At 67.4% G+C, this 55,968-nt stretch carries 56 protein-coding genes and 3 riboswitches (2 of these 59 running past the window's edge); of the genes, 40 read left to right on the forward strand and 16 right to left on the reverse strand.

Annotated features, from left to right (window positions below):
- On the reverse strand, positions 1-1,064 hold the 5' portion of the coding sequence (locus RQI43_RS02110) for a hypothetical protein (protein WP_311274038.1). It extends 688 nt beyond the left edge of the window; 1,064 of the gene's 1,752 nt are visible here — the first part of the coding sequence; the start codon lies at positions 1,062-1,064; its stop codon lies off the left edge, out of view.
- Positions 1,065-1,569: 505 nt separating this feature from the next.
- On the opposite strand from RQI43_RS02110, the gene RQI43_RS02115 reads away from it, so the two are divergent.
- From RQI43_RS02115 to RQI43_RS02130, 4 genes are all read left to right on the forward strand, one after another.
- Entirely contained in the window at positions 1,570-1,953 is a 384-nt protein-coding gene (locus RQI43_RS02115) for a hypothetical protein (protein ID WP_311274039.1), read from the forward strand.
- A 262-nt stretch (positions 1,954-2,215) separates the two neighbouring features.
- Positions 2,216-3,460 (forward strand): NO-inducible flavohemoprotein, encoded by a 1,245-nt coding sequence (gene hmpA, locus RQI43_RS02120; RefSeq protein WP_311274040.1) that lies wholly within the window; start codon positions 2,216-2,218, stop codon positions 3,458-3,460.
- A 409-nt stretch (positions 3,461-3,869) separates the two neighbouring features.
- On the forward strand, positions 3,870-4,349 hold the full coding sequence (locus RQI43_RS02125; protein WP_311274041.1) for an Hsp20/alpha crystallin family protein: 480 nt from the start codon (positions 3,870-3,872) through the stop codon (positions 4,347-4,349).
- Positions 4,346-5,149 carry a Crp/Fnr family transcriptional regulator gene (locus RQI43_RS02130; RefSeq protein WP_311274042.1) on the forward strand — a complete coding sequence of 268 codons (804 nt, stop codon included), beginning with the start codon at positions 4,346-4,348 and terminating at the stop codon, positions 5,147-5,149. Before RQI43_RS02125 ends, RQI43_RS02130 begins: the two co-directional genes overlap by 4 nt.
- 249 nt (positions 5,150-5,398) lie before the next feature.
- Here RQI43_RS02130 and RQI43_RS02135 read toward each other — a convergent pair whose 3' ends face one another.
- From RQI43_RS02135 to RQI43_RS02155, 5 genes are all read right to left on the reverse strand, one after another.
- Positions 5,399-6,217, reverse strand: coding sequence for a universal stress protein (locus RQI43_RS02135; protein WP_311274043.1), 819 nt, complete (start codon positions 6,215-6,217; stop codon positions 5,399-5,401).
- 34 nt (positions 6,218-6,251) lie between these two features.
- Entirely contained in the window at positions 6,252-7,286 is a 1,035-nt protein-coding gene (locus tag RQI43_RS02140) for a glucokinase (protein WP_311274044.1), read from the reverse strand.
- Between the two features lie 18 nt (positions 7,287-7,304).
- Positions 7,305-7,664 carry a cytochrome C552 gene (locus tag RQI43_RS02145; RefSeq protein WP_311274045.1) on the reverse strand — a complete coding sequence of 120 codons (360 nt, stop codon included), beginning with the start codon at positions 7,662-7,664 and terminating at the stop codon, positions 7,305-7,307.
- Positions 7,661-8,038: an SPW repeat protein gene (locus RQI43_RS02150; protein ID WP_311274046.1), complete on the reverse strand. Its 378-nt coding sequence runs from the start codon at positions 8,036-8,038 to the stop codon at positions 7,661-7,663. Before RQI43_RS02150 ends, RQI43_RS02145 begins: the two co-directional genes overlap by 4 nt.
- Positions 8,039-8,154: 116 nt before the next feature.
- Positions 8,155-8,394 (reverse strand): biotin/lipoyl-containing protein, encoded by a 240-nt coding sequence (locus RQI43_RS02155; RefSeq protein WP_311274047.1) that lies wholly within the window; start codon positions 8,392-8,394, stop codon positions 8,155-8,157.
- A 206-nt stretch (positions 8,395-8,600) separates the two neighbouring features.
- Between RQI43_RS02155 and RQI43_RS02160 the strand changes: the two genes are divergently transcribed.
- The 8 genes from RQI43_RS02160 (at position 8,601) to RQI43_RS02195 (ending at position 13,576) form a co-directional block, all read left to right on the forward strand.
- The gene (locus RQI43_RS02160) at positions 8,601-9,218 is read left to right on the forward strand and encodes a potassium channel family protein (RefSeq protein ID WP_311274048.1); all 618 of its coding nucleotides are present in this window, start codon (positions 8,601-8,603) and stop codon (positions 9,216-9,218) included.
- Positions 9,215-9,430: a hypothetical protein gene (locus RQI43_RS02165; protein ID WP_311274049.1), complete on the forward strand. Its 216-nt coding sequence runs from the start codon at positions 9,215-9,217 to the stop codon at positions 9,428-9,430. The genes RQI43_RS02160 and RQI43_RS02165 overlap by 4 nt, the downstream gene beginning before the upstream one ends.
- 25 nt (positions 9,431-9,455) lie before the next feature.
- Complete coding sequence (locus tag RQI43_RS02170; protein ID WP_311274050.1) at positions 9,456-9,746, forward strand: hypothetical protein; 291 nt, start codon at positions 9,456-9,458, stop codon at positions 9,744-9,746.
- Positions 9,743-11,086, forward strand: coding sequence for an Nramp family divalent metal transporter (locus tag RQI43_RS02175; protein ID WP_311274051.1), 1,344 nt, complete (start codon positions 9,743-9,745; stop codon positions 11,084-11,086). The genes RQI43_RS02170 and RQI43_RS02175 overlap by 4 nt, the downstream gene beginning before the upstream one ends.
- Positions 11,087-11,176: 90 nt before the next feature.
- On the forward strand, positions 11,177-11,665 hold the full coding sequence (locus RQI43_RS02180; protein WP_311274052.1) for a histidine kinase: 489 nt from the start codon (positions 11,177-11,179) through the stop codon (positions 11,663-11,665).
- Positions 11,666-11,701: 36 nt separating this feature from the next.
- A complete protein-coding gene (locus RQI43_RS02185; protein ID WP_311274053.1) occupies positions 11,702-12,349 on the forward strand; it encodes a BON domain-containing protein in 648 nt (215 codons plus the stop codon).
- A gap of 75 nt (positions 12,350-12,424) precedes the next feature.
- Entirely contained in the window at positions 12,425-13,234 is an 810-nt protein-coding gene (locus tag RQI43_RS02190; RefSeq protein WP_311274054.1) for a universal stress protein, read from the forward strand.
- Positions 13,235-13,336: 102 nt separating this feature from the next.
- Positions 13,337-13,576: a DUF6894 family protein gene (locus RQI43_RS02195; RefSeq protein ID WP_311274055.1), complete on the forward strand. Its 240-nt coding sequence runs from the start codon at positions 13,337-13,339 to the stop codon at positions 13,574-13,576.
- Positions 13,577-13,815: 239 nt separating this feature from the next.
- Here the strand turns inward: RQI43_RS02195 and RQI43_RS02200 are convergent, their stop codons facing one another.
- Positions 13,816-14,442, reverse strand: coding sequence for a DsbA family protein (locus tag RQI43_RS02200; RefSeq protein ID WP_311274056.1), 627 nt, complete (start codon positions 14,440-14,442; stop codon positions 13,816-13,818).
- A 72-nt stretch (positions 14,443-14,514) separates the two neighbouring features.
- Positions 14,515-15,615, reverse strand: coding sequence for an NADH:flavin oxidoreductase (locus RQI43_RS02205; RefSeq protein ID WP_311274057.1), 1,101 nt, complete (start codon positions 15,613-15,615; stop codon positions 14,515-14,517).
- A gap of 105 nt (positions 15,616-15,720) precedes the next feature.
- Here RQI43_RS02205 and RQI43_RS02210 point away from each other — a divergent pair, with 105 nt between their 5' ends.
- From RQI43_RS02210 to RQI43_RS02255, 10 genes are all read left to right on the forward strand, one after another.
- The gene (locus RQI43_RS02210; protein WP_311274058.1) at positions 15,721-16,626 is read left to right on the forward strand and encodes a LysR family transcriptional regulator; all 906 of its coding nucleotides are present in this window, start codon (positions 15,721-15,723) and stop codon (positions 16,624-16,626) included.
- The gene (locus RQI43_RS02215) at positions 16,623-16,799 is read left to right on the forward strand and encodes a hypothetical protein (protein ID WP_311274059.1); all 177 of its coding nucleotides are present in this window, start codon (positions 16,623-16,625) and stop codon (positions 16,797-16,799) included. The genes RQI43_RS02210 and RQI43_RS02215 overlap by 4 nt, the downstream gene beginning before the upstream one ends.
- A 99-nt stretch (positions 16,800-16,898) precedes the next feature.
- Positions 16,899-17,112, forward strand: a riboswitch (cobalamin riboswitch).
- Positions 17,113-17,232: 120 nt separating this feature from the next.
- On the forward strand, positions 17,233-19,212 hold the full coding sequence (locus RQI43_RS02220; RefSeq protein ID WP_311274060.1) for a TonB-dependent receptor domain-containing protein: 1,980 nt from the start codon (positions 17,233-17,235) through the stop codon (positions 19,210-19,212).
- An 83-nt stretch (positions 19,213-19,295) separates the two neighbouring features.
- Positions 19,296-20,081 carry an ABC transporter substrate-binding protein gene (locus RQI43_RS02225; RefSeq protein ID WP_311274108.1) on the forward strand — a complete coding sequence of 262 codons (786 nt, stop codon included), beginning with the start codon at positions 19,296-19,298 and terminating at the stop codon, positions 20,079-20,081.
- A 20-nt stretch (positions 20,082-20,101) separates the two neighbouring features.
- Positions 20,102-21,112 (forward strand): FecCD family ABC transporter permease, encoded by a 1,011-nt coding sequence (locus tag RQI43_RS02230; protein ID WP_405030540.1) that lies wholly within the window; start codon positions 20,102-20,104, stop codon positions 21,110-21,112.
- Positions 21,109-21,927, forward strand: a complete 819-nt coding sequence (locus RQI43_RS02235) for an ABC transporter ATP-binding protein (protein ID WP_311274062.1) — start codon at positions 21,109-21,111, stop codon at positions 21,925-21,927. The genes RQI43_RS02230 and RQI43_RS02235 overlap by 4 nt, the downstream gene beginning before the upstream one ends.
- Positions 21,902-22,864: a DUF6925 family protein gene (locus RQI43_RS02240; protein ID WP_311274063.1), complete on the forward strand. Its 963-nt coding sequence runs from the start codon at positions 21,902-21,904 to the stop codon at positions 22,862-22,864. The genes RQI43_RS02235 and RQI43_RS02240 overlap by 26 nt, the downstream gene beginning before the upstream one ends.
- Before the next feature lie 50 nt (positions 22,865-22,914).
- Entirely contained in the window at positions 22,915-23,409 is a 495-nt protein-coding gene (locus tag RQI43_RS02245) for an AAA family ATPase (RefSeq protein ID WP_311274064.1), read from the forward strand.
- 96 nt (positions 23,410-23,505) lie between these two features.
- A riboswitch (cobalamin riboswitch) is annotated at positions 23,506-23,705 on the forward strand.
- A gap of 109 nt (positions 23,706-23,814) precedes the next feature.
- Positions 23,815-25,923: a TonB-dependent siderophore receptor gene (locus RQI43_RS02250; RefSeq protein WP_311274065.1), complete on the forward strand. Its 2,109-nt coding sequence runs from the start codon at positions 23,815-23,817 to the stop codon at positions 25,921-25,923.
- On the forward strand, positions 25,923-27,104 hold the full coding sequence (locus RQI43_RS02255) for a heparan-alpha-glucosaminide N-acetyltransferase domain-containing protein (RefSeq protein WP_311274066.1): 1,182 nt from the start codon (positions 25,923-25,925) through the stop codon (positions 27,102-27,104). Before RQI43_RS02250 ends, RQI43_RS02255 begins: the two co-directional genes overlap by 1 nt.
- Before the next feature lie 248 nt (positions 27,105-27,352).
- Here RQI43_RS02255 and RQI43_RS02260 read toward each other — a convergent pair whose 3' ends face one another.
- Positions 27,353-28,786: a coniferyl aldehyde dehydrogenase gene (locus RQI43_RS02260; protein ID WP_056453580.1), complete on the reverse strand. Its 1,434-nt coding sequence runs from the start codon at positions 28,784-28,786 to the stop codon at positions 27,353-27,355.
- Positions 28,787-28,869: 83 nt separating this feature from the next.
- On the opposite strand from RQI43_RS02260, the gene RQI43_RS02265 reads away from it, so the two are divergent.
- The 9 genes from RQI43_RS02265 (at position 28,870) to RQI43_RS02305 (ending at position 36,984) form a co-directional block, all read left to right on the forward strand.
- The gene (locus RQI43_RS02265; protein WP_056453577.1) at positions 28,870-29,487 is read left to right on the forward strand and encodes a TetR/AcrR family transcriptional regulator; all 618 of its coding nucleotides are present in this window, start codon (positions 28,870-28,872) and stop codon (positions 29,485-29,487) included.
- A 337-nt stretch (positions 29,488-29,824) separates the two neighbouring features.
- Positions 29,825-30,367, forward strand: coding sequence for a TetR/AcrR family transcriptional regulator (locus RQI43_RS02270; protein ID WP_056453574.1), 543 nt, complete (start codon positions 29,825-29,827; stop codon positions 30,365-30,367).
- A gap of 84 nt (positions 30,368-30,451) precedes the next feature.
- Positions 30,452-31,729 (forward strand): beta-ketoacyl-ACP synthase II, encoded by a 1,278-nt coding sequence (gene fabF, locus RQI43_RS02275; RefSeq protein ID WP_311274067.1) that lies wholly within the window; start codon positions 30,452-30,454, stop codon positions 31,727-31,729.
- A gap of 176 nt (positions 31,730-31,905) precedes the next feature.
- Entirely contained in the window at positions 31,906-32,073 is a 168-nt protein-coding gene (locus tag RQI43_RS02280) for a hypothetical protein (RefSeq protein ID WP_162241501.1), read from the forward strand.
- Positions 32,074-32,110: 37 nt separating this feature from the next.
- Entirely contained in the window at positions 32,111-33,289 is a 1,179-nt protein-coding gene (locus RQI43_RS02285; protein WP_056453565.1) for an acetyl-CoA C-acetyltransferase, read from the forward strand.
- Positions 33,290-33,405: 116 nt separating this feature from the next.
- Positions 33,406-34,365 (forward strand): hypothetical protein, encoded by a 960-nt coding sequence (locus RQI43_RS02290; RefSeq protein ID WP_311274068.1) that lies wholly within the window; start codon positions 33,406-33,408, stop codon positions 34,363-34,365.
- Between the two features lie 19 nt (positions 34,366-34,384).
- Positions 34,385-34,633 carry a hypothetical protein gene (locus RQI43_RS02295; RefSeq protein WP_056453562.1) on the forward strand — a complete coding sequence of 83 codons (249 nt, stop codon included), beginning with the start codon at positions 34,385-34,387 and terminating at the stop codon, positions 34,631-34,633.
- A 10-nt stretch (positions 34,634-34,643) separates the two neighbouring features.
- Complete coding sequence (locus tag RQI43_RS02300; protein WP_056453559.1) at positions 34,644-36,038, forward strand: MATE family efflux transporter; 1,395 nt, start codon at positions 34,644-34,646, stop codon at positions 36,036-36,038.
- 688 nt (positions 36,039-36,726) lie between these two features.
- On the forward strand, positions 36,727-36,984 hold the full coding sequence (locus RQI43_RS02305; protein ID WP_244478055.1) for a PaaI family thioesterase: 258 nt from the start codon (positions 36,727-36,729) through the stop codon (positions 36,982-36,984).
- Between the two features lie 123 nt (positions 36,985-37,107).
- Here the strand turns inward: RQI43_RS02305 and RQI43_RS02310 are convergent, their stop codons facing one another.
- The 6 genes from RQI43_RS02310 to RQI43_RS02335 form a co-directional block, all read right to left on the reverse strand.
- Positions 37,108-38,724, reverse strand: coding sequence for an FAD-dependent oxidoreductase (locus RQI43_RS02310; RefSeq protein ID WP_056453557.1), 1,617 nt, complete (start codon positions 38,722-38,724; stop codon positions 37,108-37,110).
- 151 nt (positions 38,725-38,875) lie between these two features.
- The gene (locus RQI43_RS02315; RefSeq protein ID WP_056453632.1) at positions 38,876-39,880 is read right to left on the reverse strand and encodes an SLAC1 anion channel family protein; all 1,005 of its coding nucleotides are present in this window, start codon (positions 39,878-39,880) and stop codon (positions 38,876-38,878) included.
- Positions 39,881-39,943: 63 nt separating this feature from the next.
- The gene (locus tag RQI43_RS02320) at positions 39,944-42,190 is read right to left on the reverse strand and encodes a xanthine dehydrogenase family protein molybdopterin-binding subunit (RefSeq protein ID WP_056453554.1); all 2,247 of its coding nucleotides are present in this window, start codon (positions 42,188-42,190) and stop codon (positions 39,944-39,946) included.
- A gap of 14 nt (positions 42,191-42,204) precedes the next feature.
- Positions 42,205-42,651 (reverse strand): (2Fe-2S)-binding protein, encoded by a 447-nt coding sequence (locus RQI43_RS02325; RefSeq protein ID WP_056453551.1) that lies wholly within the window; start codon positions 42,649-42,651, stop codon positions 42,205-42,207.
- Between the two features lie 104 nt (positions 42,652-42,755).
- Positions 42,756-43,703, reverse strand: coding sequence for a GlxA family transcriptional regulator (locus RQI43_RS02330; RefSeq protein WP_056453548.1), 948 nt, complete (start codon positions 43,701-43,703; stop codon positions 42,756-42,758).
- A 190-nt stretch (positions 43,704-43,893) separates the two neighbouring features.
- Positions 43,894-44,688 (reverse strand): SDR family oxidoreductase, encoded by a 795-nt coding sequence (locus RQI43_RS02335; RefSeq protein WP_056453545.1) that lies wholly within the window; start codon positions 44,686-44,688, stop codon positions 43,894-43,896.
- A gap of 119 nt (positions 44,689-44,807) precedes the next feature.
- Between RQI43_RS02335 and RQI43_RS02340 the strand changes: the two genes are divergently transcribed.
- From RQI43_RS02340 to RQI43_RS02380, 9 genes are all read left to right on the forward strand, one after another.
- Positions 44,808-45,782: a GlxA family transcriptional regulator gene (locus RQI43_RS02340; RefSeq protein ID WP_056453542.1), complete on the forward strand. Its 975-nt coding sequence runs from the start codon at positions 44,808-44,810 to the stop codon at positions 45,780-45,782.
- 309 nt (positions 45,783-46,091) lie between these two features.
- A riboswitch (cobalamin riboswitch) is annotated at positions 46,092-46,302 on the forward strand.
- Between the two features lie 182 nt (positions 46,303-46,484).
- Positions 46,485-48,647, forward strand: a complete 2,163-nt coding sequence (locus RQI43_RS02345; protein ID WP_026175774.1) for a TonB-dependent siderophore receptor — start codon at positions 46,485-46,487, stop codon at positions 48,645-48,647.
- Entirely contained in the window at positions 48,647-49,390 is a 744-nt protein-coding gene (locus RQI43_RS02350) for an ABC transporter ATP-binding protein (RefSeq protein ID WP_311274069.1), read from the forward strand. Before RQI43_RS02345 ends, RQI43_RS02350 begins: the two co-directional genes overlap by 1 nt.
- Positions 49,387-50,781 carry a DUF3526 domain-containing protein gene (locus RQI43_RS02355; protein ID WP_018042858.1) on the forward strand — a complete coding sequence of 465 codons (1,395 nt, stop codon included), beginning with the start codon at positions 49,387-49,389 and terminating at the stop codon, positions 50,779-50,781. Before RQI43_RS02350 ends, RQI43_RS02355 begins: the two co-directional genes overlap by 4 nt.
- Entirely contained in the window at positions 50,778-52,265 is a 1,488-nt protein-coding gene (locus tag RQI43_RS02360; RefSeq protein WP_311274070.1) for an ABC transporter permease subunit, read from the forward strand. The genes RQI43_RS02355 and RQI43_RS02360 overlap by 4 nt, the downstream gene beginning before the upstream one ends.
- Positions 52,262-52,570 (forward strand): hypothetical protein, encoded by a 309-nt coding sequence (locus RQI43_RS02365; RefSeq protein ID WP_244478054.1) that lies wholly within the window; start codon positions 52,262-52,264, stop codon positions 52,568-52,570. Before RQI43_RS02360 ends, RQI43_RS02365 begins: the two co-directional genes overlap by 4 nt.
- The gene (locus RQI43_RS02370; RefSeq protein ID WP_311274071.1) at positions 52,567-53,730 is read left to right on the forward strand and encodes a heparan-alpha-glucosaminide N-acetyltransferase domain-containing protein; all 1,164 of its coding nucleotides are present in this window, start codon (positions 52,567-52,569) and stop codon (positions 53,728-53,730) included. Before RQI43_RS02365 ends, RQI43_RS02370 begins: the two co-directional genes overlap by 4 nt.
- A 296-nt stretch (positions 53,731-54,026) precedes the next feature.
- Positions 54,027-54,245 carry a hypothetical protein gene (locus RQI43_RS02375; protein ID WP_311274072.1) on the forward strand — a complete coding sequence of 73 codons (219 nt, stop codon included), beginning with the start codon at positions 54,027-54,029 and terminating at the stop codon, positions 54,243-54,245.
- Positions 54,246-54,391: 146 nt separating this feature from the next.
- A complete protein-coding gene (locus tag RQI43_RS02380; RefSeq protein ID WP_311274073.1) occupies positions 54,392-55,579 on the forward strand; it encodes a TonB-dependent receptor plug domain-containing protein in 1,188 nt (395 codons plus the stop codon).
- Here the strand turns inward: RQI43_RS02380 and RQI43_RS02385 are convergent.
- Positions 55,483-55,968, reverse strand: partial view of a thermonuclease family protein gene (locus RQI43_RS02385; RefSeq protein WP_311274074.1) — the 3' portion only. 222 nt of this gene lie beyond the right edge of the window; only the last 486 of its 708 coding nucleotides appear in the window; the start codon falls outside the window, past its right edge — the gene reads right to left on this strand; it ends in the stop codon at positions 55,483-55,485. The genes RQI43_RS02380 and RQI43_RS02385 overlap by 97 nt on opposite strands.

A 55,968-nucleotide genomic window follows, 5' to 3' on the forward strand; every position in this document is an offset into this window, starting at 1 on the left:
GTCTTGGCCAGGGCCTCGGCCTCCGACAGGCCGCAGCGGGCCACCTCGGACCGGACGTAGCCCTCCAGGTCGCTGGCGGGCATGTCCCATGCGGCGGCGTAGGCGAGCGCCTTGATCCAGGCGTTGCGGCCACCTCCATCCGGGACGGGACCGGTGCCGTGACGGAGGGCGAAGAGCCGGTCGAGGTCGGCACGGAGCGTTCCCCAGTACGACCTCCAGCCGAGCTTGGCGCCGTGGTGGCCTTCCCGGCGGGGACGGGCGGCGGCGGCCTTCGCGATCCGGTCGGCCTTGGCCTTGGCCTTGTCTTCCTTGGACTGGCGAGCATGGGGGAGGACGGCGGCGCCGAACGCGTCGAAGGTCGTGCGCTGGATGTCCGCGAGGCTATGGGGCCAGGCGAACGACACCTGGGCGCCCGACTTCTCGTTCCGGGTCATGGGCAGGCGGAACCACTTGGTGGCCGTCCTGCCAGATGGGTCGCTTCCCAGGAACAGGAACCGCTCATGCAGGATGCGCTGCATGGCCTTCCAGCGGGTTCCGATGAGGTGCCATGCCTGCGCCGGGTACTGCCAGACAACGAGGTGCCCGCGGCCCGAGAACGTGATCCAGGATGGAGCGGGGAGACCGAGATCCTCGGCGGTGTTGAGGATGACCTCGCGGATCTCCTCGGGCGGGGTGTTGGCCCATTCCGGCGTCGAGTAGCTGTCGAGGTCGACCCAAGACGAGCCGATAGCGACGATGTTGGCTTCGTTCTTCGAGGGCTTGGGCTCGCCCCTCTGATGATAGCGGTACGACGCCATGGACATGAACCGGGCGCCGCCGAGGTCGGGGGTCCGGGTCGCGAGGGCGTGCGGGGACCAGCGCTGGTCGGTCCACGTGTAGATGGGCTTGCCATCGGGCCCCAGCTTGCGGCCGGGCTTGGGGCCGCCGAAAGCCACCTGGCCGGTTCCGCCCTTGGGGTGGAGCAGGCGGGCGTACGTGAGCTGATCGACCTGGAAGGACCAGCGACGGCCCTCGGGCGCCGCGGGGGTGGAGGCCTGGCCTCCGGAGATGTTGTGGGGGGTCACGACGGTCCCTGTGCTGGGCTAAGCCGCGGGGCACCTCTGCCACGACTTGAGCCGACTTCGATGCAGGGAGGGTACACGGGTCGCTGGCAAGGTCAAACCCGGAAGGGGTCGGCCCTATCCTAGCCATATACTTGAAGGACGGGATCGATAATCCACGGTGCAAGGATGGAAGACAGGCCCGCCACAGTTCCTGGCATGGCCGCCACGGGGGTATGCCGGGGGTAGGCGGTATCCAGGGTCACCGGGACGGGGAAGGGTGTCTGGCGAGCCTCCCTCAGGAACCGAGGATCGCGGAACCCGTCCTGAAGGCAGGGTGGGAGCGAAAATAATCTCCCTGCCCCGCCATTGGCCTTCGGCCAGGGGGAGCATACTCCGTAACACATTGTGTGCAGACCGCCCTTTCGAAGGCCGAAAAACGGTGCGTCGGATCGTGTGCGGGACCGTCTACCTTGACGCCCTTGAACCCGCTCTTCTCCCTTGCTGGGCCGAGTGGCATCCTCACTCCATGACCGCCATCCCGCTCGACGCCCTCGAAGCATTCCCGCAGCCCGAGACGCACGTCTCTCGCGCCGCCCGCGCTGCCCGGGAGCGGGAGAACGCCAAGGAGAGGGCCCGCAGGTGGCGCGAGGACCAGCGCGCGGCCGCCGCCGTGGACGAGGCCGTAATCCTCGGTCTGGCCGTCGCCTTCCTGCCTGAGGGCGTCGACACCCACGATGGCGAGATCCCGATGCGCGGGGATGCCGTGACGCTGCAGAAAGTGCTCACTCACGTCGCCCGGGCGTACAGGAATGGGGGCGGCGATTTCGAGGTGGGCAAGCGCCTGGCCGGCGAGCGCCTACAGGTCGCCGGCCAGGAAATCCTCCGTCGCCGGCGTGCCCGCGTCTCCTGACACTCGGCGGTGATTCCACTGAGGCTTACGATGGGAATCGTGATCTCTTGCGTGGAGCTACGTGATCCTTGGGCGAAAATCCTGCTCAACGCCTTTGGCAGTGAAACCCGGAGAATCCCTTTGTCCCCGTGAAAATCGTCTGTGGCTGAGTCTCTGACGACTGGAGCCTGCACGGGACGTCGGACGGTGCCTTGATCCAGCACAAATCCCCCGGGTCGCATGGGTGCCAGACCACGGTGACCGAACTGACCCGGGAAACGTCATGCCCACTCCGCTCATTCCGACCACCGTCAATCTCATCAAGGCCACCGTCCCAGCTCTGGAGGTGCACGGCCTGGAGATCACCAGGCGCATGTACGAACGCCTGTTCCGCGACCCGGCGATGCGGGACCTCTTCAACCAGTCCCACCAAGGCGAGAACGGCTCGCAACCGAAGGCGCTGGCCCAGGCTGTGCTGGCTTACGCCCGCAACATCGACAACCTGGGCGCCCTCGGTGGCGCGGTGGAGCGCATCGCCCAGAAGCACGTCGCCCTCAACATCCTGCCCGAGCACTACCCGGCGGTAGGGGATGCGCTACTCGGCGCCATCGGCGACATCCTGGGCGGGGCGGCCACGGACGAAATCTGCGCCGCCTGGGGCGAGGCGTACTGGTTTCTCGCCGAACTCCTGATCGGCCGTGAGGCAGCAATCTACCGCGACCTCGCGGCAAAGTCCGGCGGCTGGAACGGTTGGCGCGACCTCGTCGTCGAGAGCGTCACCGAGGAAAGCGATACGATCCGCTCCTTCGTCCTCGTGCCTGCGGACGGGGGTCCGATCCTACGTCATGAGCCGGGGCAACACCTCGGATTCCTCTTCACCCTTCCCGGGCATGGGGTGCTTAAGCGGACCTACTCAATTTCCTGTGCCCCGAACGACTGCGCCTACCGCATCACCGTCAAGCGCGAGGCGGGTCCGATCATGCCCGCGGGCGCTGTGTCGAACTGGCTTCACGACCACGCAGCGCCAGGTACAGTCCTGCGGGTGGCACCACCGGCAGGGGACTTCTTCCTGGACCGCACGACCGGCGCCCCGGTGGTGTTGGTGAGCGGCGGTGTCGGCCTCACTCCGATGATGAGCATGCTCGGTGCCATCGCCTCGGAGGCACCCGAACGCCCGACCTGGTACGTCCACGGGAGCTTGAACGGACGGGTGCACGCCATGCGTCGGGAACTGGCCGCCGCCGCCGAAGCGACCCCCAACCTTCATGTCCGGACGTTCTATGCGGCTCCGGAGGCGGAAGACCGGCTCGGCGTCGACTACGACGAGGAGGGGCTCGTCACGGCCGAGTGGCTCATCGCGAACACGCCCCATGCACGAGCGACGTTCTACCTGTGTGGGCCTGGGCCGTTCATGGCGTCGCTGTCCGACGGCCTGCACCGCGCCGGAGTCCCAGCGGAGCGGGTGCGGTTCGAGACCTTCGGTCCGACCCTGGAACTCGAAGAACCGGCGCCGGCGCTCGCCGCCTGACGAACAGGCGTTTGGCTCCCCCGAACCCGACAGGGATGCAGCTCGACCGCATTCCCGTCCCGGGCAGGGACCTTGTGAAGCGGCCTGTAGCGGACCGATCCTCCTTGCTTGAGCGACGGCCGCCTTCCGGACCCCACGAAGGCCGAACGCTTCGCGGCAACCGGCTTCGGCCATCGCGTTGAGGAAGGCATCTCCGCCGATGGTCATAGGTCTTGTTCAAGGTCAAACCTGAAGGGTTTCGTGCCAGGGAGTTTGGAAGACGTGAGACTGTCTGCAAAACCCTTGCGAGATGGGCTTCCTCATTTGAGCAAGGTCTCCCGCGCTTGATCCAAATCAAGGCTGAGGCGAAGACCCGACCTCACCTTTCCAACGAGCAGGCTCACCGGCTCCGCGCAAGGAAGGCTATCCAATGAACCTAAAATCGCTTCTCGCCCTTGGCGACCGTGGCGGCACGCCAGCCGGCGATCAACAAGCCACCCTCTGGCCGTTGCATCGGCTGACCGACCAGATGTTTGGCGACCTTCGTCTCGGCCTACCGGCGCTCCTGCAAGGAGGGGCCCTGCCGCGCATGGACGTCGTCGAGAAGAACGGGGGCATCGAGGTCACCGCCGAGTTGCCGGGGCTTTCGCGCGATGAGGTCCGCATCGAACTCGCCGACGATACGCTCGTCATCAGCGGCGAGAAGCGCCAGGAGAAGGAAGAGACGAAAAGCTCGTGGAAGATCACCGAACGATCCTACGGCGCTTTCGCCCGCACTCTGGACCTGCCTCCGGGCATCAAGGCCGAGGACATCGAGGCGAGCATGGACAAGGGGGTCCTGACCGTGAGGCTCCCCAAGGGCTCGCTGACGACAGCCACTCCCAAGCGCATCGAGATCAAGGCCACGTGAGCGGCGCCGGCATCGGCGGGCTGGACATGCATGCATGGCTGGTCCGACGGCTGGAGAGAGGCGGCCACCTCGAAGAGGTGGACCGTCACGCCCTGTTTGCCCTTCCGCTTCAACGGCGATTCGTCGCGGCGCGTACCGACCTTGACGGCGGACAAGGCCTCCACCTCATCCTCAGCGGTCTGGCTTGCCGCTACGAGACAGAACCCGGAGGGTTCAGACGCATCGTCTCGCTGTACTTCCCGGGAGATCTTTGTGGTTCGGGCTCGTTGTTCTCCTTTGGTCGCCCAGGCAGCGTTAAAACGTTGTCAGCTGGTGAGGTCGCTGACATTTCCATCCACGCGCTACACTCCCTGGTCGAGGCCCACCGGGGCGTCGAGCGAAGTCTCGGCTGGTTGACGCTCATCGAACTCGGCATTGCCCAACGATGGCTCGTCAACGCCGGGCGGGACGCTGAACGGCAGATCGCCCACCTCCTCTGCGAGATCGTGACAAGGCTCCGTGCGACCGGGTGCCGTGAATGCGAGGCGTTCGCGACAGGAATCCGGCAGGCGGTGATCGCGGACATCACGGCGATCTCGCTGGTTCACGTCAATCGGGTGCTGCACGCCCTCCAGGACGCCGACCGGATCAGGCTCGTGAAAGGGGTTATTACCATCCCCGACCTCGACCGGCTGGCAGCCTTTGCCGACTTCGACCCCGGTTACCTGCATTTGCCCGACCAGGTCGGACCATCTCAGTTGGAGCTTGGCCTGCTACGAGGGCCCAGCTTCCCCGATGGCAGGAACTCCGTCGCCCTGTAACGACCTTCGGCTCATGTCTGAATGGCTTCGAGATCGGAACGCGTCAGGGCACGATCTCCGGGGGCATCCCGCCAGGAACGCCTATGGGCTCGTTGGTGGGCGGAATGCCCTCGGGCTCCCAGGTCGGCACGCCCAAGGGCTCCGGCAGGGGGGCCTGGCCAGGCTCGGGCGGGAACGCCGGCGACGGTGGCGGGAAACCCGGCTCGGGATGTTCGGGGTTGCCCGGGTTGGACATGAGCGGACTTGCAGTCAGTGGGACATCAGGCAGGAAACGGGGCCCTTCGACAGCAGGTCGCGCGTGACCCCGCCGAAGAACCACTCGCGCAGGCGGCTGTAGCCGTAGGCGCCCGTCACGATCAGGTCCGCGTCGAACTCGCTGGCCGCCGTCCTGAGGTCGTCGGCAACGGTCCATCCAGAGGGCTTCACAACGTGCGCGGTCGCGTTGACGTCGTGCAGTGTCAGGAATGCGGCGACGTCCTCGATCTCGGACCGCTCCTCGCCATCCGCGATCCGCAACACCCGGACGGCCTCTGCACGCCGCAGGAACGGCAGGGCGTCCGAGACGGCTCGGCGAGTTTGAAGGGTGTTCTTCCAGCCAAGGATCACGCGCCGTGCACCCAGATGCTCGACGCCCGGCGGGACCACTAGAACGGGTCGGCCACTGCCCATCAGCACGTCGCCGATGCCGACCACCATTCCGGGGGAGACGCCTTCGTCATCCGCGTAGCGGCCGGCGACGATCAGGTCCGATGCCCGCGACTGCTGCTCAAGGAAGGGGACCGAGGCGGCGAGGTCGGAACGCCAGGTGACCCGGTCGTTCAGGCACGAGGCCTGTCGGAAGACCTGCTCTGCGCTCTTGAGCCGGTCTAGGGCCGCCACCCGGATCTCTTCGATGGCCATGCCGGCCGGAACGATGGTCTCGCCGAAGCCCTGCGGATACTCAGGCAGACAGCTGGCTGCCCCCACCAGGCGTGCGCCGAAGCGGTGGGCGAGCTCAGCGGCCAAGCGGACCCGCCCTGCGGAGTGGCGTCCGTCATCGACCGCGACCATGAGGCTTGCATAGGACATGGGGTTCGCTCCTGGGCTCGACCGCGAGAGACTCTCATGGTGCGGCGGGCGTCGATGCACGACCTTGATCTGCCTCAACCCTGCGCCAGTCCTGGCCGGGGAACAGGAAGCCGTCTTCGTCTGCCAGAAGCGCGGCCAGTCCATCGATGGCGGGCTCCGGGCGCGTGATGACGAAGCGCGGGACGGCGCACATCCCCTCTTGGAACGGCGGCTTGTCCTCGAAGGCGGCGTGGAACGCGTCGCCCTGCAGGTCCGCGATGATCCGCGGAGCGATCCCGCCGGCCAGGAAGACGCCTCCGGTCGCCCCGAACATCAGGGACAAGTCGCCAGCGAAGCGGCCTAGAAGGCGTGTGAACTGTTCGACAGTCTCGCGCGCGACCGCGTTCCCCGCCCTGCCGTCGAGGATTTCCGCCGGCAGGCGCCAGCAGACCTCTGCATCACGTGCCGCCGCAAGCGCCCGTGCGATCCTTACAAGGCCAGGGCCGGACAACAGGGTTTCGGCCGTCAGCCTGCCTTCCAACGGCATCAGTCGGTGCCATGGCAGGCCGTCATCTGGCTCGCAGGGTCCGAACCCGATATGCCCGGCCTCCGTCGTCTGGATCAGGTAACGCTCGCCTGCCGTGATCAGGGCCGCTGCGCCGAGGCCCGTCCCCGGCCCGATGACGAGGCGGGTGCCCGTTCCGGCGGCCGGTGGACCGATCCGCAGCAGGTCGGCGGGGTCGGCCGGGTCAAGAATCGTGAGGGCAGCCGCGAGGGGGACGTAGTCATTGATCAGCCGCAACGCGTCGAAGCCGAGCGCGAGGCCGATCTCAGCGAGGTCGAACCGCCAGGGCGCGTTGGTCAGGCGCGTCACACCGCTACCGACCCGACCCGCGACGGCGAGACACGCCGCACGCGGCATGACCATTCCGGGCCGATCAAGATAGGACCTTATAGCCTCCACCGGGCCGGGGAAGACTGCCGTCGTCACCTTCCAGATCGGCGTCGGGTGTGCGTCCGGCCGCGGCAGGATGGCGAACCGGGCGTAGGTGCCGCCGATGTCGGCCAGGAGTACGGGAAAGGGAAGCATCGCTCTCGATCTCCGGCCTCACGGCCTCGCGGGCTCCGCCGTCTTGAGGCTGAGAACGTAGTCGATGACCGCATCCAGCTCGTCCCGGTCCAGTCGCACGCTCGGCATCCATTGATGGTGGCTTTGCAGGAAGACGTTGAGCGCCACGCCCGTGGTCGAGGGCATGGCGGCGATGGTCCGGAAGTCCGGTCCGACGTGCCCGCCTTCCTGTGGTTCCTTGCCGATGACGTGGCACCGGCTGCAAAGCTGCGCGGCAACGGTCCAGCCCTGGATGCGGTGATCCTCATCCGGGCCGGCAGCAGCCGGGAACGTAATGGCGAGCATCGCCAATTCCGCGAGGGCGACAATTCCGGCTTGGGGTAATGACGCTCTGGTCATGGCTTCCTCCCCAGATTGAGCCAGGCCAGCGCGGACGCGAGGGTCAAACCACCGAGCGTCACGTGGGCCCAGGTCGCCACGTCGTTGGTGGCGAACCCGAGCATCCAGGGGGCCAGCAGCGTCCAGGCACCGGTGAGCGCGACGGCGCGCTCCAGCACGGCTCGGAAGCGGAGCTGGTTCGCGGCGGACAGCCCGAAGATCAGCATTCCCGGCAGGAGGGCGGAGGCGCCAGGCCGTCCCTGGTCGATAAGGAGGAGGACCCACGCGGCCAGCACCAGCGCGGCGCCACTCGCGTGCTGCAGGGCGCCGAGAAGGATCTGGTCCGTCCGCCATCCCGATAGTGAGGGGCGCGCGTGTAGTTGCGACCGGGCCATGCGAGGCCTCCAACCGATGACCGCGCCGCAATCCGCCGCGGCTCGCTCCCGTCATCCTCTCGCCTCGCGGGCCGGCCGGCCTTGATCTCCCTCAAAGGTCCGGCCGCCGCGCGGCGTCAGGAATGAACCTCGGCAATGATGCATCCCGGGTCGACGACCTCGCTGGCTGGCGCGACCACTTCCAGGCGTCCCCCGACCGGCGAGACGATGTCGTGGAGCGCCTCGCCGATTCGGACGGCGGCCACGGCTTCCCCGGCCGTCACCCTGGCCCCGTCCTCGACCAGCCAGCGCTCCAGGATGCCCTCGGGCAGCATTCCGGTGGACCACAGATCCTCGGATACGCGAACGTCCGGCATGCCGACCTCCCTTGCTGACGCACGCCCGGGATTGGGGCGCATCCACCAGGAGACGGCAAGGGATCGGGTCCCGCGTTGATCTGGATCAGAGCCCGCTGACCGCCGGACTTGAAAGCTGGTGCGGGCGTCCGAGGCTGCGTTGAGGCAGGTCAAGGCGGCCGTCGCGGCGCGGCGCATGTTTCCCGGGTCCTTTCCGAGATCGCCCCATGCTTTTGGCCATGGCAGCCAGCGTCGTCCTCGTCATCACCACCATCCTGGTGCTGTACGAGATCCTGCGCCTGACCTCCGAGCACCTTTCGGAGCTTCCAATTCCACCGCACGCCCGCATCCTCGTGGTGGTGCTGGCGGCCTTCGTCGGGCACACGATGGCTGTCTGGATCTACGCCGGGGCCTACTGGCTGCTCGTGCTCCGGCTGGGCAACGGCGCCTTCGCGGGCGTGCCGGTCACTACCTTCGAGGACTGCCTGTACTTCTCGGTGGTCACTTACACCACCCTTGGCTTCGGCGACCACTTCCCCGTCGGGCATGCCCGCCTGATCTCCGGCGTCGAGGCCCTGAACGGCCTATTGCTGATCGGCTGGTCGGCCTCGTTCACCTATCTCGCAATGGAGCGGTATTGGCCGCTGCACGGCAAGGCCCATGCCCATCGGGTGGCGTCCTCCGACCCCCACGACGCGCTTCGTTCGCCGAAGCGCGCCCGCTTCTACCCACACGCGGGGGCCGGGTTTGCGGCAGATCAAGGCGACCATCCGATTCCGGCCTCATCTCCGATCGCGAAGGACGAGACGGCGTCTCGTCACAAGAGGACGGAGGCGGTCCGATGAGGATGTTCCTGGTCACGTTCCACAAGCAGGTCAGCGACGATACCGGCCATGAGCGGCGCGCGCTCCAGCATCAGGTCCTCGTCCCGGCTCCGTCATCGGATTCTGCCATCACAGCCGGGCAGACCCTGTTCTGCGAAGCCAATGGCTTGGTGGATTGGCGGCTTCGAGCGGATGCCTGCGACGCGGCGGAAGTGCAGGAAGAACTCACGTAACCCCGTTTCGAATGGGAGTGACGTCATGGGACACGAGCTTACCGAACCGGTGCACTGGCGGGGGCGGCAATGGGCCGTCACCGGTTACGGCATCGAGGCCCTCGACGGAATGTACCACGTTTCGGCCACGGCGATCTGGCCAGGGCCTGACGGCACGCTGCCGTGGCTCGAAGCCCTATGCCGTCGCTATGGTACGGACCGCGATGACCTGGACGCTGCCTTGAAGGTCGCCCGCACGATCTGGTCCGCGCCCGATGCCCTGTCGTCACTCACGCACGACATTTGCCCTGATGACACGCGGGGCATCGGCCTATGACCGAGGTGCCGGTACCAGTCACCGGGATCCTGGCCGAGCCGGACGATCCGGAGGGCCTGAGTGCCGCGGTCGGTCCGTCAAAACCACGCCTGCTCGGCGTTCTCGGACCGGGACTGATCACGGGGGCCTCGGACGACGACCCCAGCGGCATCGCCACATACGGGCAGGCTGGAGCGCAACTCGGTTACGGCCTGTGCTGGACCATGCTCTACAGCCTGCCCCTGATGGCCGCCGTGCAGATGGTCTCGGCGCGGATCGGGCGCACCACCGGCCACGGCATCGCCGGCGTCCTGCGCCAGCACTATCCCAACGGCCTCCTGCAGGCCGTGGTGATGCTCCTTCTCTTTGCCAACGTCCTGAACCTCGGTGCGGATCTCGGGGCGATGGCGGACGCCCTGAACCTCCTGCTGCCGGGACCACGCTGGCTCTACGTCGCGCTGTTCGCCGGTACCTGCGTCTACATGCAGTTGGTTCTGCAATACACACGATACGTCGCCGTGCTGAAGTGGCTGACCATGAGTCTGTTCGCCTATCTCGGCGTGGTCATCTTCGCCCATGTCTCATGGTCCGAGCTCGGATGGGCCATGGCGGTGCCTCGTCTCGACGGCAGCGGGGCAAGCCTGACGACCTTGGTGGCGATCTTCGGCACCACCATCAGCCCCTACCTGTTCTTCTGGCAGGCGGCGGAGGAGGCCGAGGACCTGCACGCCTTTCCGCGGCGGCGCGACCTCGTTCATGCCCCCGAGCAAGGCAAGGCTGCCCTACACCGAATCCGGGTCGATACCCTCGTCGGCATGACGTTCTCAAACGTCGTCGCCCTGGCGATCATGGTGACGACTGCCGCGGTGCTGCACCCGCACGGCATCACCGACATCCAGACCTCGGCCCAGGCCGCGGAGGCGCTCCAGCCCATCGCCGGTCCCCTCTCGGCCGGCGTCTTCGCGCTTGGCATCATCGGCACCGGGCTCCTGGCGGTGCCGGTCCTGGCCGGATCAGCCGCCTACGCAGTCGGCGAGGCACAGCGCTGGCCGGTGGGCTTCGGCCGGCGCCTGCTGGAGGCACGCGCCTTCTACGGGACGGTCGCCCTCGCCACTATCGTCGGCATGATCATCAGCCTGGGTGCCGTCGACCCCATCCGGGCGCTTTACTGGAGCGCCGTGGTCAACGGCGTCATCGCGGTGCCGATCATGGCCGTGATGATGCTGGCCGCAGCCCGCACCGACATCATGGGGACTTTCGCCGTCCGCGGGCCGCTTCGGTGGCTCGGCTGGGTCGCCACCGCCTGCATGCTGCTCGCGGTCGCCGCGATGTTGCTCGGCACGCTCCTGCCGTTGCGATAGGCTCGGCACGCTCCTGCCGTTGCGATAGATCAAGGCCGGCCATGCTGTCCTGAACGAGCCTCGACGCTTCGATCAACATAGGGACACGCCATGTCGGGAAACGATCAAGTCTTCAGACCGGTCGTACTCGTGGTGGAGCCTCAGGCGTTGCCGGCCATGTGGCTGGAGGACACGCTGACGGATGAGGGCTACGCGGTCGAAGGCCCCTACCCGACCTACGACGAGGCAGTGGATGGGCTTGCCCGCAGCGAGCCGGCTTTCGCCCTCGTCAGCGTCGACCTGCAGGAAGGACCCTGCTTTCCCCTTGCCTGCGCGCTGCGCCGACGCGGCATCCCGTTCGCGTTGTTCTCGGGCTCCATCCCCGTTCCGCGGGCCTTCGGCGACGTTCCGGTGCTCGACCGACCGTGCCTGACCGATGCTGTCGCACGGGCTGTCCGGATGGGCCGTCTGGCGGAGGGGAACCAGGCGAAGCGCAGGGAATGCCCGATGGAGGACAGAATCCGATCCCGGGAGCCCTTTGCGCTGGATCAATGCCCGCCAGCCTGCGGGAGCCAGGATGCGGGACCCGGCCATCGTTGAAGGACGGATGCCGGTCCCCCTGGAAGGAGCTTTCCCATGAACGACAAGATCCTGCGCCAGAATATCATCGACGAGCTCGACTTCGAGCCGAGCATCGATGCGGCCAACATCGGCGTCGCCGTGGACAACGGCATCGTCACACTCACCGGGCACGCCGGCACCTACACCGAGCGTATGGCGGCCGAGAAGGCGGCCCGAAAGGTGCGCGGCGTGCGCGGCGTGGTCGAGGAGATCAAGGTCCGCTTCGCCGGCGAGGCACCGCCCCGGGACGAGGACTTGGCCAAGCGCGCCGTGCAGATGCTGGACTGGTCCGTCACCGTTCCGGAAAACGCCGTGCAGGTGAAGGTGCAGGAGGGCTGGATTACGCTCACCGGCCAAGTCGCGTGGCAGTATCAGAAAGAGGAGGCCCAGGCCGCCCTCAAGCGCCTCTCCGGCGTGGCCGGCATCATCAACATGATCGAGGTCAAGCCACAAGCGAGCGCCACGGACGTGCGCTCGAAGATCGAGGCGGCTCTCAAGCGCAACGCTGAGGTCGAGGCCGACGGGATCAAGGTGACGGTCAAGGACGCCAAGGTGACGCTGGAAGGCAAGGTGCACGCCTGGCACGAGCGCAGCCTCGTCGAGAACGCCGCCTGGTCCGCTCCAGGCGTGCGCTCCGTCGTGGACCACCTGACGCTCGCGTGAACCACCGGACGGGGCCGGGGTCACCGCCGGCCCCGCTCCGATTATCCCGAAGCCATCACCGAAAGGGAGATCCCCATGTCCTATGCCAGCCTCATGGTCTCGGTCGATCTCGGTGACGCTGCTCGCAGCCGCATCCGCCTCGCCGGGCACCTCGCCGACGACTTCAAGGCTCGCCTCGTCGGCGTCGCAGCCGAGATGCCGGCCTATGAGGCAGCGCCCGTCGGCCCGACGTTGGGGAGTGCCTACTGCCTCGCCTCGGTCCAGGAATCCGTCCTGAACGATCTGCGGATCGCCCATGCGGCCTTCGACGAGGCCAGCGGCGGCCGAAGCCGGGTCGAGTGGCGCTCGAACCTGGACTTCCCGCTGGAGTTTCTGGCCCGCCAGTCGGCCGCCGCGGACCTGGTGATCGTCGGCCGTGGCGACGACGGCAGTCCGCTCTTGTCGGTTGATCCGGGCGATGCGGTGATGCGGCTCGGCACCCCGGTGCTGGTAGTCCCGCCGACCGTGGACCATCTCGATGCGCGGCGGGTGGCCGTCGCCTGGAAGAACACGCGCGAGGCACATCGTGCCGTCCGCGATGCGCTGCCTTTCCTCAAGCGTGCCTCCAGCGTGGTGGTGCTCACCGTCGACGAAGGCGCGGGCGCCGGCGACACGCGGGACGTCATTGGTTACCTCCAGGCCCACGACGTCCACGCCACCGCCGTACCGAAGGACGCTTATGGTGCCTCGACGGCCGAAGCGCTCTTAGAAGCGACCAGCGAGCACGCCGCCGACCTGCTGGTGGCGGGGGCCTATGGCCACGGCCGCCTGCGCGAATGGGCGTTCGGCGGCGTCACCCGCGACCTGCTCGCCTACTCTCCGGTCAGTTGCCTGATGAGCCACTGACTAGCGTCCGGTCTATCTGAGTCCCGCGTCCGACCGGACACATGCATATGAGGGCACCCAGTCCGTCTCGGTCCCTTGAAACCGCCACGCATGGGGACCGCGATGCCCCTCTATTTCTTCGACGTCTATGACGGCATCATGCAACTCGACGAGGAGGGGACCGAATGCGCGGACCTTCAGGCCGCGCGTCTGGTCGCGAAGCAGCTCCTGCCTAACATCGCCCGGGACGAACTTTCGCAGAGCGCGGATTCCCATATCTACGCGGTGGTGGTCAGCGATGCCGACCATTGTCCGGTCTACACCGTCAGCCTGACCGTGATCGGCCTTTGGATCATCCGCTGAGCCGAGCCGTACGCCTGGATGTGCTATCCCGGAATACCTGCACGGCGCCGCCCTGCAAGCGGCGGCATCCACGTGTCGCGTTCTGTTGGGTCGCTCTATGGCCAGAACGGGTGGATTTGCGATGGTCCGCTTCTGGGTGGGAGTTGGCGGAAGCAAACACTGCCGTCGGGGCGGCTCCCGATCCGACTCGGACCTCAAAACTGATGAGCCGTGACTTCAGCAGCTACCGGAAAGGGGACCTAAGCGATTTGGCGTAGGATTTCGGCGCGCAGCATTTCGGGCTGCGGCATGCCAGAGAACAGGCGATCACCGATCGCGACCGAGGGGACGGCGCGGATGCCCGCCTCTCGTGCCTCCAGCAATGCCACGTCGTGGCGTCCCCCGTGGAGCGGCGAGGCGAGTACCGTGTCGAGGGCATCAGGATCGAGACCAAGACCCCGGAGGATCGCCTTGAGCAGGTCTGTGTCGCCGATATCGCTATCCTCCTGGAAGAAGGCGCGCAGGACCGCATCGACGTAGGCATCTCCCTGCCCGTGCTCGACGGCATACTGAAGCCCGAGGAACGCCTTGCGAGTGTAGGGCTGCGGCGAGACGGTCGGCAGTCGGATCGTGACGCCCATCCGCTGGGCGGCGGGGTAGACGCCGTGCTTCCATGCCGTGGGCAGGTAGTCGTCCTCGGGCCGCAGCGTCGGAGTCGGGTAGGCGCGCAGCTCGAACGGCATCCAGACGATGTCGACGTCGAGCCCGTCGGTGGCGGTCCGGATGAGCTGCTCCCCCAGGAGGCAGTACGGACAGACGAAGTCGATCCAGACGCGGATCTTTGTGCGGGCAGGCTTCACGGTCGCCGTGCCGAGGTCATCGCTCATGCTTCATGCTCCACATTCATCTGGGCCGGCACAGGAGGCTTTCGACATGGTGGCGTCTGCACCGCGTGCCCCTCAGGCTGCCAACTCGCTCGGCTTGATGTTGGCGATGGGACCAAGGATGGTGGGATCGAACGCTGCCACCTCCTGCAAGGCCCGGATGCGGTTCGGAAAGTCTGAATTTGCGAGCGCAACCTTGCCAAGCGCCACGACGTCAGCACCGGCAGCCATGACCTCCTGCGCCCGCGCAGGGTCCTGCACGCCGCCGTTGGCGATCAGCGGGACGTGCGGTGCGTAGCGGCGAGCTAAGGCGACGAGGCTGTGCTGCCCGCCCTCGAAGGCAGGCTCCCACACCTTGTGTTCGGTGACGTGGATGTAGCTGGCCCCGGCGTCGGCGAGCGTGCCGAAGATGGTCTCGGCGTCCTGTTCACGGCCCGCCCACTTATGGGTGAAGTCGTTGACCTTGCCCTGCGAGATGCGCACGCCGACCGGAACGCCAGCCCCGACCCCGACCCGCACGGCCTCGAACACGGCACGCACGAGGGCGGTGCGCCGGAGCGTGTCGCCACCCCAGCGGTCGTCGCGCCGGTTGGCGTAGTCGGTCAGGAATTGGTCGATGAGGTAGCCGTTCGCGCCGTGGATCTCGACGCCATCAAACCCGGCCGCGACCGCGCGGGCGGCCGACGCGGCGAAGCCTTCGATGGCGTCGGCGATCTGCTCCTCACTCATGGCGGCAGGCGCAGGGTATGCGCCCTTGCCGTAGTAGAATTCCATCTGGTGACCCTTGGGCTGCACAGCCGAAGGCCCGACGGTGGTGTCACGGAAGCGGTTACCCTGGCTGATCGCGCCCGCATGCATGAGCTGCGCGAAGAAGCGCGCACCATGTTGATGCACGGAATCCACCACACGTCTCCAAGCCTGGACTTGGCCGTCATCGGTGATGCCGGGTTGATGGAGGTAGCCCTGGGCGAATGCCTGATCGGTGTAGATACCCTCGGTGACCAGGAGCCCGAAGCCGCCACGGGCGAACCGCTCGTAGTAGCGGGCCATCGTCTCCGTGGCGGTGCCGTCCTCGGAGGCGCTCACGCGGGTCATCGGGGCGACCGCGAAGCGGTTACGCAGCGAGACGCCGTTTATATCCGTCGCCGTGAAAAGGCTGTCCGTGTTCGCGCTCATGTCTGACCTCCGACCTGCTCTCTCCGCTCGATTGAGAGCAAATTAACCGCCGGGACATCCACTCGGTAGCCAGGATGGACGATAAGCATTTTATCGCCCAATGATATGCCGATGAACCTCTCGGATGTGGCCCTGTTCTGCGCCATCGTCACGACCGGCAGCCTTTCGGCCGCGGGGCGGCAGGCGGGACTGTCCCCGATGGCGGTCAGTCGGCGCCTGGCGGCGCTGGAACTTGAGCTGGGGGTGCGCCTGATCCACCGCACCACGCGGTCCGTCGCGCTGACGGCGGACGGCGAGACGTTCCTGCCGCTCGCGCAGACGATGCTGGAAGCGCGGGAGGCGGCGACCGCGGCCTTCTCCGAACATCACGAGGGCCTGAGCGGCATCTTGCGCGTGACTGCGCCCCACCGTATCGGCCGAGCCCTTGTCGTGCCCCTGGTCGTCCGGCTGATGGCGGAGAACCCGCGCCTCAAGGTGGACCTGACCTTCTCGGACGGGATCGTGGACATCGTGGCCGTGGGAATCGACGTGGCGATCAGGGTGGCGACCCTGCCAACCTCCGAGCTGGTCGCCATGCGGGTTGCGGACAGCCCTCGTATCCTGTGCGCCGCGCCGGCCTACCTCGCGGCGTACGGTTACCCCGGGAGTCTCGCGGACCTCGATGTACATGCCTGCCTGACGCTGCACGCGATGGACGCATGGACATTCGCCCACGCCGGACATCCAGTCGCCAAGCGCATCAAGGGCAGGCTGGCGGCCAGCAGCGTCGATACGGTGCACGCGGCCTGCGTCGCCGGCGCCGGACTCGCGTTGCTGACCTACTGGGACGTGGCGCAGGATCTCGCCGACGGCACTCTCAGGACAGTCACGCTCGACGACGTCGAGCCGGAGCAGTTGGCGATCTGGGCGGTTCTCCCGACCCGGCAGCACATGCCGCCGCGCGTGCGTCGGTTCATCGACGGGCTCAAGTCCGCGTTGATGGTGTCCATTCCAGCCCAGGCGCGGCCATGACGATCAAGCACCGCGATGCCGCCGGACGGCCGACGAATGGCCGTTTTCGGGAAGCGCTGATGGCGGTCCCGACGACTGTGTTGGGTCGGTACGAGACCGTCTGCTCTATGACCGGGGCGGGTGGTTATGCGACGGTCTGCTTTTGGGCCGAATTTTTGAAAAGCGGACGCTGAATAGCACCGAGGCAAACCTTCGTAAGTGCTGACTTGTAACCTTCCAGGCACACATCGTCGGAAAGCCTTTGCGTGCCATTGACGGCGGACGCTTTGATTGCGCTCCTTGTCCCCGACGGTTCCTCCCCGGAGGATCAAAAGGGAACGCGGTGAGGATGAGGTCCGAAAGGGCCTCCCCGAAGCCGCGGCTGCCCCCGCAACTGTAAGCGGCGAGCCCATCATCAACACGTCACTGGGTGCCTTGCATCTGGGAAGACGATGAGAGGGCGGTGACCCGCGAGCCAGGAGACCTGCCGTCAGTCGTGGTCACACGCGAAACGCATCGGGCGGGGTGTCCTGATGGGTGTCGAGGCGTTCGGCTGTCCTAACGGCAGGCAAGCGCCCAGGCCTCGTTCGCGGTGACGTGCCACAGACGTCGCCCGAGGCTTGTCCCGTGTCCTTCCCCTCCCGATCCGCGTGCCTGCACACGCTCGCGCTCGCCTGCGCCTCCCTTCCCGTATCCACCCTTGCGCAACAGGCCGCCGCCCCCTTCGCCGATGTCCCGCGCGGGGCCGAGGCGGCCGTCACGCTCTCCGAGCTTTCCGTCTCCGCCACCGGCGTTCCGACCCCGGTCGACCAGGTCGGATCAAGCGTCACCGTGCTCACCGCCGCTACGCTGGAGGCCCAGCAACGCCGCACCGTCCCGGATGCCCTCCAGCAGGTGCCGGGCCTCAACGTCGTGCAGACCGGCGGCCCGGGCGGTCAGACCTCGGTGTTCATTCGCGGCTCGAACTCGAACCACGTGAAGGTGCTCATCGACGGCATCGACGCGACCGACCCGTCGAACCCGAACGGCTCCTTCGACTTCGGGCAACTCCTGACCGACGACCTCTCTCGCATCGAGGTGCTCAGGGGTCCCCAGAGCGGCCTCTATGGCAGCGACGCCATCGGAGGCGCGATCTCCTTCACGACGAAACGTGGCGAGGGACCGGCCAGGGCCACCGTGCGGATCGAGGGCGGGTCGTTTGGGACCTTCAACCAAAGCGGCAGGATCAGCGGGTCGGAGGACGGCTTCGACTATTCGGTCTCGATCCAGCACTTCCGTGCGGCCGTGACGCCGGTGACGCCGCCGAACCTTGTCCCGTTCGGCCGGTCGATCCATCCGAATTTTTACGACAACGAGACGGTTTCGGCGAAGTTCGGCTACCAGTTCACCGACACCTTCCGCATCAACTCGGTGACGCGCTTCATCAATTCCCGTCTCCTGTTCACGGGCACCGACTACAGCACCTTCCCAGCCTTCCCGGCGGCGTTCCGGAGCGCCGCCGACGTGCAGCAGGTCTTCACCCGCAACGAGGCCGAGTGGACGCCGTTCGCGGGGTTCCACAACCTCTTCGCGATCAACTACTCGAACTTGTTCAACAGACAGCGGGGCCCCCTCGACCCCCTTGCCACGCCGGACGCGACGACGGGCCTGGGCGAGCGCACCCGCTACGAGTACCGCAGCGACTACCAGCTCTCGCCCGGCAACCTCGTCCTGTTCGGGGCGCAGCGCGACGACGAGAGCCTGTCGACCACCGACCCGAGCCCGTTCGGGGCCGGCAACTTGCGGGCGAGGAACGGCAACACGGCCGGCTACGGGGAGGTGCAGCTGACGCCCTTCGAGCGGGCGGCGTTCGTGGCCAACATCCGCCACGACGAGAACGACGCCTTCGGGCCGGCCACCACCTTCCGCGTCGCGCCGAGCTACATCCTGCCCTTCACCGAGACCCGGATCAAAGGCAGCGTCGGCACCGGCTTCAAGGCGCCGACCCTGAGCCAGCTGTTCCAGAGCTTCCCGGCCTCGAACTTCTTCGCCAACCCGAACCTCAGGCCGGAGGAGAGCCTCGGCTACGACGCCGGCATCGAGCAGCCCCTGGGGGACCGCGTCCTCGTCGGCGCGACTTACTACGCCAACGACTTCAAGAACCTCATCACCTCGAACACGACGTTCACCTCGAACGAGAACGTCGGCCGGGCCGAATCGTACGGGGCGGAAGCCTTCGTCGCTGTCCGGTTCTCCGATACCCTTACGGGCCGGGTCGACTACACCAACACGGTGACCAAGAACGAGATCACCCACCAGGAGCTCCTGCGCCGGCCCCGCCACAAGGGTAGCGCGACGGCCATCTGGACCCCCCTCCCGGGCCTGACCGTCAGCGGGACCGTGATCGTGCTCGGCCACTTCGTCGACGGCAACCGCGACTTCTCGGTGGCCCGGCTCAAGAACCCGGGCTTTACCCTGGTCAACCTTGCGGTGAACTACGACGTCAGCGAGACGGTGAGCGTGTTTGGGCGGGTCGATAACCTGTTCGACCGCCGCTACGAGAACCCCACCGGCTTCCTCGGGGCAGGCCTCGCCGTGTACGGCGGCGTCCGCCTGACCGCGTTTTGAGACCGCCGATGGCACAACGGTCCGGCATCGCGGTCCTAACGGTGATGCTCGCGGTCAGCCAAATCTGGTCGATTGTCGCTGGGATGGCCGCCCCGGCATCCGGGGGACCCCGGCACGTCGTCTCGATGAACCTCTGCGCGGACGAGCTCGTCCTTCGGCTTGCCGACCGCGATCAGGTCGCCGCCGTGACCTACCTCGCCCATGACCCACGCGGCTCGACCGTCGCGCGGGAGGCCATGGGCATCGCGGTGACACGCGGCCTGTCGGAGGAGATCGTCGCCCTGCGGCCCGACCTCGTCGTCGCCGGTGCCTTCACGACACGGACCACGGTGGGCCTGCTCAAGCGCGTCGGCTTCCCCCTCCTCGAACTCGGCGTACCCAACGACTTCGAGGGGGTGCGGGCCCAGATCCGGACCGTCGCTGCGGCCCTCGGGCACCCGGCGCGCGGCGAGGCAATGGTCGCGGACCTCGACGCGCGGCTGGCCGAGGTGATGCCGGCGGCCAAACCCTTGCGGGCCCTCGTGATGCGTCCGAACGCCTTCACGGTGGCACCGGACAGCCTCGGCGACGCGGTGATCCGTGCCGCCGGCCTCGCCAACGTCGCTGCCGAACTCGGTCGCGACCGGTTCGGGCAGGTCCCGCTGGAAGCGGCGGCCTTGGCCGACGCCGACCTCATCGTCCTCGACGAGGGGGAGCCCGGCGCGCCGTCGCTGGCCGATGCACTGCTGCATCATCCCGTCCTCGACGCGCTACGCCGGCAGGGGCGTACCGTCTCGATTCCGAACCGGCTCTGGAGCTGTCCAGGTCCGCAGGTCGCCGAGGTTGTGGCCTTGCTCGCTGCGGCGGCACACCAACGGGCGGCACGATGAACGCTCCTCTCCCGCCTCCCATGCGGGTCGACCGGGCGGTCGTCGGACCCCGCGCGGTCGTCTGGATACTCGGCCTGCTTGTGCTCGTCCTGACGGTCGCGTCCATCGCGGTCGGGTATGCCCCCTTCGATGTCCCAGCGGCGGCTAGCGACCTCATCGCCGGACGGGCGACCCTCCCGGCGCTGGTGCTCTGGGAACTGCGCCTACCTCGTGCCTTGCTCGGCAGCCTTGTCGGTTTCAGCCTTGGGCTCACCGGAGCGGCGATGCAGGGCTACCTGCGCAACCCGCTCGCTGATCCCGGCATCCTCGGCATCTCCTCCGCGGCGGCCCTTGGGGCCGTGGTGGTTTTCTATGGCGGCTTCGCAGCCTCGCTTAGCCTGGCCCTCCCGCTCGGCGGGATCGCCGGCGCCGCGGTGGCGGCGCTCGCCCTGAACCTCGTCGCCGCCAGAGGCGGCACCACCCTGGGATTGATCCTCGCCGGCGTCGCCCTGTCGAGCCTAGCCGGCGCCATGACGGCGCTGGCGCTCAACCTGTCGCCCAATCCCTACGCGGCCCTGGAGATCGTGTTCTGGCTGATGGGGTCGCTCGCGGACCGCAGCATGGACCATGTCTGGCTTTGCCTGCCGTTGATGGCGGTCGGCTGGGGCCTGATGCTGTCTACCGGCCGCGCGCTGGATGCCCTGACACTGGGCGAGGACACGGCCGCGAGTCTCGGCTTCCATCTGGTCTCGGTGCGCCTGCGCCTCGTGACGGGCGCGGCGCTGGCCGTGGGCAGCGGCGTCGCCGTCAGCGGCGCAATCGGCTTCGTCGGCCTCGTGGTGCCGCACCTTGTAAGACCTCTGATCGGCTCACGTCCCGGCGCCAGCCTGTGGCCGAGTGGCCTCGCTGGGGCCGCCCTGGTGCTGGCGGCGGACTTGGGCGTTCGTCTCCTGGCGACGCGCCCGGAACTCAAGCTGGGTGTGGTGACTGCGCTCGTTGGGGCACCGTTCCTGATCGTGCTCCTCCTGCGTGAGCGAGGGCGCGGCGCATGAGCCTCGCGACCGCAGTCCTCGATGTCCGCCTCGGCGGCCGTGCCATCCTCTCGGATGTCACCCTGTCCCTGGAACGCGGGGCCCTCGTCGGTCTGGTCGGTCCGAACGGCGCTGGCAAGACCACCCTCCTGCGCACCCTCGCGGGCTTGGTCGCCCCGACCAAGGGCCGCGTGGATCTCGACGGTATGCCGCTCAAGGGCATCTCCCGCGACGCGCGCGCCAAGCGCATCGCGGTCCTTTTCCAGGGCGCGGGGGCCGGTTGGCCGATGCAGGTGCGTGACCTCGTCGCCCTCGGCAGGCTGCCGCATCGACGCGCGTTCGGTGGCCTCGATGGCGCCGATCATGCCGCAATAAACCGAGCGATGGTACGGACCGATGTCGTGCGCTTCGCCGAGCGGACCGAACCGACCCTGTCCACGGGCGAGCGGATGCGCGTGCTGCTGGCGCGGGCGCTCGCCGTCGAAGCGGAGTGGTTGTTGGCCGACGAACCGATCACCGCCCTCGACCCGGCCCACCAGCTCGATGCCATGACGCTGTTGCGGAGCGTGGCCCTGGCCGGCACCGGCGTCGTCGCTGTTCTGCACGATTTGACCCTCGCCGCACGGTTCTGCGACCGGATCGTGGTTCTGGGTGCGGGACGCCTCGTCGCTGACGGACGCCCGGACGTCGCCCTGACGGACCGGCTGCTCGCCGATGCGTTCGGTGTCACGGCGTGCCGTGGGGCCGGACCGGACGGAACCGACTATATCCTGCCCTGGAGCCGTTCAGGGCCACATACGGAGGACATCGATGCAGCCTTCCCCCACCAGCCCTGATGCTGTCGTAGCCCTCCTGCGCGAGGCATTGGCCGATCCGGGCACGGCCTGGAGCCTCGGCAGCTTCGGTGCCATCGCGGAGTTCATGCGCGATCCGGACGAGCCTGTCCTGGCCCTCCCTGACGATCGCCTGGGACTTGCGACCGCGCGCGGGGCCATCGCCCTGACCCCGAGTTCCGACCTGAGGCCAATCGCCTATGAGACCGCGGTCGCCTCGGGCTGGAACCACGCGGTCGCGCTTTGCCTGCCGGAAGCGACATGCACGATGAACCGGAGGACCGTGGTGACGGAACTCGGGCCCGACCGGAACGCCGCCCGGGTCGAGGATCGCGACGGCATCCTGTTTGACCTCGGCCTCGGCCTGCTCGCCGTGGATGCCTGTGTGCGGGTGCGCGATCCGGAGGCCGTCGAGCGGCTGCGGGCCGGCGTCGGCATGCCGTTGTTCGACCACGCCAACCCCATCGGGCCGCACCTCGTCGCCATGAGCCCGCACCGGGTGTTCCTGGCGCGGGTCGGACGCGTCGAGGTCTATGCCCCGATCCCCGGGTCCGGCGGCACCAGCCCCGAGGGTCCGCACACGCACGTGCTGCCGAAGCTCCTGCGCAGCGGTCGGACCCATGCCGCCACGACCCCGATCCCGGCGGGCTGGGTCCCCTGCGCCGGCCTGCACCCGGCACACCCCTACAAGGACATGATGGGCGAACGCATCGCCTTCGACGCCGGACGCTACGAAGCGTTCCAGGAGATGCTCGACCATTGGGGTGATCCGGAACTCGTGGCGATCAAGCACGGCGGGCCCGAGGCGCCCGGCCGCACGGTGTCGACCCGCCACGCCCAGGGCGCACGCCGGGTCGCCGAGGCCCAGGCTCGTTACCTGCGGGGCGAGATCATCGAGGCCACAGCAGGCGACGACGAGGATGCAGAGGCGGCGGCCTGACCGTGACCCGGACGGTGGCCGGCAGGAATCGTCCGGGGGCACCCCAGAGGGTGATCGGCTTGATCGGCTGCCCGGGCGCGGGGAAGACGACCTACGCTCGCCGCTTCGGACCTCTCGACGGCTGGGTCCACCTCACCCTCGACGACTTCCGGCAGACGCTCTGGCCGCCGCACCGGCAGGTCTACTGGGAACTCAGGCAGGGCTCACATGACGATGCGGCCCGGGACCTCCTGCACCGGGTCAAGGAAGCAGCCCTTGATGTCGCCCTGACGAACGGCTTCAGCGTGGTGATGGCGGACACACATCTCACCAGACCCGTGTTCGAGCGCGAGCTTGGGATCGTCGCCCGACACGGGCTCACCGTGGAGTGGAAAGTGTTCGACGTGCCGTGGGAGGTCCTGAAAGCCCGCAACGCGGAGCGTGGTCGGGTGGACCCGTCGCATCGCCAGCCGGATGAGGTCCTCCGGTTCACCTACGAGGTTTTCCAATCCCCGGACGCTTGGTGGCGTAGCTTGCCGCCGGAGCAGGTCGAGGTCCTGAGCTGACGGACGAAGTGAGCGATCCGTCTTCCCGAGTGTTGCCGGCAGGGCATAACCCCTCGTGCATTGCACTTGGTCCGTTGACGGACATGGGCGTCGGCATGGTACCTCGGCCGTGACGGTTCCTCCCCGGAGGATCAAAAGGGAACGCGGTGCGGGGGCAGCCCCAACGCCGTGGCTGCCCCCGCAACTGTAAGCGGCGAGCCCTTCGCCACCGACGTCACTGAGCGGCCTCGCTCGGGAAGACGGTGAAGGGCAGTGACCCGCGAGCCAGGAGACCTGCCGTCAGTCGTGGTCACACGCGAGACACGCTGGGCGGGGTGCCCCGGCGGGTGCGGAAGCATGCGCGTTGCGCGTGGTTCGGCCTCGTTCGCGGTGACGTGCCACTGCCGTCGCCCGAGGCCCATCAACGTGTCCCGTTCACCGTCCATCCCGCTGATGTCCGTGCTGGCCCTGTCCTGCGCGATCCCCACCGTCGTCGCAGCCCAGGGGGCGCCCTCGGGCGAGACCGCCGTGGTGCTCGACGCGCTCTCGGTCGAGGGGGCCTTCACCGCCGCGCCGACCTACCGGATGCCGGACCTCTACAGCGGCACTAAGACGGTGACGCCGCGCCGCGACCTGCCGCAGCACGTCGACGTTGTGCCCCGAGAGGTCCTGGTCGACACCGCTGCGACCCGGGTCGAGCGCGCCCTCGACTACGTGCCCGGCGTCGGCAAGCAGAACGATTTTGGCGCCCAGAACCTCGCCCTGTACTCGGTGCGCGGCTTCGCAACCCAGGACATTTTCCAGAATGGGTTCAACATCGCCCGCGGCTACAACGGCGCGCCCGACACCCAGAACGTCCAGTCCATCGAGGTCCTGAAGGGCCCGGCCGGCGCCCTCTATGGCCGCAGCGATCCGGGCGGGACCGTGAATATCCTCACCAAGCAGCCCGTAGCGCGACCCTTCGTCGAGATGGGCACTCTGTTCGGCAGCTTCGGCACCGCCCGCACCACGGTCGATGCCGGCGGTGCGCTGAGCGAGGACGGTAGCGTGCTCTATCGCTTCAACGGCGCGCTCGCCCGCCAGGACAGCTTTCGCGATTACGTCGACGGCGACCGCGTGCTCCTGGCGCCGGTGGTGAGCTGGCAGGTCACGCCCGATACCAAGATCACGTTCGAGGCGCAGTACCTGCGCAACCGCCAGACCTTCGACCGGGGCACCGTCGCGGTGAACAATCGCCTCGGCCTCGTCCCGCGCTCGCGCTTCTTCGGCGAGCCGGGCGACGATTCCGTGTCCGAGAGCGCGCTGCTGCAGGTGCGGTTGGAGCACGCCTTCAACACCGACTGGCATTTGCGGGTCGCCACCCATCTTAACACCGGTAGCCTCACCGGCCTGCAGACCGGCGCGACCGGGATCCTCGACGACGGGCGCACGCTGCTGCGCGAGTTCCGCCAGCACGACTTCACCTGGGGCGTCGCCATCGGCCAGGCCGAACTCGTCGGGCGCTTCGAGACCGGGCCCATCGCCCATACCCTGCTGCTCGGCCTGGAGCACGAGCGCTACAACAGCACCGAGAACCTCCAGCGCTCGACCCCTCGCGTCGACCCCTTCGCCATCGACCTGTTCAACCCCGTCTACGGGCAGGCCAAGCCCCCTTTCACGCGCCGCTACAGCGCCAGCGAGAACGTCGGCAACACGGCGGTCTACCTTCAGGACCAGATCGCCCTGAGCCCGGAATGGAAGCTGCTGCTGGGCAACCGCACCGACTTCTACAACCAGACCTTCCGGGACAAGGTCGCGAACGAACGGACCGAGCAGGACCGCACCGGCTTCTCGCCGCGAGCCGGCCTCGTCTACCAGCCGCTGTCGTTCCTGGCGCTCTACGGCAATGTCGCCGCCTCGTTCCGCCCTAACACTGGCTTCGACAGCGCGACGCGGCCCTTCGCTCCGGAGACCGGGTTCGCCTACGAGGTCGGGGCTAAGCTCGACCTGTTCGACGGCCTCAGCGTGACGGCCGCCGCCTTCCACATCGAGAAGGAGAACGTGCTCACCACCGATCCGGCGGACTTCTTCTTCCAGATCGCCGCCGGGGCCGTGCGCAGCCAGGGCTTCGACGTCAGCTTCGTAGGGCAGGTCACCCCGGAGTTCCGGGTCATCGGCGGATACGCCTTCATCGACGCGGCGGTCACCCGCGACGAGGTGCTGCGTCCCGGGTCGCCCCTCCTCAACATCCCGCGGCACAGCGGTTCCCTGCTCGGCATCTACGAAGTCCAGACCGGCGACTGGAAGGGCTTCGGGATCGGCGGCGGGTTCCGGGCCGTCGGTTCGCGCCTCGGCGACAGCGGGGTCGAGAGCTTCCAGCTGCCCGGCTACATCCTGACGGACGCGCTGGCCTACTACCGCTACGAGAACCTTCGGTTCGGGCTCAACGTCGAAAACATCTTCGACGAGACCTACTACGAGCGCTCCTACAACACCTTCTGGGTCGGCGTCGGCGAGCCGCGACGCGTCACCGTCAGCATGACGGCACAGTTCTGATGGTCGAGCGTCCGGAGCCGCCGGAGGCATCGACCAGTCTATCGATCCTGTCCGGCCGGATCGCCTCCATCGATGCCCTGCGCGGGCTGGTGATGGTGCTCATGCTCCTCGATCACCTACGCGAGACCTGGTTCCTGCACGTGCCCGTGGCCGACCCGGTCGACGCCCTGACTGCCCTGCCGGCCGTGGCCCTGGCCCGCCTCCTCGTCAGCCTGTGCGCACCCATCTTCATCGCGTTGACCGGCGTCGCTGCGTACCTGTTCGGCACCAGGCATACGCTGGCGGAGACACGGGCCTACCTGCTGAAGCGTGGGCTCGTGCTGATGGCGCTGGAGGTCCTCTACCTCTCGGAACTGTACTGGGGCGTGGCCAGTCCGATGCTCTGGCTGCAGGTCATCTGGTGCATCGGCGTCTGCATGATCGTCCTCGCGGCCCTGATCGGCCTGCCTCGTCCGGTTCTATTCGCGGTCGGGCTGCTGGTCGTCTGCTGCCACAACCTCCTCGATCCGATACAATTCCAGCCTGACCAACAATTCTTCCCGCTCTGGGCGATGCTGCACCAGCGCGACGTCATTGCGCTGCCGTTCGGGCTGGTCGCAAAGACGACCTATCCGGTGCTCCCGTGGATCGGCGTGATCGTGCTCGGCTACGCGACCGGCCCGTGGTTCCTGCCAACGGTTGCGACGCTGACCCGCGAGCGCCGATTTTCGGCCCTTGGCTGGGGGATGCTCGTCGTCTTCGTGATCCTGCGTCTGGCGAACAGCTACGGCGACAAGCCCTGGTTCGTGGTCGAGGGCGATCCGCTCCGGACCACGTTAAGCTTCGTTTCGCTGACGAAGTATCCCCCCTCGCTGCTGTTCCTGCTGCTTACACTAGGGATCGGGGCGCTGCTCTTAGTTGCCCTTGAACGGATGCGCGACGCCCTAGTCGTCTCGGCCCTGGCGGTGTTCGGCGGTGCGCCGCTGTTCTTCTACCTGCTCCACCTGACGATCCTACGGCTCCTTTATCACGGTGCTGCTGCCATCTGGGGCCCGACGCAGGGCAGCGTGTTCGGCGTGGCAGATTACGGCTGGGTGCTGGTCTGGTACGTCGGCTTGGTCGTGCCCCTCTACTGGCCGACGGCCTGGTTCTCGCGCTTCAAGGCATCCCGACGCGAGATCGCCTGGCTCAGGTATCTCTAGTGGATGAATTCTGACGGATGGAATCCGTTCCCTGGGCCCACTCCCGGCCCCTTGCCGACCCTCGGAAGGTCCGCTCCCAGCCTGTTGAGGCAGAGGTTAACGACCGGGTTGGGTGGATTTCAGCTGGTCCGCTTTGGGGCACCGATGCGAGAAAGCGGGCATCTTCGCCGAGCCCGCTCATGACCCAAAGCGGGCCCGATAAAGGTCCGCTTGTAGGTTGCTTGGCGAAGTCGATTCAGCACGAGCCGTCAGGCTATCCACCGCAAGGCGTTCACGACTTTGCGCGAGAACCCGGTGAACGGCGGGTAGACCACCGACGCACCCGAGAAGCGGGACTGGAAGAAGACCGGCTTCTCCTTCGAGAAGGTCTTGAAGCCGTACTCGCCGTGATAGTGCCCCATGCCGGAGGCACCCACGCCGCCAAAGGGCAGCTTCTCGACGAGGTAATGGGTCATGGCGTCGTTGATGCAGACGCCGCCGGAGATCGTTTGTGCCAGTACCTTTCGCTGTTTCGCACTGTCCTTGCCGAACCAATAGAGACCCAGCGGCCGGTCGCGGGCGTTGATGAAGGCGAGCGCCTCGTCGAGGGTGTTCGCGGTGACGATGGGCAGGAGCGGCCCGAAAATCTCCTCCTGCATTACTGTCATCTCGGGCGTCGCACCGAGGATGAGCGTCGGGGCGATTGTCCGGCGGTCCTTGCCCGCCGATCCGATCTCGATGACCGTCGCGCCCTTGCTCCGCGCATCCTCGATAAGGGCGCGCAGGCGGTCGGCGTGCCGCTCGCTGACGATGCTATTGTAGTCGGCGTTGCCCGCAATCGAGGGATACTGCTTGGCAATCGAGACCTTCATGGCCTCGATGAACGGCGCCTGCAGCGCTTGCGGTATCAACGCATAGTCGGGCGCGAGGCAGGTCTGGCCGGCATTGAGGAACTTCGCGAAGGACAGGCGCTCGGCGACCGTGGCGAGGTCGGCCGAAGGGTCGATGATCGTCGGCGACTTGCCGCCCAACTCCAGCGTCACGGGTGTCAGGTTGCGCGCTGCGGCCTCGGCGACTTTGCGACCGACCTGCGTCGAGCCGGTGAACAGCAGGTGGTCGAAGGGAAGTGCGGAGAAGGCGCTGGCAACGTCGGCGCCTCCCGTCACGACCGCAACCTCGTCCTCGCGGAAATACTCCGCGATCTTGGCCTTCAACAGTCCGCTCAGGCGGGGGGTCAACTCGGACGGCTTGATGAGCGCACGGTTTCCTGCCGCCAGCGCGGCGACAAGCGGCGTGAGAGCCAAGTTCAGCGGGTAGTTCCACGGCGCGATGATACCGACGACGCCGAGGGGCTGGGGGATGATCTTCGCGCTTCCGGGGCGCCAAGCCAATTCGACGCCGACTCTGCGGGCCTTCGACCATCGTGCGAGATGTTTCCGGGCATGCCGGACGGTGGCGATGATCGGCGTGATCTCCGCAAAATCCGTCACGATCTCCGGACGATTGCCAAAGTCGGCCGAGATCGCGGACACGAACGCAGGGCCATGGTCGTTCAGCATCTTCTCGATGCGGTTCAACCGGCCGATGCGGACCGAGCGAGCCGGGTTCATGTCGGTGAGGAAAGCGGCCTTTTGCACCGCCAAGATGCGCTTGGCGTCCGCTGCCGGGTCGGAAAGGGTTGAGTTATTCACCGCGTCATTCATTGTTCTCTCCATGTTGACAGAGCTAACATATGGGAGAAGTTTGCAGTGTCAACATATCATTGTCGATATCGGAGAGGGAGCGGGTGGTGAAGCCGAAGGAACCGAAAAAAGGGGCCACCTACCACCACGGCGACCTAAAGACGGCACTACGCGTCGAAGCCGAGCGCATCCTTGTCGAGCGTGGCGTTGCAGAGGTCGGGCTGCGCGAAGTCGCGCGGGCGTTGGGCGTGTCCCACACCGCGCCCTACCGTCATTTCGCAAGCCGCGAAGCGCTCCTGGCCGAGATCGCAGCGGGCGGCTTCCAACGTCTTGGTGCGATGTACGATCCAGCCAGTGCGCCCGAGGACCCGACTGCCCGCGTGACCGCAATCGGTCACATGTACCTGCGCTTTGCGCTGGCGGAGCCCGCCGTGTTCCGGCTGATGATGGGTAAGGATCTGGCCAAGCCGCAATACGTCGATCTGAAAGCGGCCGCCGACGAGGTCTTCGCGATAGTCCACACCGCTCTACTGGCGGCTGGGGTGCCAGAACCGGCAGTCAAGGAAGCGTTGGTTATGTGGTCCATGGTGCATGGCATCGCCGTTCTACTGCTCGATGACCGGATCGAGGAGCACGGCGGCGTTGTCGATCCGTTCGAGGTGGTAACGAACTTCACCACTACCTTCATGGCCGGCGTTCGCGCGGCCGTCGCCACTCAATGATTGGGCGTCAACGAGTGAGATATGGCGGGGTCGGAGCGGGAGCGTCCGCTTAAGGGCGAGGGAGTACGGTCCAGTTTCGAGCCCAAGCCGAACCGACCGCTCCGGCGAGTCGGTCGAGAACCGCGCACGACTACGCTTGAGACGGTCGATGCGCTGATCGACGTCCGCGGCCCCGGCAGGGTCGGCATTCGCCCCGCCTCTTCCAATCGAGGTTCGATATGCTGGCCTACGACGAGGCCGCGAAAACCTATCGCTTCGCACCGGAAAGGATGGGTCGCTCTTTTTTAAATTACCCAAAGCATCTATATCGGTTTCACGAGCTTCGAAGGACGGGTGGATGCCGAGGGTTTCACAGGAGCAGGCTAGGCTGAACCGCCAACGCGTGGTCGAAGTCGCCGCGACCCTGTTCCGTCAGCGTGGCCTCCACGGTATCGGGGTGGCGGACATCATGGGCTCCGCCGGTCTCACCCACGGCGGGTTCTACGGTCAGTTCGCCAACAAGGAAGCACTGGCGGCCGAGGCGTTCGACGTCGCGCTGGCGGAGGAATACCGCGGGAACCTGGATACGGTCGTCGAGAACTACCTCTCCCTCGGCCACGTCCAGACCCCCGGGAGAGGTTGTCCACTCGCCGCCCTCGCGAACGATGTCGCCCGCGAGCCTCGGGGCAGTTCCGTCCGGGCAAGGTTTACCCATGGCGTCGAGCGATTGGCGTCCATCGTAGCGGGCCTAACGCCGAAGGCCTCTAAGGAGCGCCGCCGTCAACGGTCCTTGGCGACGTTGTCGACGCTCGTGGGCGCCGTCGTCCTCGCCCGGGCCGTCGACGACGAGGCGTTGGCGAAGGAACTGCTCCAAGCGGCGAAGACATCCGTCACATCGTGACCGCCCGCAGTCGTGGCTGGCTCGCCGGGTCGAATGGCCTGGGCGCCGCGACGACGCGCTTCCCTCAAACACAGGATACCGTCGATGCGCGAACCCATCGTAGTCACCGGGATGGGCGTAGTCTCTCCCCTCGGCAGCAGCGTCGAGGGGATGTGGCGCCGTCTCGTCGCATCGGAGTCCGGCCTCCGGCGTCTGCCAGACGACATCGTTCCTGACATCGACGCGAAGGTGGCGGGGATCGTGCCGACGAAGGACGAGGAGGCGGACGGCTTCGACCCGGACGCCCTGATCCCGGTCAAGGATCGCCGGAAGATGGACCGCTTCATTCAGTTCGCGCTGGTCGCGGCTGATCAGGCGCTGCGCCAGTCGGGCTGGAAGCCGGGCAGCGAGGCCGAGCGCATCAGGACCGCGACGGTCATCGCATCCGGGGTGGGCGGCTTCCAAACCATCACGGACGCGGTGGAGACCGTCCGTACACGCGGCGCCTCGCGCCTCTCGCCGTTCACCGTACCGGCCTTCCTCGTCAACCTCGCCGCCGGCCATGTCTCCATCCGATACGGCTTCAAGGGACCGCTCGGAGCCCCGGTCACGGCCTGCGCCGCCAGCGTCCAGGCCATCGGGGACGGCATGCGCCTCATCCGCAGCGGCGAGGCGGACGTCGTCGTCTGCGGCGGTGCGGAGGCGTGCGTCACCCGAGTGGCGCTCGGCGGCTTCGCCGCGGCACGCAGCCTGTCCACCGGCTTCAACGACGCGCCCGCCGAGGCATCCCGCCCGTTCGACCGGCGCCGCGACGGGTTCGTCATGGGCGAGGGTGCGGGCATCCTCGTTCTGGAAACGCTGGCCCATGCCCTGGCGCGGGGTGCGGTCCCATTGGTCGAACTCGTCGGGTACGGCACCAGCGCGGATGCCTTCCACCTCACCGCGGGTCCCCCGGACGGGAGCGGTGCGCGGCAGTCCATCGTCACGGCCCTTGCGATGGCGGGGCTCACACCCGCCGACATCGGCTACGTGAACGCCCATGCGACGGCCACCCCGGTCGGCGACGCCGGCGAGCTGGCCGCCATCCGTTCGGTGTTCGGTGAGGGGGGGCCGGCGATCTCGTCGACCAAGTCCGCGACAGGCCACCTTCTCGGAGCCGCCGGCGCCGTCGAGGCGATCATCACGGCGATGGCACTCCGCGACGGCATCCTGCCCCCGACGCTGAACCTCGCTGATCCTGATGACGCCTCGACGGGGATGGACCTCATCGGCCCAACCGCCCGCTCCATCCCCGTCGAGTATGCCCTGTCGAACGGCTTCGGGTTCGGCGGGGTCAACGCGAGCCTCGTCCTCAGGCGGATGTCAGCCGAGCGAGCCGTCTAGGCCCCCGAGAACCAGATTACTTCCAGGCGGACCCGGGACGGTTGACGCCCCTGTCCAATCGTAATAAATGTTGATCGTAATTTTAAATTGGCCAGCAGCAATGGGGCGGCGTCATGAAATCGACTGTCCATCGATGGGGTTTTGCGATCATGCACAACGCACCCACGAGTCGTGACGTGGCAGCCGTCGAAGCTCAGGCCGGCACCGGCGCGAAGGCCGGCAACGGGACCGATCCCGGCACCAAGTCTAATCCCGACACCGCACGCCTCCCGGTCACAGACACCAATGCCGCGCCGGATGCCGACCGGACCTGGGATATTTCCGACTGGTTCAGGATCTCCTGAAGCGGATCGCCGAACAGAACCCTGGAGGGGCAAAACCTTGCGTGACATCGTTCTCTGCAGTCCGGTCCGTACCGCCATCGGCACCTACGGCGGCAGCCTTAAAGGGGTCTCCGCCACCGATCTCGGCGCCTTCGCCATTCGCGAGACCCTTCGCCGTTCGGGCCTCGACGCGGGCCTGCTCGGAAGCGTCACGATGGGCAATGTCGTCCAAGCCGGCAACCGCATGAACCCGGCCCGCCAAGCCGCCGTGAATGGAGGTATCCCGGTCGCGGTGCCGGCGCTGACGGTGAACCGAGTCTGCGGTTCCGGGGCCCAGGCCATTGCGACGGCAGCGGACGAGATCCGCCTCGGCCGCCACGACGTGGCCATCGCGGGCGGCATGGAGAACATGGACCGGGCACCGTACCTGATGGAGGGGGGCCGCTGGGGGCATCGCATGGGGCACGCCCAAATCCTCGATAGCATGCTGAACGACGGGCTCAACGATGCCTTCTCGGGCGAGCACTCCGGTTGGCACACCGAGGATCTCGCCGTGAAGTCCCAAATCGGTCGCGAAGCGCAGGATGCCTGGGCGGCCCGTTCCCAGGCGCGGTTCGCCAAGGCACAGGCCACCGGCGCATTCGACGAGGAGATCGCTCCCGTCGAGATCAAGGGGCGGAAGAGTCTGGAGACGTTCGCGCGGGACGAGGCGCCCCGTCCCGAGACGACGGCGGAGACCTTGGCCAAGCTGAAGCCGGCCTTCCGCAAGGACGGCACGATCACCGCGGGCAATGCCCCGGGTCTGAACTCGGGCGCGGCCGCGATGGTCGTGGCGGAGCGGGCCTTCGCAGAAACCGCTGGGCTGCAACCATTCGGACGCCTCGTCGCCCATGGCATCGGCGCCTGCGAACCGGGCTTGTTCGGCCTGGGGCCCGTGCCTGCCGTCCGCCAGGCGCTGGACCGCGCCGGATGGTCCCTCGGCGACATCGAGCGCGTCGAGATCAACGAGGCATTTGCCGTCGTCCCACTGGCGGTCGCCAAGGAACTCGGCTTGCCCGAGGACATCGTCAACGTCGAGGGCGGTGCCATCGCGCATGGCCATCCCATCGGGGCGACCGGTGCAGTTCTGACGACGCGGCTTCTCCATTCCATGCGCAGGGACGGCATCCGGCGCGGTCTGGTCACCCTCTGCATCGGTGGCGGTCAGGGCATCGCGCTCCTGCTGGAAGCCATCTGACCCGCACATGCATCCTCGTCCGCGAGCCGGCGCGCCCGGCGGCTTGCTCGATCCCTGGTGACGGACCGGGAACGCGGGCCTCGTCGCCAACCGACGAACAATCGAAGGGTTAGGTCATGAGACACGTCGAACCGCTGCGGCACTCGATTAGGCTGTCGATGCTGACGATCCTGCTCGCTGGGGTGGGATTGGCCGCCGTGGCGTCCGAACGGACGTCGGAGATACGCCTGCCCGACAGCGCCCGATTCCCGGAGAGCGTGACATCGGTCTCGGACGGCACGCTCTTCGTCAGCAGCATCGCAGACGGTGGCGTGCTGAAGATCACCGGGGACGGCGAGGTCGCGACGTCATTCCTGAAGTCCGGCGATCACGGAACGCGGTCGACCTTCGGTGTCCTGGCGGACGAGAAACGTGGAACCCTGTGGGTCGCCTCTAACGATGCCACGGCCATTGGGGCCAAGGGGCCGACCACGACGGAAGGCGGCTGGGTCAAGGCGTTCGACCTCGCGACCGGCGCCCTGACGCAGAGCATTCGGTTGCCTGGCGAGAAGGCCCTCGCCAACGACTTCGTCCTCGATGCACAGGGCGCGCTCTACGTCACGAACACCTTCGCCCCCCAGATCCTGAGGCTGAGGCCGGGCGCCGCGGAGTTCGAGATCTTCGTCGAGGACGAGGCGCTCAAGAAGGGGCTCGACGGCATCGCTTTCGGCTTGGACGGCAACCTCTACGTCAACACCTTCCTCGGCGGGGAGCTGTTCCGTATCGAGGTGAAGGACGGGACCGCCGGCCCGATCACGAAACTCGAAACGACGCGCCCCCTCAAGTTCCCGGACGCGCTGCGGACCTTCAAGGACGGGTTCCTGATGGTCGAGGGCAGCGGCGCTCTCAGCCGCGTCACGGTCGCTGGCGCGGTGGCTCGGATCGAACCGATCCGGGAGTTCGCTGGTCCTACCGGCTTGACGGTCGCAGGCGACAGGATCTGGGTCGCCGAGGGGCAACTGGGACGGCTTTCACCGTTGGCGAAGGGTGGGGGAGCGGCTCCGAGTTTCCACCTCCGCTCAATCCCCGTGGATTGAGGCAGCGCCGAACAGGGGCATGAACATGATCGGCCCCTCGTTTTGCAATCTGTCTTCGCCAGCCGCGTGGCGGCATATCCGGGACAGTCTCGTGAACTACGAAGCCGCGATGGGCCTGACCGAAGGGGAAATCCGAGACCGACGCATTGCGCGGCTCGAAGCCGAGGTCGCGTCGTTGCAAGCCATCGTCGGAAGTTCGGAGGATGCCCGCTTGCGAGCGGCGCCCGCGGACTCCGACAGGCCCGGCCCCCACCAATGGAACGCCTGAGGGTTTCGACATGGACGTTCGCACGCGCCGCCTGCTCGAAGCCCCCCTTATGCCGACCCTGGCCAGGATGGCGGCGCCGAACATCCTCGTGATGATGGTCCAGACTTCCGTCGGCCTGATTGAGACGTACTTCGTCGCGGCACTTGGCACCGATGCGCTGGCCGGCATGGCGCTCGTCTTCCCGGTGGTGATGCTCATCCAAATGCTCTCTGCAGGCGGCATCGGCGGAGGCATCCAATCGGCGGTCTCGCGCGCCCTTGGGGCCGGGCGGCAGGCGGATGCGGGGCTCCTTGCATGGCATGCGGCGGCACTCGGCGTCGGCCTCGGGATCGCCACCAGCTTACTCGCCCTGACCCTCGGACCATCCCTCTACGCACTGATGGGCGGGACCGGTGGATCGCTCGGGGCGGCGACCGCATACGCGACGATCGTCTTCGGCGGCGCCATCCTGATCTGGCTGTTCAACGCGCTCGCGGCGGTGATCCGCGGTACCGGCAACATGGCGCTTCCGGCCATCGTCGCGTGCCTCGGCGCCGTCGTGCTGATCCCGCTGTCGCCCGCGCTCATCTTCGGTTGGGGTCCGCTTCCGGCGCTCGGGATCATCGGGGGCGGCGTCGCGTTCGTCGCCTACTACGCAGCGGGCTCCGCGGTCTTCGCCGCCTATCTTTGGTCCGGCCGGGGTGTCCTGCGTCCGAGCCTCAGCCTCCCCAACCTGACCTGGGCACCGTCCCGCGAGATCCTGCGCATCGGCGTGCTCTCGGGTATCGCCAGCATGACCTCGAACGTCACCATCATCGCCGCGACCGGCTTCGTCGGGATGGCGGGCCCGGCTGCCGTAGCAGGATACGGTACCGGCGCACGGCTCGAATATCTCCTGGTCCCGCTCGTGTTCGGGCTTGGCTCGCCCATCGCCGCCATCGTCGGAACGGCTCTCGGAGCTGGCGACCATGCCCGTGCGCGACGGGCCGCGCTGACAGGCGCCGTCGTGGCCGGTGTCCTGACGGAGACTATCGGGATCGTGGCAGCCCTGCATCCCGCCGCGTGGCTCGGCCTGTTCGGTGACGATCCGGCAATGCTCGAAACGGGCTCGCTGTACCTGCGCATCGTCGCTCCGTTTTACGGGTTCTTCGGCTTCGGGCTGGCCCTCTACTTCGCCGCCCAGGGCGCCGGTCGCGTCGGCTGGCCGCTTGCCGCCAGTCTTCTACGCATGGGGGTGGCGCTCGGTGGGGCCTGGATAGCGGTGGCGTTGGGGTTCGGCATCGCGGGAATGTTCGTCGCGTTGGCGGCGGGGTTCGTTGCCATGGGCGCCGTGAACGCGGTTGCCTTCGCCACGAACAGGATGGTCCCGGTGCCCCTCGACGATGGCAAGGCCCACACTTTCGCCGCCGCTGCGCGGCTGACGTAGGCCCTGGGTCCTCCATCACACCGGAGTAAGGCAAGGGACTTGATTAAAAACTTTTGGCGACTTGAAATAGATGCTGAACGCAATGTTTCATTTGGGAGCGGCCGGCACGTGACCTGATCGTCACGAAAAGCTTCTGGTCGCTCTTCGACATCGTACACGTCGTTGGGGACGCCATCGCACATGGGGATCCCATCGGTGCGAGGAGGCGGTCCCAACGACCAAGTTCACGCATCCGATGCTTCGCGACGGCATCCGACGCGGTCTGGTCACTCTCCGCATCGACGGCGGACGTGGTGTCCGCCCCGCGCTGGACGCCGCTCGAACTGCGGACGCATCGACAACGAAAGCCGTCGCCCCGGCGGGCCGGGCGTCCGGTCACTCCATGGGGTCCGATGATGGCAGACAAAGCGCCTCCGACAGTACATTCGCCGGAAAGGCGGAGGACGGTCGAATGGGCCGATCCCCGTTCCGTCGCCGCAGCAGCTGGAAAGGGCCCCGCGGGCATCGACTTCCTGCGGGCGCTCATGGCGGGGGACATCCCGCCGCCGCCTGCAATCCAACTGCTCGGTATCAAGTTCGTAGCGGTGGATAAGGGCACGGCCAGCATGCGCATGCCGGCTGCCGAGTACCTCTTTAATCCGTTGGGCTCGGTGCATGGGGGGCCCTCGCCACGCTCCTCTACAGCGTCATGGGGTGCGCGGTGCACTCAACCCTACCCGCCGGGCGGGGTTACACGACACTTGAGTTCAAAGTGAACTTCCTGCGCGCGGCCACGGAGAGGTCCGGCCTGCTCACCGCAGTCGGTCTGGTCGTTCACGCTGGCCGTCAGCAAGCCGTAGCCGAGGGCCGCATCAGCGACGAGGCAGGTCGCCTCGTCGCGACCGCGAGCACCACCTGCCTCCTGTTCGATATGCCGGGCGCTCGGACGCCTCCTGCCGCCGGATGAATGGCCGCTTTTGGGGCGACCATCGACGAACTCCTAAGACGTGGTTGGGTCGGTTCCTGCCTGTCTGCTTTCGGACGGGGGATCAAATAAGCTGACGTTCACTAACGGGTGAATGCAAGGCGATCACGCGTTGACGTAGTCCCAAACCTTGGAGATGACGACCGATCCCTCGCCCACCGAGGATGCGACGCGCTTGACCGAGTTGGCGCGCACATCGCCGACCGCGAAGAGGCCGGGCTGCGACGTCGCGTAGGGCGAGGTCTCGCCGATCGCCTCCCCGGTCAGCACGAACCCGTGGGCATCGAGCTTGGCGAGGCCGGAAAGCCAGCCGGTGTTGGGCGCGGCACCCACCATCACGAACAGGGCGCAGGTCGAGACCGTGCGCAGGGTGCCGTCGGCGACGTTGCGGATCGTCACCGCTTCGAGGTGATCCGCACCCAACAGGGCGGTCACCTCGGCGCCGTATTCGATCGTGATCGCGGGCTCCGCCTCCAGGCGGTTGGACAGGTAGCTCGACATCGAGGTGGCGAGGGACCGTCCGCGCACAAGGAGGCGCACGTGGCCCGCCGAGCGGCTGAGGAACATCGCCGCCTGACCGGCCGAGTTGCCGCCGCCGATGATGATCGTCTGGGTGTTCCTGCAGTAGCGCGCCTCGATTTCCGTCGCGGCGTAATACACGCCCGCGCCCTCGAAGGCTTCGAGGCGGTCGATCGGCAATCGTCGGTACTGCACGCCGGTCGCGGCTATGACCGCGCGCCCGCGAACCCGCTGGTCGTTATCGAAGGTCGCGCAGAAGGCGTCGTCTTCGAGCCGCTCCAGCTTCACCACCCGGCGCGGCATCGCGAACCGCGTCCCGAACTTCATCGCCTGGACCTCGCCGCGCCAGACGAGGTCGGCGCCGGAGATGCCGGTCGGGAAGCCCATGTAATTCTCGATGCGGCTGGACGTGCCGGCCTGGCCGCCGATCGCAAGATCCTCGATAACCAGGGCGCGGAGCCCCTCCGCCCCGGCATAGACGCCGGCCGCCACGCCGGCGGGGCCGCCGCCGACGATGAGCACGTCGAAGGCCTCGTCGTCGACGAGGTTGTAATTCAGGCCGAGCAGCTCCGCGACCTTGTCCGGGGTCGGGTTTGTCACGACGATGTCCCGGCCGAAGATCACAGCCGGACGAGCGGAGGAGATCGCGCAGCTCTTCGCGATGGCCCCCGCCTCCGGGGTGCCGAGCGCGTAGGATCGATAGGGGAAGCGGTTGCGGCTCGCGAATTCCGCGATCCGCCGGACGGCCCGGTCGTCATCCTCGCCGATGAGGACCAGCGTGCCGTCGCGCGAATCGAGCTGCCGCCGCCGCCGTGCCGCCAGCACCGTGATGACGATATCCGACATTTCGGGAATCTCGGACATCAGCCGCAGCATGTCTGCCCGCGGCACCTCGATGACGCAGGTCTCGGTGACCGCCCGCATGGGCATCGACCAGGTGCCGCCGTTCAGGATCGAGATTTCGCCCATGAACTGCGTCGGCCCGAGGGTGGACGGAAGGTGGCGCTCGTCGGTGAACGGGTTCACCACTTCGACCTCGCCGGCGATGACGTAGACGAAGCGGTCGGCCGGTTCGCCGGCGCGGGCGAGGAACGTCCCGGCCGGGTAAAGCCGCTGGGTACCGGCGGCTCGGAGCGCAGCGACATGCGCGGCGGCCAGGGGTACGCGCTGCATCTCGTTCAGGTCGCGGCCGATGGTTTCCATGTCTTTCCCCCATCGTACGATCAGAAGCAGCATCGATCGCGCGTCTTAGTCAAGCAGGCGCGCGGTCTTGCAACGGGTACCACACTGGTCCGCCTGCGCACCGGCGCTCGAACAGTCTTCTCCGCGTTCGCCGGCCGACGGAGTACGTGGACTAACCGGCGAGTTGACGGAGTTCGCCCCGGGCAATGCCGACGAGCGTGCGCATCGCGAGGCCGACGACGATCACCGTGGCAAGGCCGAGCAACAGCAGCGCCAGCGCATCCGCGGCGATTGCCTGAGCATGCCCCGCATAACGTAACGCTGCTACCGCCATGGCGGCGATGGGGAAGCTTACAGCCCACCACGAGATCCGGAACGGGCAGCACCGCAGTAGATCGCGCAGTCGGCCTAAAAGCACGGCAAAGACGAACAGGGCGATGAGGAAAAGTGCTTCTGCGAAGGCGTCGACCCGACCGAACGTCGCCACATAGCTAGAGAAACCGACCGCGAAGGGGGCCACGAGGATCATCAGGGTCGGCCGCTGGGCTGGGACCAGGGGCTCCTCGAACACGAGCCGGGCAAAAACCAGGGTGAAGAGGGGAACCGCAAAGAACAACCCGATGCTCAATGAGAACATCATCAGGGTCTGGGTGTGCGGCAGTCCGAGCGCCGGCCCCGCCAGTGGCACGTCGAGAAGGCCGACCACCGGCACGATCCAGGCCGGTGTTGCGTGGGCAAGCTGATGCCGGCTGCCCATCCAGCGGCTGACGATCAGAAAGGCGAACAGGATCATCCCGCCGGCGCCGAGCATCCAGGCCGCCGCCGCCAGGAACGGGCTGAGTGGCTGGAGCACGAAGGGCAGCAGGAGCAGGCTGATGAGCACCGTCCCGAAGAGGTTCCCGGCGATCGGGTGCCGGAACTCACTCTGGACGCTCGTCCATGCGGTCACCGCCTTGGCGAAGTAAGCCAGGGCTAGGAGGCCGAATACGGCGAGCGCGCTCCAGCCGATCCCATCGCCGATGACCGCAGGCAGACCATACCGGACGCTTGCCAGCCGCCACCCGATGCTGAGCCCTATCAGTCCCATCACGGAACCGAACAAGCTTACCGGCAGGTAATCGAATAGGGGTTTGCGCGCCGCGGAGGCAAGCCGCAGATTGTCCGCGGCAACAGGCATCGTCATCGCCGCACTTTCTCTATGCAGGCACCCGGGGGGACATCCGAAGCGAGGCAATCGGGATCAGGCACCGGACAGCTGGGTCTTTGCGAGTGGCAGGCTGCGGATGCGCTGCCCCGTCAGCGTCGCAACGGCGTTGACCACGGCCGGGGGTACGCCAGGCAGCCCCGGTTCACCAATTCCCCCCATCGGCGCCCCGCTCTCAACGATGGCGACGTGCACGCGCGGCATGCGCTCGCGGTCGAGGATAGGATAGGCATCGAAGTTGCGCGCCTGACGCTGCCCGTCCTCGTAGACGACCTGCTCCAGGAGCGTTGAAGAGAGCCCGAGGGCGGCTGCGCCCTCCACCTGCCGCTTGACGATCGCGGGGTTGACCACACTGCCCGGATCTATGGCGATCCAGAGGTCATGCACCCGCGCCTCGCCGTCCTTCAGCGAGACTTCGGCAATGGTCGCCGTCTCGGAACCGAAGGGCGAGGCCATGGAGACGCCGCGCGCCCGACGCGTGCCATCGGCTGCCTGGAACGTCCCGCCTTTCCAGCCACCGGCCAAATCGGCGACGGCCCGAAGCAGGGTTCGGTGGCGCGGACTGTCCTTCAGAAGCGCCATGCGGAGCGCAAACGGGTCCTTGGCTCCGGCGGCCGCGATCTCGTCAAGGAAGCTCTCGTAGAAGAAGTCGTTCATCGAATGTCCGACAGAGCGCCAGAAGGCGATCGTGACAGGGTGCGGCACCTTCACGTAATCGAGGCGCCGGTTTGGGATGGCGTAGGGTTTCTTGTCGAGACCTTCCACGACAGACGAATCCACCGGCGACTTAAACAGAGCACCAAACCAGCGCCCGATGGGGCCTTCGCCCACTGCCGTCGTCTGCATGGCGACTGGCATTCCGTCGCTCCCGAGAGCTGCACGGAATCGGGCGAAGCTCAAGGGACGCACCGCATCCATGCCGAACTCCTCCTCGCGCGACCACAGCACCCGGACCGGTCGTCCGGTCGCCTTCGCGAGGAGGATTGCCTGTGGGAACGGGTTGGCGGGTCCGTAGTAGAAGTGGCGTCCGAAGAAGCCGCCGAGCATTGGCGAATGGATGCGTACCTGCGCCGGCTGAACTCCCGCGGTGCCGGCCGCCACCTGTTGGAACAGTTCCGGCATCTGATTGGGCAGCCAGAGGTCGAGACTACCATCCGCCTCGAACCGGGCGATGGCCGAGGGGGGCTCAAGCTGGGCATGCGCGAGGTAGGGCGCATCGTATTCCGCCTCGATGACCTTCGCCGCCGTTGCGAAGGCGCTCGCGACGTCGCCCTCCTGCTCGGCGGCGATGCCGGGCTCCGTCGTGGATTTCAGGGCTGCGAGCATCGCAGCCGACGAGAAGGATTTAGAGACCGTGGCGATCCCGTCCTGAGCAGGGCTCGTCCAGGTTACTTGCAGTGCCTCCGCGCCCTTACGCGCCCGCCACCAGGAATCCGCCACGACCGCCACCGCGCCGGGCAGGAGATGCACCGAGTCAACCCCAGCCATCGCACGGATGTCCACCTCGTTGGCAATGGTCTCGGGCTCCGTGCCGAGATGCGGAGCGTGCTGGATCGCCGCGTGGAGCATCCCGTCGAGGCGAATGTCGATCGCGTAGACCGCCCGGCCGGTGGATTTGTCCCGCATGTCGAGCCGCGCGACCGGCTTTCCGATCCATCGAAAGCTCTTGGGGTCCTTCAGCGGCACGTCGTCCCGTGGCTGGAGGACGAGCGCGTCGGAGGCGAGTTCGCCGTAGCCGAGCGACCGGCCGGAGGCGGCGTGGATCACCCGGCCATCATCGGTGGTGAGCTGACCCTGCGGGACGCCGAGCTTGGCCGCGGCGGAGCGCAGCATCATTTCGCGGGCCGTGGCGCCCAGGCGCCGCATAGCCGCATAGCTGGAACGGGTCGAGAAGCTGCCCCCCGTCATGCGCAGGCCGTTGACGACGGCGTAATCGGGGCCGGGCGGCGCGCATTCGACGGCAAAGCGCGCCGGGTCGAGGTCGAACTCCTCTCCGATGGTCTGAGCAAGGCCGGTATTGATGCCCTGGCCTCCCTCCACAAACGGGCTCAGCAGGCGCACCGTGCCGTCGGACCGCATCTCCAGGAAGGCCGCGACCCGCGTGCCGGGCTTGGGCGCTATGGCGGCCGCGCCCTCGGGTCGCTCCCCGGCGCCGACTGAGTTGGAACCAAGGTTGACGCCGAGCACAAGGGCGCCGGTGGCGGCACCGAGGAAGTTTCGCCGCGACAGGTTGCGGATGGGCTCGCGGCCGGCGGTCGGCGAGGAGGGCGTGAGGTCGTTCATGATACCGTCTCCCCTCAAGCCGCGGCCTGCCGCACGGCGGCGGCAATAGCGTTGTAGGTGCCGCAGCGGCAGAGATTGGTCATCGCCGAGGCGATGTCGTCGTCAGTCGGCTTCGGTGTTCCCTTCAGAAGGCCGGTCGCCGCCATGACCTGGCCGGACTGGCAGTAGCCGCATTGCGGCACCTCGATGCCGATCCAGGCCGCGACGACTCTGGCGCCCACTGGATCCCGCTCGATTGCCTCAATGGTGGTGACGCTCTGCGTCCCAACGCTCTCCAGGGGGATCTGACAGGAGCGCGTCGCTTGTCCGTCGAGGAGGACCGTACAGGCGCCGCACTGTCCGATGCCGCAGCCATACTTGGTGCCGCTCAGCCCAAGGCTGTCGCGCAGGACGAAAAGGAGCGGCGTGTCGGGTTCGGCCTCGACAGCATATGGCCGGCCATTGACCGTCAGATTCACCATGGCCGCGTTACTCCGAAAGGTTTGCCCCGCACTGCATTATGGATAAGTCTGGCCGATGCAGTCGCAAACGTCATAAACGCAGCGTTTTCGGACATGCAACTGCTTCACGCGGCGTGCCTGTCTCGCAACAGTCCCTGCCGGATCTCCTGTGGGGTCAGCCCGTAGATCCGCAGGAATGCGCGGCGCATCCGCTCCCTGTCGGCGAATCCAGTTTCCATGGCGACTACATCGAGAGAGTGCCGGCTCCGCACCAGCAGCACGCGGGCGGCATCGGCACGCAGGCGCTCGATCACCTTGGCCGGCGACAGGCTGAACTCCGCCTGGACCGCCCGGTTGAACTGCCGGGGCGAGAGGTGGGCGGCATCGGCGAGGCGGGCCACGCTGAGCGGTTCCCGCAGATGGCCGCGCGCGAACGCGAAGGCCCGCTGGATCCGATCGGATTTCGGCTCCAAGTCCAGGAGGTTGGAGGCCTGCGGCTGACCGCCGGAGCGGCGGCGATCGAGGAGCAACCGGCGGGCGACCTCGCGGGCCGCCCCCGGCCCGAGGTCGTCTTCGACCAGCGCCAGGGCCATGTCGATGGAGGCCGTCATGCCGGCCGAAGTCCAGATCGCCCCGTCCCGAACGTAGAGCTGGTCGGTTTCCACCTGCAGGTCGGGAAAGCGCGCCGCCAGTTCCGCGTTGTCGCGCCAATGGGCCGTGACCCGACGGCCCGCGAGAAGGCCCGCCTCCGCCAGCACGAAGCTGCCCCGGCAGAAGGATGCGACTCGCCGCGCCTGCCCGGCGACCCGGCGCACGAACGCAAGGAGGACCGGCGAGCCCGCCCCCGCGCCCGTGGAGGCTCCGACAATGAGCGTGTCGAACGCCGTCTCGCCGGGCGGCTCGGTCAACACGGTAAAGCCCGCATTCGTCTGAACAGGACCGCCCGCTTCAGAGATAAGGTGCAGGTCGTAGACGGGTTCGCCGGCCACGTTGTTCGCGACCTGGAACACCGCCATGGCCGAGAGCGACATCAGCTTCAGCTCCGGGATCGCTAGAACGCCGATGGTCAGCACGGCCTTCTCCCTGCGTCGGATTTTATGCAAGTATTCGGCGAAATTAGCAGATTTCGCAGAGGCAGTCCCTGGTTCGCGACAGAGACCGGCTTTACAACGAAGTTCTCGGCAGGCACGTGTTTGCGGGCCGATGCGAACCCGCTGCGCTCGGAACCGCGATGTCCGGGCCGGCGACTCGGCGTGAATCGTTTCAACCGGCCCGATACCGGTCGGCCGCCACGGCGCTCGACAGGTGTGGCAGCATCGCTTGGCGAGCGGCCTCCCAGGCCTCCCATTCGGCCCCCTCCATCAGCGACGGAATAGTGGCGAATTCGCCCCGGTCGAGGCCGACTAGAGCCGCGTCCACGAGATCGGCGGCGGACATGACCCACCCCTCGGGAAGATTGCTGGACGGCAGCCCGGCGATGTCCCAGAACTCTGTGCCGGTCGCCCCCGGCAGGACGACTTGTACGGCCACCCCGGTGCCGGCGAGTTCCTTGCGCAGTGATTGACTGAAGGCGAGGACGAAGGACTTCGTGCCGCCATAAACGCCGTTGAGTGCCTCCGGGCCAATGGCGACGATCGAGGCGATGTTGATGATCGTGCCGTTGCCGCGCGCTGTGAAACGTGGGACGGCCGCGTAAGTCAGGCGCGTCGGGGCAGTGACGTTGATCGCGATCATCTGCTCCATGTCGTCCACCGAGGCGGACGCCAAGGGCGCGGCGCTGCCGAAGCCGGCATTGTTGACCAGATGGGTGATGCTGGCCTCGGTCTTCAGGATCGCTTCGACTTCGCGGAGCCCCTCAGCGCCCGCCAGATCGGCCGCGACGACTCGGACCGTAATGCCATGGCGACCCGACAGTGTCTCGGCGACGGCATCGAGCCTCGCCCTGTTGCGTGCCACTAGGATGAGATTGTGGCCGCGCGCAGCGAAGCGGTCGGCGTAGACTGCACCAATGCCTGAGGAGGCCCCGGTGATGAGCACGGTTCCCAGCTTGTTACTCATGGTCGTGGTCCTTCGACATGCGCCGCTGGCTGTTTGCGACGGCACGACACTACGGCTGGACGGCGATGTCTGAAATGACGTAAAAGCGTCAATTCAGGACATGAGCGGTGGTGGTTTCGATGCCAGAGGTCGGCTTCATTCTTGAGGACGGGTTCCAAGTTATGGGACTGGCCGCGCTATCGGCCTTCGAGTTCACCAACGTGGAACTCGGATACGAAGCCTACCGCCTGACAGTTATGTCTGAGCAGGGTGGAACGATCCGGTCGTCGCTGGGCATCCGGATCGAGACAGTTCCGCTCACCCTCGTGCCGGACACCTTGATGGTCGTCGGCGAGCTGCTTCCCCGCCCCCTCACGCTTGCCCTGCGCAGCTATATCGCTGAGGCGGGCCAGACGTCCCGACGCGTCGCAGGACTATGCACGGGGGCATTCGCCCTGGCCGAGGCGGGATTGCTCGACGGCCGTACCGCGACCACGCACTGGGCCCATGCCCGGGACTTGCAGGCTCGGTTTCCTCGCGTCCGCGTCGACGACGACCGCATCTTCGTCTCCGATGGACACATCTGGACATCCGCCGGGATGAGCGCGGCCATCGACCTGACCCTCGCCCTGATCGAAGACGATCACGGCGCGGACCTGTCGCGGATGGTGGCGCGCAAGCTCGTCGTCTACCACCGCCGCCCGGGCGGCCAGTCCCAGTTCTCCGCGCTCTTAGAACTGCAGCCCCGCTCCGACCGCGTCCGCCGCGCGCTCGTATACGCCCGAGAGCATCTGGCCAATCCGCTGACTGTCGAGGAGCTCGCTGACGCCGCGAGTGTAAGTCCCCGCCAATTCAGCCGGATCTTTCGCGAGGAGACCGGACAGTCCCCGGCCAAGGCCGTAGAGCGCCTTCGCCTAGAGGCCGCGCAACGTATGCTCGAAGACGGACGCCATGCGTTGGATGTCGTTGCCCGTGACACCGGCTTTACCGATCGCAATCGGTTGCGGCGGGCTTTCCTGCGCATGTTCGGTCAAACGCCGCAGAGCTTGCGTCGCGGCACGCGCGTCATAGAGCCGTCCGAAACACGCTTACAGGTAACAAAGACAACGGAATGAGCGGCCGAGTTAGGTTGACACCTGCCAGCCCGCTCTACGACCGGGTTGGGTGGAATGCGGTCCGACTGCTTTCGACCAGAAGACGTCCATAAGCGCTTATCGTGGAGGCCATCGAGCATCGGCCGATTGCGCCACTAGGCGCAGGCTGCATAACCTTTCACCCCCGATGGATCAGAGCCTCCGCACCTGAAAAGAGCGGACTGTCCCAATCCATCTGGCGACGGACAACGGTCCGGGACCAGACTGATGCAATGTTACAATGTTGCGAGAAAATGACGCCCCCTCGATTGACTATGCGGCGGCGCCCGGCGAATGTCTGACCGTCAAGGTTCCTGCGGGTCGTCGGCTCGCGGGCTAAGAGGGAATTCGGGGTGCTCGCAGGAGCGCTTCCGAAGCTGCCCCCGCAACTGTTAGCGGTGAGCCCTCACCGTCCATGGTCACTGGTGCGACGTACTGGGAAGGCCGAGGCGAGGGCGACGACCCGCGAGCCAGGAGACCTGCCTTGCACAACGATACGTCTCTCGGGCGGGGTGTCCCGGCGGAGCGCATGAGCGGGCTTGGCTACTGACGCAGCCGGTCCCGCGAGGGCACCCGCTCGGCCGTCGCTCGACAACCTTGAGCGCACCGGTGCCCCTTCGTCCCAACCTGGCGACCTCGAAGGTTGCGATCCTGACCCTGCCCGTTCCGGCCAAGCGTCGTCGGATGTCGAGGCGTCGAGGATCGCACTACGCGCTTGCCGCAATCCTTTCGGCGGGCGCGCCTGCACTGGAGGCCCGGGCGCAGGAGGCCGTCACGCTGGAGGAACTCTCCGTGGAGGCTACTGGCGGGAGCGCTCCAGTGGTCGCTGGTGCTGGCCCCTCCCCGGGGATAGGCCTGATCGGTCCGACCCCGGGCTACCGGGCCGACCGGGCGGTGAGCAGCACGAAGACCGACACGCCCCAGCGCGACGTGCCCCAGATCGTCACCGTTGCGCCGCGCGAGGTCATCACAGATCTCGCCGCCACCCGCGTCGACCGGGTCTTCAACTATACGCCCGGCGTCGCCCAGCAGAACAATTTTGGCGGCCTGACGGTGTTCAGCTACGCCATCCGTGGCACGACTACCTCGGAACTCTACCGTAACGGCTTCCCGATCAACCGAGGCTCGCCGCCGCCGCCTGACACCCAGAACGTCGAGCGCATCGAGGTGCTCAAGGGCCCCGGTGGCGGCCTGTTTGGGCGCAGTGACCCAGGTGGCCTCGTCAACTTCGTCACCAAACAGCCGACCGCTGAGCGCTTCGTCGAGATGGGCGGTCTCTGGGGTTCTTTCGAGCAGTTCCGCGACACGGTCGATGCCGGTGGCGCGCTCAACGAGGACGGCACGCTGCTCTACCGATTTAACTTTGCGGGCGGACGCCAGAACAGCTTTCGCGATTTTGTCGACAGCGACCGGCTCCTCGTCGCTCCCGTCGTGAGCTGGCAGGTCACGCCGGACACGAAAATCACCGTCGAGACCGAGTTCCTGCGCAATCGCGTCGTGGTCGACCGGGGTGTGATTGCGATCAACCGCCAACTCGGCTTCCTGCCGATTTCCCGCTTCCTCGGCGAGCCGGGGCAGAGCACGTATCAGAGCTCGGACACGATGCAGGTGCGGGTCGAGCATCGCTTCAACGCCGATTGGCAGATGCGCCTCGCCACCCACTTCAACACCGGCTCGCTGGTCGGGGAATCGGCGGAGGTCCGTGGCCTCGCCGCGGACAATCGCACCGTCCTGCGCGACCGGAACTTCCGCGATTACCGCTGGGATACCGCCATCGGTCAGGCCGAGGTGGTGGGGCGCTTCGCCACCGGTGATCTCGGTCATACCCTGCTTCTCGGCTTCGAGCGGGAGAGCACGGATAGCCGCGTGGTCTATGATCGCTCGAACTTCCGCCAGAGCCCCTACAGCCTCGACATTTACGATCCCCGCTACGGCCAGGCCCTGCCGCCGCTCACGATCCGGCGCAACAACTTGGAACGAGTCACCAACACCGCCCTCTATGTCCAGGACCAGATCGCGCTCAGCCCCGAGTGGAAGGCGCTCCTCGGGGCCCGGTTCGATTTCTTCGAGCAATCTTTTCGCGAGCGAACGAACTCGACCCAGTCAGAGCAATCGCGGGTGGCGGCCACGCCGCGTGCCGGGCTCGTCTACCAGCCCCTGCCTGAGCTTTCGCTCTACACCAATGTCGGCACCAGCTTCCGGCCCAATATCGGCCCCGATGCCTTCGCGGTGGCCCGCGCGGAGCCGTTCGAGCCCGAGACTGGCATCGGCTACGAGGTGGGTGCCAAGCTCGATCTGTTCGGAGGCGCCCTCGGCCTGACGGCGGCGGCCTTCCGCATCGAGCGGCAGAACGTGCTGACGGCCGACCCCAACAACAGCGGCTTCTCGCTGGCGGCGGGCGGCGTGCGCAGCCAGGGCTTCGAACTCACGGCCGCAGGCCAGATCACCCCCGAGATCAAGATCCTGGCGGGCTACGTCTACGCCGACGCAGTGGTGACCAAGGATAACGTGCTGCCGGTGGGCGCACCGCTGATCAACATCCCGCGCCACTCGGGCAGCCTGCTCGCTGTGCACGAGGTCCAGGCCGGCCCCTGGAAGGGCCTCGGCCTGGGCGGCGGCGTGCGCGGGGTTGGCGAACGCGCCGGGGACGCATCGGGCTCGGGCTTCTCTCTGCCGGCCTACATCGCTGTCGATGCGCTGGCCTATTACCGCTACGAGAACATGCGCTTCGGCCTTAACGTCGAGAACATCTTCGACACCACTTACTATGAGAGTTCGAACAGCGTGTTCCGGGTCTATCCCGGCGCGCCCCGGCGCTTCACCGGCACGATCTCGGTGCGGTTCTGATGACTGAGGTCACGACCCATTCGGGCGACTTCGTCCTGGAGATCCGGGGGGCGGGCAAGCGTTTCGGCGAACGCCAAGCCCTCGATGGCCTCGACCTGTCGCTCCGTCCCGGGGAGGTCTTCGCCCTGCTCGGGCCGAACGGGGCTGGCAAGACCACAACGGTCAACCTGATCCTCGGCTTCCTAAAGGCGGATGCCGGCACGGTCCGGGTCTGCGGTGTCGATGCCGGCGCCGACCCGGTCGGCGCGCGCCGGCACGTGGCCTACATCCCCGAACAGGTGGCGCTCTATCCCGGCCTCTCCGGGGTGGAGAACCTGCGCTACTTCACGACCCTGGCCGGCCTCGATCTGACGAAAGCGAACGCACGCATGCTCCTCGCGGAGGCCGGCCTCGCCGAGCCTGCCCTCGCCCGTCCCGCCGGCTCCTATTCCAAGGGCATGCGCCAGAAGGTCGGCATCGCGGTGGCACTCGCGCGCCGTGCCCGGCTCCTCCTCCTCGACGAACCGACCTCGGGCCTTGATCCGAGCGCGGCGGCGGACTTCTCCACAACGGTCCGGGCGGCGGCGGATCGTGGCACCGCCATCCTGATGGCGACCCACGATCTCTACAGGGTGCGCGAGATGGCTGGCCGCGTCGGTGTCCTTAGCCGTGGCTGTATCGTTGAGGAGATCGACCCCCGGACTCTCGACCATGTCAGCCTGGAGCGGCTCTACATCGAGCGGCTGGCGGGGAGCGCGGCGTGAGGCAGCTCGCGGCCGAACTCGCGCGCACCGCCCGCGATGCGCGCCTTCGCTGGATCGGTGCCGTCCTCGTCCTGCTCCTCACGGTCGCGGGCCTCGGCGCCTGGCGGGATTCTATGCGCTATGCTGGTGAGGTCGCTCAGGTCGCGGCCGCCGAGCGCGCGCGCTGGCTCGGCCAGGATACCAAGAACCCGCATTCGGCCGACCATTTCGGCCTTTGGGTGTTCCGCCCCTCGGCACCGCTCGCCGTGCTCGATCCCGGTACCGAGCCCTACACGGGCCGGATGGTGCGGGTCGAGGCGCACGTTTTCAACGACGCGGTCTATCGCGCCATCCAGGATGCCGGACCGCTCGCGCGATCCGGCCTCGGCAGCGTCGCCGATATCGTCCAACTCGTGGTGCCGCTCGCCGCCATCCTGCTCGGCTTCTCCGCCTTCGCCGCCGACCGCGAGCGCGGCACGCTGCGTCTCGCGCTCGGCAACGGCGTCCCGCCGGGCCGGCTCTTCGCGACCCGGTTCGCGGCGCTCTTCGCCGCGCTGGCGCTCGTGGCAGGGCTTCCGCTCCTCGGGATCGGCGCGCTCGCAGTGGTGAGCGAGGAGGGTGCCGGCTGGCAGGCCGTTCCGCGACTGCTCACCTGGGTAGCGGCGCAGCTGACCTATGCCACCGTATTTCTGCTGCTCGCGATGCTCGTCTCGCTCGTCGCACGTACGGCCCGGGGCGCGCTTGCGGCGGCGCTCGCGGTCTGGGCCGTCCTTTGCGTCGCGGCCCCCCGCCTCGCAATCGTCGGTGTCGACGCGGTCATGCCCGCCCTGTCCTACCGCGAGGTCCGGACGCGGATCGAGTCCGGTTTTCGGGCGCATCGCACCGCCGAGGCGAACGATGTCCGTACGCGCGAGGTGCTCGCCCGCTATAGCGTGAGCGACCCCGACGAACTGCCCGTGGACCTGCGCGGCCTGATGATGTCGGAGAACGAGAACTACAACTTCACGGTCTACGACCGTGAGCTCGGCGCGTTCTTCGACAGCCTCGCGACCCAGGAAAGGGCGTTGGCCTGGGCTGGCCTGCTGTCGCCGCGGGTCGCCCTGCAGGCCCTCTCGCAGACGCTCGCCGGCACCGATTTCGCCCAACACGCCCACTTCGTCTGGGCGGCGGAGGCCTATCGGCGCCGAATCTCCGAACGCATGAACGCCGAGATCCGCGACCATCCCCAGCGCGGCGGGACCACCCTCGTCGCCGGACCGGATCTCTGGGGGGAGATCCCGCCTTTCGTCCACCGGCCATTGCCGTTCGCCACCACGCTGGCCAACGCACGCGTTCCGGCCTTCGTCCTCGCCCTGTGGCTCGGTCTGCTTGCGCTCCTGTGCCGTCCCCTTGTCCGGAGGCTGAAGCCGTGAGAACCGTCCGGTTTCCCGTCCTGCTCGGCGCCGAACTGCGCCTGATCCTGCGCGAGCGCCTGACCTGGGCGATCCTCGCCGCCCTCCTCGTGGCTCTCTGCCTAGCGGCGTGGACGGGCGCAGGGCGCGTCTCCATGGAGCGAGCCGCCCTCTTGCAGGCCGCCGCCAACACCGACCGGGTCGTGCGGGACGCCAAGGCCGCCCATGAGCGTTATGGCAAGCCCTCGCCAATCAAAGTGAACTACTGGCAGGACCCCACCTACGCCTTCGGCTACATGACCTACTTCATGGCCGCCTACGCGGTGAAGCCGCCGACGCCGCTCGCCGTATTCGCGGCCGGTCAATCCGACGTGCAACCCGCGATCATGCGGGCCAGCTTCGGCTTCAGCACGGTCTTCGACGACACCGCCTACGAACCCAGCTCGACCGCCCGGCTCAGGCTCGGCCCCTTCGATCTTGCCTTCGCGCTGGTCTACCTCGTACCTCTCGCCGTCATCGCACTCGCCGGCACACGGCTCTCCTCCGAGCACGACAACGGCATCCTGCGCATGATCGCGTCGCAGCCCGTCGGGCCGCGTCGCGTGGCGAGCGCGAAGTTCGGGGCCGTGGCGCTGGTCGCCATCACAGCTGTGCTCGGTGGAACGGCGCTGGCGCTCATCGTATCGGGCGGTCTCGGAGAGCTCGGCGGTTGGGAGGGTACGCTGGCCCTCCTTGCGGCCACCCTGGCCGCCTACGTCGTCCTCTGGGTGTCGGCCTGCGCCCTGGTGGCCAGCCTGTGGCGCGGGGGCGTCTCCGCCCTCGCGATCCTCGTGCTGGCTTGGGCCATCGTCACTGTCGCCCTGCCGAGCGCTCTCGGGTACGCGGTCGAGGCCCTCGCGCCGACGCCTTCACGGATCGCGGCAATCGATGCGAGCCGGCAGGCACAGGTCCGGTTCTACACCGGTGAGGAAGGCGCTCGGATCACCCTGGCCTGGCTTGCCGGCAAGGTTCCGGATGCCGCGAGTCGGCCGGGGCTGGCGGAGGCGCCCGAGATCAAGCGCCTCGCTCGCGATGCGTTCTACGACGAAGCGCTGGCGAGCTACCGAGATGCCGCGCACGACCATGCCCAGGCTGCGGCGGCCTGGAGCCGGCGGCTGGCAACGCTATCTCCCACGACGGTGCTCGCCCTCGCCCTTGAGATGGCGGCGGGAACCGACGCGGAGCGCCATTCCGCCTTCCTGGCGGCGGGCGCCGCGTACCGCCGGGACCTGCGTGCGTTCTTCGAGCCCCGCATCCTCGCCCAGGCACTGGACCCCGCGCCGGTCTGTCCGGGCTGTCCCGCGCGGCTCGATTTTACCGCCTACGATGCCGTGCCGGCATTCGCGCCCTCCGTGCCCCGCGCCGCGGCGGAGCGTCAGGCGATGGTGGCCCTAGGTTGCTTGGTTGCGGGAACCCTGCTCCTCGCCGCGCTGGCTCACCGCCGGTTCGCCGAATGGCCCGCATGATGCGCGCGAACTGGAAGGGTGCAGCCGGGGATGGCAGCCCGGCGGGCCAGCCCGTTGATGCGCCTGCCGCCCACGTCCGGCGCGGGGATGCGGGGCGCGGGGCCTCGTCCGAGCGCGCGCGCCGCTACGTGCTCGACCTCATGCCGATTCTGGAATCGATTGGCGGAGAGGTCGGGCGGACGCCCCAGTGCCTCGCTCCCGAGCTGACGCGGCGTGGGGTCCGCAAGCCGCGCGGCGGCGCGGTCTGGACACCCGTCGATGTCGGCCGGCTCCTGCACCGGATCGGAACGGAGCGCGTGCGATGAGACCGACAGCCTCCGAGGGAGCCCAGGGTCCGCGGTCCCGCATCGTCTCCATCGACGCCCTGCGCGGCCTCGTCATGCTGCTCATGCTCGTCGATCACGTGCGGGAGTTCGTCTACCTGCACGCCCAGGTCCGCGACCCGATGGATCTGGCCGTGACGCCGCCCGGCCTCGTCCTGACCCGGCTGACCTCGCATCTGTGCGCGCCGGTCTTCATCCTGCTTACCGGCCTCTCGGCCAGCCTCCACGCGCAGAAACACGGCGACCGGTGGGTGACCAGCGTGTTCCTGCTCAAGCGCGGCCTGCTGCTGATCCTCTTTGAGGTGACACTGGTCAGCCTGGCCTGGACCCGCAGCCTCGCGCCGCCGATCCTCTACCTGCAGGTGAACTGGGCCATCGGCCTCAGCATGGTGGCGCTGGCCGCCCTGCTCTGGCTACCGCGTGCTGCCCTCGTCCTCTTCGCCGCGGCGGTGATGCTCGGCCACAACCTGCTCGACGGACTCGTGCTCCAACCGGGCGACATGGGCTACGTGTCCTGGTCGATCCTACATCAGCGCGGCTTCATCGAACTGCCCTGGGGCGTGGCGCGGACCTCCTACCCGGTGCTGCCCTGGTTCGGCGTGATAGCGGCGGGCTACGCCCTGGGGCCGCTCTTCGCCGGAGCGGTCGCGCCGCCCACACGCAGCGCGGGGCTCCTGGCACTCGGCGGCGCGGCGCTCTCCGCCTTCCTGATCCTGCGGTGCCTCAACGGCTACGGCGAGCCGGTACCATGGCAGTCGGGGACGACGACCCTCTTCACCGCGCTCTCCTTCGTCAACCTGACCAAGTACCCGCCCTCGGCCGACTTTCTGCTGCTTACGCTAGGCCTCGGCCTCGGGCTCCTCGCCCTATTCGAGGCAGTGCCGGCGCGAAGCCTCGGCTGGCTGCGCACCTTCGGCGGCGCGCCGCTGTTCTTCTATCTTGCCCATCTCTGGCTGCTGCGACTGCTCCATGACGGCGCCTTGGCGCTCGGTCTCGGCGGAGCCTCCGGTCGAATCGAGGCTGGAGCGCCGGTGCAGATCTGGCTGGTCGCAGGAGCCCTGGTCCCGCCGCTCTGGCTCGCATGCCGCTGGATGGTCGGCCTGAAACGCCGGGCCGCCTTGCCGGCCCTGAGCTACCTGTAGCCTTTACCGAACGGTCGCTTGCGGGGGAGCCCGGCGGACCCGTAACGGTGGCTGATCAGCGTGGAAATGCACCCCGGGGTTAGGGGGGGCAGCCATTGGACCTGACTGATGAAGTCCAAGCGCACCAAGCATTCAGGCCTTCGTCGAGGGTGAACCGACGTGCGCCTTTCGCCTCGGCCGCATGAATTCCGGCCCATGATTACGCGCCTGCGTTGACGGCGCTGCAAGCGCAGCCGTACGTAAGATCCATGCGGATGCGATTGCCAGGGTGGGCCGCCTGCCGTGCGGTCATCGCCATGGCCGCGCTGTACGCACTTGCGCTCCAGGCATTCCTCGGCGGCGCGAGCTTCGCGGCCTCGGGCGGTCCGACCCACGTCATCTGTGCGCAAGGCGCGGGGAGCGACGGCGAGCCCTTCAAGTCATCTCCGCCGCACAAGCATCTCGATTGCTGCCTGGTGGCTCACGCCCTGGGGGCGCCGGTCGTTCCGCCCGCCACCTCGTCGCCCATCATCTAGACCGTCCGGCAAGCCTCCGTCGTCGTCTGGCGTTTCGAGGTCGCGGCCTACCCCCGTGCACCGCCAGGGATCAGTGCCAGCGCCCGTGCCCCACCCGTCGCCTGATTGATCGCCCTTCCCGATCTTTCAGACAACGGACCCAAACCATGTACCCTGTTCCCCGGGTCGAGCTCTGCCTCGCCCTGTTCATCACCTTGCTTGCCACCACCTCAGTCCTCGCCCAGACCGCCGCCACTGGGGTCACCCTGCCGGAACTCACTGTGGAGGGAGGCGATACCTCCTCAGGCCCGGGGGTCCGCCAGACCACGGCCGGCCCCGTGCAGGGCTATCGCGCCCTGACCTCGGTCTCGGCCACCAAGACCGGCACCCCGATCCAGGAGACGCCGCAATCGGTCCAAGTCATCATCCGCGACCTTATCGAGGACCAGCAGAGCCTGACCGTCTCGGAGACGCTCCGGAACGTGTCCGGCGTCACGGGTCCGAACCCGGTGGCCTTCAACCAGTTCTACACGCTGGTGCGCGGCTTCCCGGCGGAGACCTACGTCGACGGCCTGTCGACCTTCTTCCAGCCGGGCGCGCGCGACCTCCTCAACAACGTCGAGCGCATCGAGGTTCTGAAGGGCCCGACCGGCATCCTCTACGCAGGCGGCTCGGCGCCGATCGGCGGCATCATCAACCTGGTCTCGAAGCTGCCGGTCTTCGCGACCTTCACCGAGATCGGCGTCACCGCCGGCAGCCGTGGCTTCGTCAGCCCGTACTTCGACATCAACCGGCCGCTGACCGAGGATGGCACGGTGCTGTTCCGCATGACGGGCCAATTCCAGCGCGATGTGCCTTCCATCGACTTAGTCGAGACCCGAAGCCTCGCCCTCAACCCGACGGTGACCTTCACCAACAACGCCGGCACCTCGCTGACGCTGCAGGGCTTCTACTCGCGTCGGACCCAGCCCGACTACACGGGTCTGCCGGCGGTCGGTACGGTCGACACCTCCGCGTTCAGCATCCGACGCTCCCTCTTTCCGAGCTCGACGACGGTGCCGGACACGTCCTCGGAGTTCTACGGCGTCACGGCACGTCTCGACCACGCCTTCAACGATGTCTGGTCGACGTTCACGACCGTCCGCTTCAGCCGCTCGATCCTCAGCCAGCCGGACCAGTTCGTCATCGGCAAACCGCCGGGGCCGCAGCCGGTCCGTGATCCCGCGCAAGATCCGAGCAAATCGACTGCCGGGCACGATCACCCTCGCGGCGCACGCCATCCGGCTGCCCTCGCGTCGTCTTCGGTACAGAATATGCGCTCCCCATCCTTCACGCTGATCCGGGTCCGGTCGTAATCCCGAGATCCGGGGACGTGGAAGACCTTCTCCCCCTGGCGGCTGATGTTGCCCTTGATTGCGCAGGCACCCGCTGTCGCGGTTGGTTGTGACGACGGGATCGGGCCATCCGGCCCGCCAGGTGCCGCGAAACCCATGCTCATGACCCGCTCGCCCTTGCGCCAGTCGCCCGGCGTCGTGAAGGCCCCGGCCCAAATCCCGAGCTTATCGGCCTTCGCGGTGCTTTCGGCGCTGACATAGTCCTGTGAGTAGCGGCGGTAGGCAACGGCATAGCCTTGCGCGACCAGCCAGCCGTTCAAGTCCTCCACACCCTTCCGGCAAACCGCAACGGTGCGTCCATACTTGTCGGTGTCACGAGGAAGGCAGGAGACGGGTGTGGTGCCAATCCG

Origin of the sequence: Methylobacterium sp. WCS2018Hpa-22 (assembly GCF_031843785.1) — a bacterium.
Classification (GTDB): Bacteria; Pseudomonadota; Alphaproteobacteria; order Rhizobiales; family Beijerinckiaceae; genus Methylobacterium.

What these genes read in the sequence shown, in the direction of transcription:
- RQI43_RS02205 (WP_311274057.1), bottom strand. Translation starts at nt 15,615, where the DNA reads ATGAGCGCGAACACGGACAGCCTTTTCACGGCGACGGATATAAACGGC.
- RQI43_RS02145 (WP_311274045.1), bottom strand. Translation starts at nt 7,664, where the DNA reads ATGACCAGAGCGTCATTACCCCAAGCCGGAATTGTCGCCCTCGCGGAA.
- RQI43_RS02140 (WP_311274044.1), bottom strand. Translation starts at nt 7,286, where the DNA reads ATGCTTCCCTTTCCCGTACTCCTGGCCGACATCGGCGGCACCTACGCC.
- RQI43_RS02175 (WP_311274051.1), top strand. Translation starts at nt 9,743, where the DNA reads ATGACCGAGGTGCCGGTACCAGTCACCGGGATCCTGGCCGAGCCGGAC.
- RQI43_RS02335 (WP_056453545.1), bottom strand. Translation starts at nt 44,688, where the DNA reads ATGAGTAACAAGCTGGGAACCGTGCTCATCACCGGGGCCTCCTCAGGC.
- RQI43_RS02290 (WP_311274068.1), top strand. Translation starts at nt 33,406, where the DNA reads ATGAGACACGTCGAACCGCTGCGGCACTCGATTAGGCTGTCGATGCTG.
- RQI43_RS02225 (WP_311274108.1), top strand. Translation starts at nt 19,296, where the DNA reads ATGGCCGCCCCGGCATCCGGGGGACCCCGGCACGTCGTCTCGATGAAC.
- RQI43_RS02230 (WP_405030540.1), top strand. Translation starts at nt 20,102, where the DNA reads ATGCGGGTCGACCGGGCGGTCGTCGGACCCCGCGCGGTCGTCTGGATA.
- RQI43_RS02135 (WP_311274043.1), bottom strand. Translation starts at nt 6,217, where the DNA reads ATGTCCTATGCAAGCCTCATGGTCGCGGTCGATGACGGACGCCACTCC.
- RQI43_RS02340 (WP_056453542.1), top strand. Translation starts at nt 44,808, where the DNA reads ATGCCAGAGGTCGGCTTCATTCTTGAGGACGGGTTCCAAGTTATGGGA.
- RQI43_RS02370 (WP_311274071.1), top strand. Translation starts at nt 52,567, where the DNA reads ATGAGACCGACAGCCTCCGAGGGAGCCCAGGGTCCGCGGTCCCGCATC.
- RQI43_RS02240 (WP_311274063.1), top strand. Translation starts at nt 21,902, where the DNA reads ATGCAGCCTTCCCCCACCAGCCCTGATGCTGTCGTAGCCCTCCTGCGC.
- RQI43_RS02180 (WP_311274052.1), top strand. Translation starts at nt 11,177, where the DNA reads ATGTCGGGAAACGATCAAGTCTTCAGACCGGTCGTACTCGTGGTGGAG.
- RQI43_RS02125 (WP_311274041.1), top strand. Translation starts at nt 3,870, where the DNA reads ATGAACCTAAAATCGCTTCTCGCCCTTGGCGACCGTGGCGGCACGCCA.
- RQI43_RS02210 (WP_311274058.1), top strand. Translation starts at nt 15,721, where the DNA reads ATGCCGATGAACCTCTCGGATGTGGCCCTGTTCTGCGCCATCGTCACG.
- hmpA (WP_311274040.1), top strand. Translation starts at nt 2,216, where the DNA reads ATGCCCACTCCGCTCATTCCGACCACCGTCAATCTCATCAAGGCCACC.
- RQI43_RS02255 (WP_311274066.1), top strand. Translation starts at nt 25,923, where the DNA reads ATGGTCGAGCGTCCGGAGCCGCCGGAGGCATCGACCAGTCTATCGATC.
- RQI43_RS02300 (WP_056453559.1), top strand. Translation starts at nt 34,644, where the DNA reads ATGGACGTTCGCACGCGCCGCCTGCTCGAAGCCCCCCTTATGCCGACC.
- RQI43_RS02200 (WP_311274056.1), bottom strand. Translation starts at nt 14,442, where the DNA reads ATGAGCGATGACCTCGGCACGGCGACCGTGAAGCCTGCCCGCACAAAG.
- RQI43_RS02320 (WP_056453554.1), bottom strand. Translation starts at nt 42,190, where the DNA reads ATGAACGACCTCACGCCCTCCTCGCCGACCGCCGGCCGCGAGCCCATC.
- RQI43_RS02325 (WP_056453551.1), bottom strand. Translation starts at nt 42,651, where the DNA reads ATGGTGAATCTGACGGTCAATGGCCGGCCATATGCTGTCGAGGCCGAA.
- RQI43_RS02315 (WP_056453632.1), bottom strand. Translation starts at nt 39,880, where the DNA reads ATGCCTGTTGCCGCGGACAATCTGCGGCTTGCCTCCGCGGCGCGCAAA.
- RQI43_RS02155 (WP_311274047.1), bottom strand. Translation starts at nt 8,394, where the DNA reads ATGCCGGACGTTCGCGTATCCGAGGATCTGTGGTCCACCGGAATGCTG.
- RQI43_RS02115 (WP_311274039.1), top strand. Translation starts at nt 1,570, where the DNA reads ATGACCGCCATCCCGCTCGACGCCCTCGAAGCATTCCCGCAGCCCGAG.
- RQI43_RS02235 (WP_311274062.1), top strand. Translation starts at nt 21,109, where the DNA reads ATGAGCCTCGCGACCGCAGTCCTCGATGTCCGCCTCGGCGGCCGTGCC.
- RQI43_RS02365 (WP_244478054.1), top strand. Translation starts at nt 52,262, where the DNA reads ATGATGCGCGCGAACTGGAAGGGTGCAGCCGGGGATGGCAGCCCGGCG.
- RQI43_RS02190 (WP_311274054.1), top strand. Translation starts at nt 12,425, where the DNA reads ATGTCCTATGCCAGCCTCATGGTCTCGGTCGATCTCGGTGACGCTGCT.
- RQI43_RS02345 (WP_026175774.1), top strand. Translation starts at nt 46,485, where the DNA reads ATGTCGAGGCGTCGAGGATCGCACTACGCGCTTGCCGCAATCCTTTCG.
- RQI43_RS02375 (WP_311274072.1), top strand. Translation starts at nt 54,027, where the DNA reads ATGGCCGCGCTGTACGCACTTGCGCTCCAGGCATTCCTCGGCGGCGCG.
- RQI43_RS02195 (WP_311274055.1), top strand. Translation starts at nt 13,337, where the DNA reads ATGCCCCTCTATTTCTTCGACGTCTATGACGGCATCATGCAACTCGAC.
- RQI43_RS02165 (WP_311274049.1), top strand. Translation starts at nt 9,215, where the DNA reads ATGAGGATGTTCCTGGTCACGTTCCACAAGCAGGTCAGCGACGATACC.
- RQI43_RS02215 (WP_311274059.1), top strand. Translation starts at nt 16,623, where the DNA reads ATGACGATCAAGCACCGCGATGCCGCCGGACGGCCGACGAATGGCCGT.
- RQI43_RS02270 (WP_056453574.1), top strand. Translation starts at nt 29,825, where the DNA reads ATGCCGAGGGTTTCACAGGAGCAGGCTAGGCTGAACCGCCAACGCGTG.
- RQI43_RS02170 (WP_311274050.1), top strand. Translation starts at nt 9,456, where the DNA reads ATGGGACACGAGCTTACCGAACCGGTGCACTGGCGGGGGCGGCAATGG.
- fabF (WP_311274067.1), top strand. Translation starts at nt 30,452, where the DNA reads ATGCGCGAACCCATCGTAGTCACCGGGATGGGCGTAGTCTCTCCCCTC.
- RQI43_RS02380 (WP_311274073.1), top strand. Translation starts at nt 54,392, where the DNA reads ATGTACCCTGTTCCCCGGGTCGAGCTCTGCCTCGCCCTGTTCATCACC.
- RQI43_RS02310 (WP_056453557.1), bottom strand. Translation starts at nt 38,724, where the DNA reads ATGGAAACCATCGGCCGCGACCTGAACGAGATGCAGCGCGTACCCCTG.
- RQI43_RS02305 (WP_244478055.1), top strand. Translation starts at nt 36,727, where the DNA reads ATGGGGTGCGCGGTGCACTCAACCCTACCCGCCGGGCGGGGTTACACG.
- RQI43_RS02160 (WP_311274048.1), top strand. Translation starts at nt 8,601, where the DNA reads ATGCTTTTGGCCATGGCAGCCAGCGTCGTCCTCGTCATCACCACCATC.
- RQI43_RS02260 (WP_056453580.1), bottom strand. Translation starts at nt 28,786, where the DNA reads ATGAATGACGCGGTGAATAACTCAACCCTTTCCGACCCGGCAGCGGAC.
- RQI43_RS02150 (WP_311274046.1), bottom strand. Translation starts at nt 8,038, where the DNA reads ATGGCCCGGTCGCAACTACACGCGCGCCCCTCACTATCGGGATGGCGG.
- RQI43_RS02350 (WP_311274069.1), top strand. Translation starts at nt 48,647, where the DNA reads ATGACTGAGGTCACGACCCATTCGGGCGACTTCGTCCTGGAGATCCGG.
- RQI43_RS02295 (WP_056453562.1), top strand. Translation starts at nt 34,385, where the DNA reads ATGAACATGATCGGCCCCTCGTTTTGCAATCTGTCTTCGCCAGCCGCG.
- RQI43_RS02185 (WP_311274053.1), top strand. Translation starts at nt 11,702, where the DNA reads ATGAACGACAAGATCCTGCGCCAGAATATCATCGACGAGCTCGACTTC.